This is a genomic window from Roseomonas gilardii, assembly GCF_001941945.1.
Lineage (GTDB): Bacteria > Pseudomonadota > Alphaproteobacteria > Acetobacterales > Acetobacteraceae > Roseomonas.
The window spans coordinates 1,186,719-1,240,294 of the sequence record NZ_CP015583.1; the positions used below are offsets into that span (position 1 = coordinate 1,186,719).

Consider the following 53,576-nt stretch of genomic DNA (forward strand, 5'->3'; position numbering starts at 1 on the left):
GAACCGGCGGTTCTGCGAAGAGGCGGAAGGCCCTGTCCGGGCCGGAAGGATCAGTCCGCGGCCATGGACATGCGGGCGCGGTTCAGCACCGACATCACATGGTCCTCGGTGGCGTCGCAGACCTTTTCCGTCTGGTCGGGCGTGAAGACATGGCCCGCGCCTTCCATGACGCGGTAGTCGATCTTCACGCCCTTCTGCGTGTTCAGCTTGTCCACCAGCTTCCGCACGCTGCTTTCCGGCACCAGCTCGTCCTGCGCGCCGTGCAGGATCAGGCCGGAGCAGGGGCAGGGGGCGAGGAAGCCGAAGTCATAGTGGCTGGCCGGGGCGGAGATGGAGACGAAGCCGCCCATCTCCGGCCGCCGCATCAGCAACTGCATGCCGACATAGGCGCCGAAGGAATACCCCGCCACCCAGAGCATGGGCGCGGAGGGATTCACCGCCTGCAGGAAGTCGAGCGCCGCCGCCGCGTCCGAGATCTCCCCGATGCCGCCGTCATAGCGGCCCTGGCTCTTGCCCACGCCCCGGAAGTTGAAGCGCAGGGTCGAGAAGCCCATCGCCTGGAAACGGCCATAAAGCCCGTGCACGACACGGTTGTTCATGGTCCCGCCATGCAGCGGGTGGGGATGAAGGATCAGGGCAACGGGGGAATTCGGGCGCTTGGAATGGTGGTAGCGACCCTCCAGCCGGCCATCGGGGCCGGCGAACATCACTTCAGGCATTGTCCCCTGGTGTCCACTTCCTTTGGGAATGCGCAGTCACGCATTCCGAGCCAACAGCCCTGAAGGGGGAATGGAGGAACGACGCACGGGTCACTCCATCCTCCCTGGTTCATGGAGCGATGCCGACAGGGGCGTGCCGCGGGCGCAGGTGGCATACCGCGAGACACCTTCCTTACCGGCAGGGTTCCGATCATCTGATGTCTGCCGGGGCGGGCTTACGATCCCCGGCGCGAGGCCAATATAGGGAGCGGTTCCTCTAAACCCTAACGAAATCATGGCATGGGGCCCATGTCTCAGGCTCCAGCCGGGAATTCCCCCTTTTTGTTTCCGATACTGCGGAAACACCGATGACACCGCGGAGGTGACCGAACGACATGCGCCTGTCGACGCGCGGCCGCTATGCGGTGATGGCGATGGTGGAGATGGCGGACCGCGCGCGCTGCGCGAGCTGCAGCCCGGAGCCCCCGGTCAGCCTGGGCGAGATCGCCGGGGCGCAGGGCCTCTCGCTCGCCTATCTGGAGCAGCTCTTCGGACGGCTGCGGCGCGCGGGGCTGGTGGAATCGGCGCGCGGGCCGGGCGGCGGCTACCGGCTGGCCCGTCCGGACGTGGCGATCTCGGTGGCCGAGATCATCGAGGCGGTGGACGAGCCGCTCAGCGCCACACGCTGCGCGGGCGAGGGCGCCGGCTGCGTGGCCGGCCGCAAATGCGCGACGCATGACCTCTGGGACGAGCTGGGCGAGCAGATCCGGCTCTTCCTGATGGGGGTGTCGCTGGCGGATGTGGTCCGGGGGCAGGTGCGCGGGCGCGCCTTGCCGCCGCTTCTGGCAGGCATGGTCCAGGGGGCGGAGCCGGATGGCGGGGAGGCGGAGGCATGACCTCGCCCGCCCTCTACCTCGACGCCAATGCCACCGAGCCGCTGCGCCCCGAGGCCCGCCTCGCGGCGCTGGAGGCGATGGACCTGACCGGCAACCCCTCCTCCGTCCATGCCGAGGGCCGCGCCGCCCGGCGGCTGCTGGAGAAGGCCCGCGCCCAGGTGGCGGTCCGCTTCGGAGCCCGGGCGCGGGACGTGGTCTTCACCTCCGGCGGGACCGAGGCGGATATCCTGGCGATTCGCGGCCTGGGCCGGGGGCGCCGCATCCTGGCCGGCGCCACCGAGCACCCGGCGGTGCTGGCCGCCGCGCCGGAGGCGGAACGCCTCCCGGTGGACGGGGACGGGGTGCTGGACCTCGCGGCGTTGGAGCGGGTCCTGTCCTCCGGCCCTTCCGCCCTGGTCTGCCTGATGCTGGCCAACAACGAGACCGGCGTGATCCATCCCGTCGCGGAGGCGCTGGCCCTCTGCCGCCACCACGACGCGCTGCTGCATGTCGATGCGGTGCAGGCGGCGGGGCGGATGCCGGTCTCGCTGGAGGAACTGGGCGCCGACAGCCTTGCCCTGTCCGGCCACAAGCTCGGCGGCCCGAAGGGGGCTGGGGCGCTGCTGCTGCGTCCGGGGCTGGACCTGCCGGCGCATCTGCCGGGGGGAGGGCAGGAGCGTGGCCGCCGGGGCGGCACCGAGCCCCTGCCAGCCATCGCCGGCCTGGGTGCGGCCGCGGAGGCCGCCGATCCGCACGCGGCGGAGCGCCTGCTTTCCATCCGGCGGGCCATCGAGGCGGGCAGTGGCGCCCGCATCCCCGGGGCCGGGGCGCCGCGCCTGCCCAACACGGCGAGCCTGCTGCTGCCCGGCCTGCCGGCGGAGACCCAGGTCATCGCCCTGGACCTGGCCGGGGTCCGGGTCTCGGCGGGCTCGGCCTGTTCCTCCGGCAAGGTGGCGCGCAGCCATGTGCTGGAGGCGATGGGGCTGGGCGAGGCGGCGGGCTGCGCCATCCGCATCTCGCTCCCCTGGAACGCGCCGGAGGATGCGGCGGGGCGTTTTCTCGCCGCCTATGCTGCCATGCGGGATCGCCTCTCGCAGCGCGCGGCGTAGCGCCCCATCTTCGGGGGCATGATTGCCCCGGCCGCCAACCGTCCGATCTATCTCGACAACCACGCCACCACCCCGGTCGATCCGAGGGTGCTGGCCGCCATGCGCCCTTGGTGGGAGGAGAACTTCGCCAATCCGGCCAGCGTGGAACATGTCATGGGCCGGGCCGCCGAGGCGGCGGTGGAGGAGGCGCGGGCGGAGGTCGGGGCGCTGATCGGCGCCGAGGCGCGGGAGATCGTGCTGACCTCCGGCGCCACGGAGAGCAACAACCTCGCCATCAAGGGTGCGGCGCGCTTCGCCGCCTCTCAGGGCAGCGGGCGGCGGCGCATCGTCACCACAGCCATCGAGCACAAATGCGTGCTGGAGAGCGTGCGCGACCTCGCGGCGGAAGGCTTCGAGCCGGTGATCCTGCCTGTCGGGCCGGACGGGCTGCTGGACCCGGAGGCGCTGCGCGCGGTTGTGGATGACGGCACCCTGCTGGTCAGCGTCATGGCGGTGAACAACGAGATCGGCGTGGTGCAGGACCTGCCCGCGCTGGCCGCCATCGCCAGGGGGGCGGGCGCGCTGTTCCACACCGACGCGGCCCAGGCCGCCGGGCGCGTGCCGCTGGACGTGGCGGCGATCGGCGCGGACCTGCTCTCGCTTTCCGGCCACAAGATCTACGGGCCCAGGGGCATCGGCGCGCTCTATGTCCGCCGCCGTCCCCGCGTCCGGCTGGTGCCGCTCCTGTCCGGCGGCGGGCAGGAGCGCGGCTTCCGCTCCGGCACCCTGGCCGCGCCGCTGGTGGTCGGGCTGGGCGAGGCGGCGCGGCTGGCACGGCTGGAGGGCGGGGAGGACGCGGCGCGGGCCGCCGGGCTGCGCGACCGTTTCCTGGCGGCGCTGGCCGCGCATGTGCCGGGGGTGGTGGTGAACGGTAGCCGGGAGCACCGGGTGGCGGGCAACCTGAACCTCGCCTTTCCCGGTGGCGTGGACGCGCAGCGGCTCATGGCGGCGATGCCGGAGGTTTGCGTCTCCACCGGCTCGGCCTGTTCCTCGGCCTCGGTGGAGCCTTCCTATGTGCTGCGGGCCATCGGCCTGGATGAGAAGGCCGCAAGAGCGAGCTTGCGCGTGGGGATCGGGCGCTTTACCTCGCCCGCCGAGGTGGATCTGGCGGCCGCGGCCCTCGCGCGTGCCTGGACATCCGTCATGTCCCCCGAGACGGTGGAGTAGGAGCGGCCCGTATGCCGAAGATGACGTTTATCGAGCGTGACGGCACGCGGCGCGAGGTGGATGCGCCGCTGGGCCTCAGCGTGCTGGAGATCGCCCATCGCCATGGCGTGGACATCGAGGGCGCCTGCGAGGGCAGCCTCGCCTGCGCCACCTGCCATGTGATCGTGGACGGCGACTGGTTCCCGAAGCTGGCCGAGCCGACCGAGGACGAGGAGGACATGCTCGACCTCGCCTTCGACCTGCAGGAGACCTCCCGCCTCGGCTGCCAGATCGTGATGTCCGAGGCGCTGGATGGGCTGGTGGTGAAGCTGCCGGCGGCGGGCAAGTAGGCGCGCCATCACGGGCGGAGGATGTCGCGGGATGCCGCAGCAGCAGATCGAGTCCTATGGCGTGCCGGGCGGCCTGTTCCGGCGCCTGCGCGAAGGCGCGGCGCCGGAATGGGAGGCCTATTGCTGGCATCCCTTCGTGCGGGGGCTGGCCGAGGGCACGCTGCCGCTCCCGGCCTTCCGGCACTATCTGGTGCAGGACTACCTCTTCCTCGTGCAGTTCGCCCGTGCCCAGGCCCTGGCCGTGGTGAAGGCGGAGAGCCTCGCCGCGATGCGCGAGAAGAGCGCGGCGGTGGATGCCATCCTCGGCGAGACGCGGCTGCACCTGGAATACTGTGCCGGCTGGGGCCTGTCCGAGGACGGCATCCTGGCGCAGCCCGAGGCCGCCGAGACGGTCGCCTATACCCGCTGGGTGCTGGATCGCGGCTTCGCCGGCGATATCCTGGACCTGGAGGTGGCGCTTGCCCCATGCACCGTGGGCTATGGCGAGATCGCCCTGCGCATCGGGGCGCATCCCGGCCGCCGCCGTGACGGCAACCCCTATGAGAGCTGGATCGCCATGTATGCGGGCGAGGAGTACCAGGCCCTGGCGCGTTCCGCCGCGGCGCGGCTCGACGCGCTGGGCGAGAGCCATGGCGGCGAGGCCCGTCTGCCGCTGCTGACCCGCACCTTCGCCGAGGCGTCCCGGCTGGAGGCGGATTTCTGGGCCATGGGGCTGCGCGCTGTGCCCGTCATCGGAGGCATCGCCGCCGAGGGCGCGCTATCGGAGATCGGCTGATGCGTATCCTGGTCGCCATGTCCGGCGGGGTGGACAGCAGCGTCGTGGCCGGACTGCTGCATGAGGACGGCCACGAGGTCGTCGGGGCCACGCTGCAGCTCTACGACCACGGCGCCGCCGTGTCTCGCAAGGGTGCCTGCTGCGCCGGGCAGGACATCCACGACGCCCGGGATGTCGCCGACCGGCTCGGCATCCCGCATTACGTGCTGGACCGCGAGACCCGCTTCCGCGATGCGGTGATCGAGGATTTCGCCGACAGCTATGCGCGGGGCGAGACCCCCATTCCCTGCGTCCGCTGCAACCAGACGGTGAAGTTCCAGGACCTCTTCGGCCTCGCCCGGGACCTGGGCTGCGAAGCCCTGGCGACCGGGCATTACGCGCAGCGCGTCGAGGGACCGGCGGGGGCGGAGCTGCACCGTGCCGCCGATCCGGCGCGGGACCAGTCCTATTTCCTGTTCGCCACCACGCGCGAGCAGCTCGCCTTCACGCGCTTCCCGCTGGGCGCCATGCCCGACAAGGCCGCCGTGCGCGCCGAGGCGGCGCGGCTGGGCCTCGCCGTGGCGGAGAAGCCCGACAGCCAGGACATCTGCTTCGTGCCTGCCGGACGCTACCACGAGACGGTGGCGAAGCTGCGCCCCGAGGCGGCGCAGCCCGGCGAGATCGTGCATCTCGACGGTCGCGTGCTGGGCCGCCACGAGGGCCTGGGGCGCTTCACCGTGGGGCAGGGGCGGGGCCTCGGCCCGGCCGCACGCGATGGCGAGGAGCCGATGTATGTGGCGGCGCTGGATGCCACCCGGCGGCGCGTCGTGGTCGGCCCCAGGGCGGCGATTCCGCGGGCCGTGGTGGAGGCCGGCGAGGTGAACTGGCTGATCCCGCCACCGGAGGGCGAATTCGCCGCGCAGGCGAAGTTCCGTGCCCGCGAGGTGCCGCAGCCGGTGCGGGCGCGCTGGGATGCGGCGCGCGGGCTGCTGTGCGTCACGCCGGAACTGCCGGTGATCGCGGCGCCAGGGCAGGCGCTGGTCCTCTATGAGGGGGAGCGTGTGCTCGGCGGCGGATTCATCCGCCGGGCGGGCGTTGACAGGAACGGCGCGGCGGCCTAATTCGCGGCCCACCGGTTGGCGGCGTAGCTCAGCGGTAGAGCAGGGGAATCATAATCCCTTGGTCGGCGGTTCAAATCCGTCCGCCGCTACCAACCTTTCAAACACTTAGGCAGTGCTGGTAGCGAAGCTAGTCGCCTTGCTGGTCGCTTGCCTGTTTCCGGTTCGTCCTCGTGGCGCAGCCGCAACTTCGCGATCGCCGAGGTCGTCAGTCGCTGCCAATCCGTGCCCCTGGTGTAGTGCCGGAAGCTGCGCGGCGGTGCGGCCGGTAATCGCCTCCTGGCCGGCCGGCACCGGCGCCGTGTACAGCCCAAGCCAGGACACCTCTTTCAGGCGCGCATTCCGGGCGCGGTGGCTGTCCTCTCCCGTCTTCAGTTTCCTGGGCCGGGCGGCTGGATTGCCTTCCCGCCCGCCGAGTTTGATCGCGTGCTCCATGATGACGGAGAACGCGGTCACGACTCGATTGGCGGTGCGGGGGAGTCTGTCAGGGCGACAACTCGCGCGTCGCCCGGATCGTGAAGAGTGGGGATGACAGGCCGATAGACCGGCTGTCGCGGTTCAGGGCACCGGTCAGCTATATCGGATGGCGCTGACGGCGATGCCGAGCTCCCGGTTGTCCCCCGAGGCGGACGAAAGGTCGGACGGCTTGTGAACCGGTGCCGCGATGCGGAGCGCGGGGCCGCTCTCGGCAAGCGGGAATGTATGCGTCCGGGTTTCGTGCGGAACCATGGTGAACTCCTCAGTCCCTCCATCGCTGCTGATCACGACCCGCTTTTCGATCGGAAGTGGGTTCAGCAGATCCAGCGAAGCCGACCTCCAACGTCCGGTCCGGTCGAGAGGAATTCCGGCCACGGCCGCTTTTGCCCAGCGCCAGGCGCCTTCTCCGGGGTGCCAGCAATCGGGCATGCCGACCGCCTCGATCAGAACAGGTGCTCCAAGATCGACGGTTTGCCCGCTAACCCGCGCGATATATGCCGAGCCCCGATCGGTGGAAGGCTCCTGGCGGAACGAGACGGCGAAGCCGGATCTCATCAGGAGCTCGACGAAATACTCCCGATGAAAGCCCAGTTCACACCAGCCATGCGCCTGCATGGCGGTCAACGACAGCCCGTCGAGTCTTGGTCCCCATGGATATTGCACCGTTGGACGGTAATAGCCGTCAACGGGGATGATAGGCTCGCCAGCGAATACAACCATGCCATCCTCTGCCAGATGGTCACGGAGTGCATGCAGCACGGACTGATGATCGAGGGCATGGTGGAATGCTTCGAAGAAGAAAATCCGGTCATATTTCTTGCCGGGTGGGGCGTCACCGAACTGACCTCGCATGGCTTGGATACGAAGTCCCAGCGCTTCAGCCTGCGCGTGGATGAGATCCAGGTACCTTTGCTCGATGTCCACGACTGTGACATCGCATCCCATCCGGGCGAGGTTCAGGCTGATTTGCCCATCGCCTGGCCCGTATTCCAGAATACTATCGCCCGCTTTTACATCCAGCGCCTTCAATACTGCCCCGAAGGATTGCAGCATATCACCGACAAAGCGGCTGCTGGATGTGCGATAAAAATTTGGAACATAGTGGGATGCCAGCCGATCCCGATCGTCGTTGAGATAATTGGCAAGTTCATCTCGCTCCGGATCGTATCCGTCCCGGCCCGTGATCTCCGCCAGAAGAATTTGGACCTGCTCGCCATAGGAAGCAGAAAAGGGATCCAGTTCGAATTTCGCCCGTCGATCTTCCGGAAGCGCCCAGACAAAATCCGTCATTGCTTCGATGCGGGCGGCCTCGGTCCGATGGCCCGAATTGATCTCGGCTAGACGCCCGATATCGTCCAATTGCCTCACGGCTTCTCTCCCACAAATGCTCGCATCGAGTAGCGCGAGGCGTATATGGGGGCCACCCATGGGGAGCATTTTCGTTGTGGCTCCGCAGGGATTTTCGATCTGAGATAGCGCCGGTGCTGCCGGCCGACGGCGATCCGGCCGCTCTTCGACCACCTGCCCTGTTGTTCGCTGTCATAAGGATGGCCGGGTATGTGAGGAAAATTCGCGCCAGGTCGGCGCCTTTATGATCTGCCGGTCTCATGGGCCAACTGGCACCGCAGGATGACGGTTCAGGGCTCGGCAATGCAGTCTTGGCACCAAAGGCGAGGATGCGCCTTACTCACGGTTCGGCGAGTCGAACACTGAGTTGCTTGATAAGCAGAAAACCACAATCCCCTGGTGGGCAGCCAAATCCGCTCACCGCCATCGGCCGAAGCTCCGGAATATCCACGGCTATTCTTTATTCGACGGAGAAGTCGCGCCTGGCCCGTGACTTCGCAGCACGGGCCTCTGGCTCCGATGTCGTGCCTGCCGGGGCGCTCAGCCGGCCATCAGTGCTGGCTGGCTTTCCTCGGACAGGATTGCAGGATGCAGCGATGCCACCGTCACTGCGGGCGATGCCGTATCCAGTGCGCGCAGCAGGCTGGCCATCCGACTCAGGATCACGGTGGCGGCAGAGTGATCAGCCTCGAAGGCTTCGGCGGCCAGTTGATCGACTCGCTCCGCGAGATCGATCAGGGTGAGGTGGCGCGGATTTTCCATGCCGGGAACGCTAGGCTCCTCTCCGCCATGTCCCGAAGGGGAATGGGTGCGGTGCAAAAAGGTTAACATCTGCTGAAGCGACAATGAAGGAAAAACCACTACCCAGAGTTCATGAAGCTATGAGTTAAAAACAATCCAAGATTGCAAAAAACGCCGATCTTGTGCTGTGTCATGCCCTCGCGGGGCGCCTCCAGAGACTCGGCCGGTTGATCCCTCTACATCCCGGCAACTGCCAGCGCGGCGCGCCAGACCCGCAGGAAGTTCCCGGACCAGAGCAGCTCCAGTGCCTGCCGGTCATAGCCACGGCGCGCCAGCTCGGCGGTCAGGCCCGGTGTCTCCCCGGCATGGCGCCAGCCCTGCACCCCGCCGCCGCCGTCGAAGTCGCTGGACAGGCCGACATGCTCGATGCCGATGCGCCGCACCGCGTGCTCCACATGATCCGCCATGTCGGCCACCGAGGCGCGGAACCGGCCATCCGCGTCCGGTGCCCGCAGGAAGGCCGGGACGGCGGTGATCTGCGCGATGCCGCCGACCTGCTTCAGCATGTCGAGCTGTTCGTCATCCAGGTTGCGCGGATGCGCGCGCAGGGCGGCGCAGCAGGTGTGGGTGGCCAGCACCGGCGCCCGCGAGATCTCGGCCGCCTGGAAGAAGCTGCTGCGGGCGATGTGGGACATGTCCACCATCAGCCCGACCCGGTTCATTTCCCGCACTGCCTGTCGCCCCAGTTCGCTCAGCCCGCCATGCAGGGTGGGGCCATCGCCCAGCTCGGGCTTGGGGCGGGCGGCGTCGGACAGGTCATTGTGCCCGTCATGCGTGACGGTGACGTAGCAGGCGCCGAGATCGCGCCAGAGCTTCAGCCGTGACAGGTCGTGCCCCATGGCATTGCCGTTCTCCACGCCCAGCAGCACGGAGAAAGCCCCGTCAGCCTGCGCGGCGGCGAGTTCGTCCGGCGTGGTGACGAGCCGGTGTTCCGTATCGGCGGTGGCGCGGATGGCGCGCAGCATGGCCTCGGCGCGCTCTCCGGCGGCGGCCTGGCCCTCCGGCGTGCGCGGCCCCTGGGGCGTATAGGCGATGAAGACCACGCCCTTCAGCCCGCCGGCCCGCATCTTGGGGAAGTCCACCTGACGCGGCGTTTCGCCATGCGGATCGGGCATGTCGGGCCAGGGGATGTCCACATGCGTGTCGAGCGTCGGCAGCGACGCGTGCAGGGCGGCGATCTCCGCTTCGGCGGAATGGGCGATGGGGGCGTCCATGGCGGTCCCGTTCAGATGGTGCGGGCGCGGCTGATGCGCGCGATGGTCTCGGGCAGGGCGGCGGGGTCGAGCCAGCGGAACACCGCGACGATCCGCGTCGCCGGCTCGATCCAGATGACGTTGCCGCCCGCACCCTGGGCGAAGAGGCTTTCGCGATCGGCTTCCGGGAAGCGGCCGGAGCGGTTCAGCCACCACAGCAGCCCGTAATCCTCGTGCAGCGGGCAGGGCGTGCCGCTGGCCGCCACCCAGCCGGGCGGCAGGATGCGCTGTCCGTCCCAGATCCCGCCCGCGAGCATCAGCAGGCCGAGCCGCGCCTGGTCCTCCGCATGGGTGCGGATGCCCCCGCCCCAATGCGTGCCGCCCGGCACCGAGAGCGCCGTGCGCCCGCCGGGCAGGGTGACGGAGGCGGTGCGGTAGCCGTCCCAGGACCAGTCCTCGCTGCCGCCGATCGGGCGCATGATCCGTTCCGCCCAGACCTCCGGCAGCGGCCGGGCGAAGCGCAGCATCAGCGCCAGGGACAGGGCGTTCACCCGGACATCATTGTATTCCCAGTAGGAGCCCGGCGGCTGCAAAGGCCGCTCCCAGCCCTTGGGCGCCTTGCCTTCGCGCTGCAGGTCGCGGCCCCGGTCCAGCACGTCGGATTTGCCGTGCAGCGTGCCCTCCCACTCGCTGGTCTGGGACAGCAGCATGCGCCAGGTGATGGCGCCGTTGCGCGGGCCGGCGAAGGCGGGGTCGGAGACACCGGCCGAGACCGGCTCGTCCAGGTCGCGGATCAGCCCGTCCAGCACGGCGATGCCCGCCAGCAGGGACAGGCAGGACTTGGCGACGCTGAAGGTGCGGTCCACCTGCCGCGTATCGCCCCAGCGGGCGGCGACGCGGCCATGGCGCAGGATCAGCCCGTTCGGCGCGCCGCGCGGCTCGACCGGGCCCAGGATCTCGTTGCCCGGCGGCGGCTCGAAATGGCCGGAGGCGAGATAGGCCGGCAGGTCGCGGGGGAAGGGGCTTTCCTGCGTCTGCGCCCAGCCTGTGGCCTCGGCGAGTCGGGCGGGGTCGAAGCCGAGGGTCTCGGCCGCGCCCTCGGGCAGGGCGGCGGGGTGTGGCGATGGGAAGATCATTGCCGCCAGCCTCCGCCCGATCGCCGCTTTGGGGAAGGCCCCCGGGCGGTGGGGAAGCCGGAAAGGGGGCTGCCGCCGGCGGGTTTTTTCGCGACCGCGCGCCCGGGGCTCAGGGTTTTTCAACCGTTTGGCGCTTTGCTGTCCGGGATGGACCCTTGCCGCAAACAGAACGCCGCGCAGACGATTCAGGATATCCGAGGCATGCGACGCTTTTCCACGGGCGCGGGCGGCACGGCACGGCCGGCCACGCCGTCCCGACCGGCGCTTCCGGCAGAGGCCCCGCGGGCGGGAGACCGGCCATGACGTTTCCCGGCGGCCGCCGCGGGGCCGACACGGCGCCGGAGACGGAGCATGACCAGGCCGATCGACACGAACGCTACGTGACCTTCGCCCTGGCCGCGGCGGAGCTGCTGGTGGAGATCCGCCCCGACGGCATCATCACCTATGCCGCCGGCAGTTTCGAGCAGCGTTTCGGGCAGGCGCCGGAGGCCTTCCTCGCCACCCCCGTCCGCCGGCTCCTGGCGCCGGAGGAGCGCGAACGCCTGGAGGACACGCTCATGCTGCTGGGCGCGCAGCAACGCATCCCGCCCATGCTGTTCCGCCTGCGGACCCGCGAGCGGCGGTCGATGCTGCTGTCCGGCCTGCCCTTCGCGCATCGCCAGGGGCTGCGCTTCTGCCTCTGCCTCTCGGCGGTGCCGGAAGGGATGCTGGACCTGTCCGGGGAGACCGATCTGGGACCGGAGGCGCTGGCCCGGGTCGCGGAACAGCGCCTGCGGGAGGGGGAGGCGGCCTCCTCCATGGGCTTCCTCGAACTCGAGGAGAATGGGAGCGACATCCTGAAACAGATCCGCGAGGCGATGCTGGCCGGTGACGACGGCGACGGGGTGGCGGGACGGATCGCTCCGGGGCGCTATGGGATCGTGTCCGGCGGCGCGGCGAATCCCCCGCCGAGGGAGGCCGGGCCGGAACGCGACGAGGCAGGCCGGGGCCGGGCCGGAGGCGATGAGGGACTGGCCGGGGAGCAGGCGGAGCATGGCCTGAGGGGCGGCATGACGGATCTCGCGAAGCTGGCGGCCCGGGTGGAGGCCGCCCTGGCCCGGGGAGGGCAGGAGACGCGGCTCCGCGCGCTCGACATGCCGCTGACGGCGCCCGGGCTCGACGTGGTCCAGGCCACGCGCGCCCTGCGCCATGCCCTGTCCGCCTTCGCGCAGGAAGGGCAGGAGGGGCTGAACGACTGGGGCTTCGACCAGGGGCTGCAGGGCTTCCTCGCCTCCGCCACCCTGCGCAGCGAGGCGATGCGGCGCGCCCTGGCGGAACGGCGCTTCCACATGGCCTACCAGCCCATCGTCGGCCTGCAGGATGGACGCGTGCACCACTACGAGGCTCTGCTGCGCCCCCGGCCCATCCAGGACCTGCCGCTGAAGGGGCCGCAGGAATTCGTGACCTTCGCCGAGGCCATCGGCTTGGCCGAGGAGCTGGACTGGGCGGTGCTGCACAGCGTCGCCCAGGTGGCGCAGCGGCCTGCGATGCCGCGCATCGCCGTCAACCTGTCCGGCCTGTCGCTGCAAAGCCCGGTCTTCCGGCGGAAGATGGAGAGCCTGCTGGACGCCCGGCCGAATCTGGCGGAGCGGCTGCTGGTGGAGATCACCGAGACGGCGCAGATCGGCGACGAGGACGAGGCCATCCGCAGCGTGCAGTTCCTGCGCGACCGCTGGGTGGCCGTCTGCCTCGACGATTTCGGCGCGGGCGCCTCGGCCTTCCGCTACCTGCGCGCGCTCCAGGTCGATTTCGTGAAGCTGGACGGCGTCTATGTGCAGGGCGCCCTGCGCAGTGCGCGCGACCGCAGCTTCGTGACGGCGATCGTGGAACTGTCGCAGTCCCTGGGCGCCGCGGTGGTGGCGGAGCGGATCGAGACCGAGGCCGAGGCGGGGCTGATGCGGGAACTGGGCGTGGGCTTCGGCCAGGGCTTCCATTTCGGCCGGCCGGGACAGCTTCCCGGCCACCCGGGGGGCGGCTGTTCCGACTGAATCCGGCACCGTCCTGGGCGACCGGCGCGTGGCATTGGCAGAGGCCCGGGACCACCCCACATGGGCGGCATGACCGATCCCGTCTCCCGAAACTCCGAGACGGCCATCCTGGGCGGTGGCTGTTTCTGGTGCCTCGACGCCGTCTATCGCAACCTGGAGGGCGTTGCCTCCGTCGTTTCCGGCTATGCCGGCGGCACGGTCCCGAACCCGACCTATGAGCAGGTCTGCGGCAAGCGGACCGGCCATGCGGAGGTGGTGAAGGTCGATTTCGACCCCGCCGTGATCTCCTATGCCGACATCCTGCGTGTCTTCTTCACCATCCACGATCCCACCACCAAGGATCGCCAGGGCGCCGATGTCGGGCCGCAGTACCGCAGCGTCATCTTCGCCACTTCGCCCGAACAGGAGCGCGTGGCGCGGGAGGTGATGGCGGAGGTAGCCGAGGCCGGCCTCTACCCGGCGCCGCTGGTGACCGAGCTTGCCCCCGCGCCGGAATTCTGGCCCGGCGAGGCGGAGCACCAGGACTACTTCGCCCGCACGCCCTGGTCGGGCTATTGCCGGGCGGTGATCGCGCCGAAGGTGACGAAGTTCCGCAAGAGCTTCGCGCATCGGCTGAAGGAGCGTGCGGCATGAGCGGGAAGGATCAGGTGATGGACGAGGCGGCGCGCCGGTCGGAGGAGGAGTGGCGCCACTGCCTCCTGCCCCAGGCCTATCGCGTGTTGCGCGAGCACGGCACGGAACGCCCCGGCTCCTCGCCCCTGAACGGCGAGAAGCGGGCGGGCACCTACCATTGCGCCGGCTGCGGCGAGGCGCTCTTCGATTCCGTGACGAAGTTCGAGAGCGGCACGGGCTGGCCATCCTTCTTCCGGCCTATCGAGGGCGCGGTGGCCACCACCACCGACCGCGCCCATGGCATGGTGCGGACCGAGGTGCATTGCGCCCATTGCCATGGCCATCTCGGCCATGTCTTCCCGGACGGGCCGCCGCCGACCGGGATGCGCTTCTGCATGAACGGCGTGGCGCTGCGCTTCGAGCCGGCGACGGACCAGCCGGCGGGCTGACGGCCCGGCGACGGCGCGCCCCATGCCGGGCGCGCCGGCATCTCCTGCGCCCGGCCATCCTGTGCTAGTCATCGGCGCAACGGACGGGGGGTCTCCCTCCGCGGCAAAGGCATCCACCCCGGAGGACGAGGTCCCATGCGCTTCAAGAGCCTGGCCGGAGGGCTGACCGGGCTTGCCCTCCTCGCCGCCCTGCCGCTGCAGGGGGTGCTGGCCGCGTCGCCGGATCTGGTCTTCGTGCTCAATTCGGGCGAGGCGAACATCCAGATCCTGGATGGGCGCAGCCGCGAGGAGATCCGGCGCATCCCGGTGCTGCGGGAGGTCCATCACCTCACCCTGACGCCGGACCGCAGCCAGATCCTGGTCGGGGATTCCGGCGGCAACGAGATGCTCTTCCTCGACCCCGCCACCGGATCGGTGCTGCGGCGGGAGCGGATCAGCAACCCCTATCACCTCGCCTTCACGCCGGACGGGAAGCGTCTGGTGGTGACCAGCCTGCGCCGCGACCAGGTGGACATCTATGGCTGGGATGGGCAGGCGCTGAACCTGCAGGGGCGCCTGCGGGTGGGCGATATGCCGAGCCATCTGGCCTACAGCCCCGACAGCCGCTTCGCCTATGTCACCCTGCAGGGCGAGCGCAGCATCGCCGCCGTGGACCTGGAGCGCCGCGAGGTCGCCTGGACGCAGGAGGTCGGCCGCGATCCCGCCGGCATCCACTGGCACGAGGGCAAGCTCCTCGTGGGCGCGATGGGGCAGGACTTCATCTCGGTGGTGGACCCCGTGACTCATGTGGTGGAACGCCGCATCACGGTCGGGCGCGGCGCGCACCAGATCTTCCCGTCCCCCGACAACAGCGTGATCTATGTCACCAGCCGCGTGGACAGCCGCGTCACCGCGCTGGACCCGAAGGACCTTTCGGTGAAGCGTGTCTATGACACGCCGGGAGGGCCGGACGACATCACCTTCGATCCGCAGGGCCGGCTCTGGGCCACGCTGCGCTGGGTGGCCAAGGTCGGCGTGCTGGACCCCGCCACGGGGGAGATGCAGACGGTGCGCGCCGGCCGTTCGCCGCACGGCATCCTCTATCGCGCCGCCGATCCGGCCCTGGCGCAGGATGACCGCGCCGCCCCGGCGCAGCCACGCTGAGGTCCGGCGCGATGCGATGGATGGTGCGGCCGCTCCTGGCCGGCTGCCTGGCTTTCCTGGCGGCCTTCCCGGCCCCGGCCCAGCCGGCAACTCCGCCCAACTGCCGCGGTACGGTCTATCTGACCATCGACACGGGTTGGTCGCGGGAGGCCGAGCAGATCGCGGCGGTGCTGCGGCGCCGTGGGGTGCGGGCCACGCTTTTCGTGGCGGACGAGCCGACCTTCCGTGGCGACCGGACCCTCGGCCCGGAATGGGCCGCGTTCTGGCGCGCGCGGGCGGCGGAGGGGCATGTCTTCGCCAGCCACACCTGGCGGCACTGGTACTTCACCGGCGATCCCGGCCTGGGGAAGGTGCGCTATGCCTCCCGCCAGCGGGACGGTGGCGCCACGGTGCTGGATGGCCCGGCGCTCTGCGAGGAGCTGCGCCGCCCGGTCGAGCGGCTGCGCGAGATGGTGCCGGAGGCGGTGGTGCTGCCGCTCTGGCGCGCGCCCGGTGGGCGCACCACGCCCAACGCCCTGGCCCTCGCGCGGCAATGCGGCCTGCGCCACCAGGGATGGAGCGCCAACGGCTTCCTGGGCGACGAGCTGGACAGCGACCGCACCCCGAACGCCGCGCTGCTGGACCGGGCCCTGGGCTCCGTGCGCGATGGCGAGGTGATGCTGATGCACTGGGGCGTGCGCTCGCGGCGCGATCCCTTCGCCGGGGTTCTGGAGCCGCTGATCGCTGGCTTGCAGGAGAAGGGGTTCTGCTTCGCGACTCTGCCTGTCACGGGGAAGGACTGAAGGAGGCCCGTTCCCCGACCGGCCAATCGGGCCATCGCGCATGGCCTTCCCGATACGGTGGCGTTACGCTCATGCCATGCTCGACACGCTGACCGCTGCGCTGGACGGCGCCACCGGCTGGTTCTTCGCCACGATCCTGCAGCCCGGCCTCTATGCGGCGGGGCTGATGGGGTGGGAGGAGGAGGCCTATCGCTGGGCGGGCTTCCTGCTGCTGGGGCTGCTGCAGGTGGTGGTCGTCTATCTCGTCTGCCGGCCGCTGGAGGCCTGGCAGCCGGTGGAACCGCGCCGCGACCGCCGCGCCATCCGCACCGACGTCCTCTACACGCTGCTGGCGCGGCTCGGCATCCTGCCGCTCATCGCCTTCGCGCTCTTCACGGGCGTCGAATCGCGGCTCAGCGGCTGGCTGGCGGAGACGGGCTATGTCTCCCCCTCGCTGGAGGTGCTGTTCCCGCCGCTGCGCGACTGGCCGGTGCTGACTTTCCTGCTCTATGTCGTGGTGCTGGATTTCGGCGAGTACTGGCGCCACCGGCTGCAGCACGCCCTGCCCTGGTGGTGGGCACTACACTCGATCCATCACGCGCAGACGCAGATGACCTTCTGGACGGATGACCGCAACCACGTCATCGACGACCTGATCGGGGCGGCCTGGGTCGGCGCCATCGCGCTCGCGATCGGCATCCCGCCGGAACAGTTCCCGCTGGCCGTGCTGATCCTGCGCCTCGCCGAGGCCATGTCGCACGCCAACATCCGGCTGTCCTTCGGGCACCTCGGGGAGAGGCTGGTGGTGTCGCCGCGTTTCCACCGGCTGCATCACGGCGTGCTCGCGGAAGGCGAGGCGGGGCGCAACTTCGCCGTGCTTTTCCCGGTCTGGGACTGGATCTTCGGCACCGCGGACTGGCGGCGCGATCATTTCCCCGTCACCGGCGATCCGGATGCGCCGCCCGGCTTCGTGCAGGGCGGCTGGTGGCGGCACCAGGTGGACGGCACGCGCCGCTTCTGGCGCGCCCTGCGTAGCTGAGGCGGGGTGGCTGAGGCGGGAGCCGGGCGATCCCGGGGATTCCCGGCGCCTCGCGTGGCCGGGCGGTGCCGTAACGAGACGGCGCTGCAACCATTCCGCCACGGTGACGCTTGCTGCGTCATCGCACCGGCCCATGGCAGCGCGATTCCCTCAAAGGCGCGGCCGCCTGCAGCTTTCGCCATCCCGGCGGAGGGCGGGGCGATCCTGGCCCGGGGATTGCCTGTCCTGTTACGGAACCACCGAGATGCGGCCGCCACGCCGCGGGAGACGACACGTCCATGCTGATCCGTGCCGGCTACAACCTTGCCTTCGAATGCCCTTCCGCGACCCCGATGCTGTTGCTGATCAATGTGGTGCCGGACCGCGAGCCGGATCTGCGTTCCCCGGTCGCCGTGCAGTTCCATTCCACCAGCGGCCAGTCCGTGCCCTGGCGCATGTACCGGGACGGGTTCAACAACGTCGTCACCCGCATCGTCGCACCCCCGGGGCGGTTGACCATCTCGGCGGATTTCCTGGTGCAGGACAGCGGCCTGCTCGATCCGGTCGTGCCGGATGCCGTGCAGCACCCCGTGGACGAACTGCCGGACGATGTCCTCGTCTTCCTGCTCGGCAGCCGGTACTGCGAGACGGACAAGCTCTCCAACCTCGCCTGGTCGCTCTTCGGCCAGACGAAGCCGGGCTGGGAGAGGGTGCAGGCGATCGTGGACTACGCGCACCGGCGCATCCAGTTCGGCTACCAGTATGCGCGCGCCACCAAGACGGCCTGGGAGGCGCATGAGGAAAGGCAGGGCGTCTGCCGGGACTTCACGCATCTCGCGGTGGCCCTGTGCCGCTGCATGAACATCCCCGCGCGCTACGTGACCGGGTATCTGGGCGATATCGGCGTGCCGCCGGTGCCGGACCCGATGGATTTCTCGGCCTGGTTCGAGGTCTATCTCAGCGGCCGCTGGCACACCTTCGACGCCCGCCACAACAAGCCGCGCATCGGGCGCATCCTGATGGCGCGGGGCCGGGATGCGACGGATGTGGCGATCTCCACCTCCTTCGGCACCGCCTGGCTGGCGCAGTTCGAGGTGATCACGGAGGAGGTGCCCGGAGGATAATCCCGGGAGGGGGCCGCCGGGGGGGAGAACCCCGGGGCCCGGCCTTTCCACAGCCCGGTCCGGAGCCAGGAAACCGGGGCATCCCCGGCGGGCGGCCGGGCCGGTTCAGCGCGGCCCGCCCGGCTTGTCGGATGGGCCGCAGCCGCAATCCCGGGAATCCGGCGGCGGTGGTGGCGAGGCAGTTTGCGCGCTGGCGAGGCAGGGCAGCAGCAGGATCAGGGCAAGCACGAAGGCAGGCATGGGAGGTCCCGGTTGCCGTGGCTGGTGCAGGCTAGGGCGGATCGCCGCAGGAAGGCATCCCGAATCCACGCCGTGAGCGAAAGTCCAGCGTGTTTCGGGAGGGGAGAGGATATCACGGAAATTATGGGTGACGACGCTGGGTCCGAGAACCGTCCGGCCGGGAACACGGCAAAGCCGTATTGTCCACCCCCGGTCCGCGCTCGTCAGGACCCAGCGCCGTCCCCTGTGTTTCCTATCCCTAAACTCGGCCCGTCTTCGGTTACCGATGGCGATGATCATACAGGCTCTAATGTCTTATACAAGATGCCGTGATGATTTTTTCTGTATCGTTACGAAACTTTTTAAAGCCCCTTGCGAGGGATTGGACGCGCCCGCGGCCCAAGGGCCGGTCGGGAGATGCGGCGCATTGCGGCACGAAGCGTGCTACACACATAGGCTCCGAGCAACCGATGCGACGATTCGAGTTGGAGACGCAGTGAGCGACTTTCCGCCCTCTTCCGATGGCCGCCCCGATGCGCGGCCCCTTTATGCGCAGGTGGAGTCGATCCTGAACGCCCGCATCGCCGCCGGTGAGTGGCAACCGGGCCATGCGCTCCCTTCCGAACCCGAACTGGCGCAGGAACTGGGCGTCTCGCACGGGACGGTCCGCAAGGCGCTGGATGCGCTGGAGCGCCGGCACCTGATCGAGCGGCGCCAGGGCAAGGGCACCTTCGTGGCCCGCCAGACCAGCGAGCGGGCGCGGTTCCATTTCTTTCCGATCCGCGATCTGCAGGGCCGGCAGGTGGAGCCGACCTCGACCGCCCTGTCCCTGGTCACAACGCCTGCGACGGAGGAGGAGCGTGCCGCCATGCACCTGCCCGCCGATGCGCTGCTGCACCGGGTCCGGCGTCTGCGCGCCAAGGACGGCGTTCCCTTCATGCTGGACGAGACCAGCCTGCCCGCCGCCGTCTTCCCGGACTTCACCGTGCCGGCGGGGCGTGAGCCGATGGACGAGCTCTATGTCGTCTATCAGAAGCGCTATGGCGTGACGGTGGTGCGGTCGGAGGAGCTGCTGAGCGCCGACGGGGCCTCGCCCGAGGTCGCAGCCGTGCTGGAGATGCCGGTTGGCGCACCCGTGCTGATCATGGAGCGCCGGACCTGGGATGCGGGCGGCCGTATGGTGGAGCGCCGGACCTCCTGGCTGAACACCGCCCGGCACCGCTATGTCTCGGTGATGGAATAGGGCGGCTTCGCCCCGGGGGCGCAGCCTTCACGGCCCGGGCGGGATTTCCTGCGGAGCCTCCGCCCGCCCCTGGAAATCCACCGTGCCGGAGGGCGCCCCCGGCATCAGCATAGGCGGCAGGGCCGGCTCTTCGCAGCGTGGCAGCAGGATCCGCACCGTGGTGCCCTCGCCCGGCCGGCTGTCGATCGTGAGCCGGCCGCCGCAGCCTTCCGCGAAGCGCCGCGCCATCGCCAGCCCGAGCCCGGTGCCGCGGCCGGCGGGCTTGGTGGTGAAGAAGGGTTCCGTGGCATGGGCCAGCACCTCCGGCGCCATGCCCTGGCCGTTATCCGCGACCTCGATGGCCACCATGTCCCCCGCCATCGCCTGATCCATCCCCGAGGCGTTCGGGGCGGGCCGGTTCATCAGCCGGATGCGTACCAGCCCCCTCGGCAGCGTTCGTCCCGGCTGCCGTTCCGCGATGGCGTCGCGCGCGTTGATCACCAGGTTCAGCAGGGCGCTCTCCAGTTCCGCCGGCTCCGCCTTCACCGGCCAAAGGCCGGGCGGCAGACAGGTCTCCAGCCGCATCCCAGGAGCCAGGGAACGGTGCAGCAGATCCTCCATGCCGTGCAGCAGCCCCGGCAGGCAGACCTTCTCATGCACGGTTGCCTCCCGCCGGGAGAAGGCGAGCAGACGCCGCGCCAGGGCGGCGGCACGGTCGGCGCCTTCCCCGGCGCGGCACAGGGCGCGCTCGGCCCGGGCGGGATCGCGCCGGGCGATGTCGAGATTGCCCTTCACCACCATCAGGAAGTTGTTGAAGTCGTGCGCGACCCCGGCGGCGATCTGGCCCAGCGCCTCCATGCGCTGGGACTGCCGAAGGGCTTCCTCCGCCTGGCGCCGGGCGGTGATGTCGGTCAGCCCGGCCAGGATGCGGACGGTGCTGCCGCTGGCATCCCGCTCGACCCGCGCCGAAAGCAGGACATGAACCACACCGCCGTCGCGGTGGAGGAAGTCATAGGCCACGCCGCGCAGCTCCCGCTGCCGCAGGACCCCCTCCCATCCGCCATCCGCGAAGCGCCGGGCGCAGTCCGGGCCCATGAAGCGGGCGAGGGGTTGGCCCAGCACCTCCCGGCGCATCCGGCCGAGCAGCTCCAGCCAGGCATCGCTCACCTGCTCGATGGCGCCGTTGCCATCGAGCACGCAGAGCGGCAGCGGGCTGCGCCGGTACAGGATCCGCAGCCGCTTCTCACTCAGGCGCAGGGCCCCGGCCTCGCGCTGCGCCGCCTCGCTGATCCGCCGTGCCAGGAAGCAGAAGGTCAGCACCACGCCGAGCAGCAGCAGGGTCCCCGCCACCAGCATGGCGGCCAGCAGGCCCGGCATCGCCTCGCCCAGCTCCCGCAGCATGACGAAGTCCAGCCAGTGCGACAGGTGCGCCTCCATGACGGGATGCACCAGCGCCAGGCAACAGGCGGGCGGCATCGCCAGCAGGAAGCGCAGTGGCGGTTCCCGCGGCGGCCGCCGGGCCAGGTGGAACAGCAGGGCCAGGCCGGCCGTGGCGATCAGCCACGCCGGGAACAGGGTGCGGGGCGCGTCATCCGGCGGCAGGGTGGACAGGGCGAGCGAGCTCAGCCGGCAGCCGGCGAGGAGGCCGGCGCCAAGCAGCAGCGCACCGCCCAGGGGGCGCCAGGCTTCCCGCCAGCCGGGCCCTTCCGCCCCGGGCGCGGCGGGATGGCCCAGGGCCAGGGCGACGCCGGGGAGCGCCGCGAGAAGCGGCAGGGCCAGCGACAGGGTGGCGGGGAGAGGGCGGATGTCCGGCAGGCCATCCGGTAGGCTCAGCAGGGTCGGCACCACCATCATCGACCACAGGCCGAGGCCGAGCGTGCCGGAGATGGTGGCGTACCAGACCCGCCGCGCCCAGGGATCGCCGGCCGGGCCGCTGCCGACCTCGCCGGATGGATCGGCGGACGGGCCGACGGGATGGCCCTGGGGTTGGCCCTGGGGTTGGCCCTGGGGCTGAAAAGGGGCATCCGGCGAGGCGCGGAGCCGCTCCGCGAGTTCCAGGGCGGTGTAGCAGAGGCCGAAGGCGATCAGGATGGCGAGCAGCAGCGGCATGTCAGCGGCCCCGGGCGACCCCTCCGGCCACCGCATGACACGGCCGGCCATCCTGTCTCACCGGAATGACAGGCAGCCGCGCCCTGGTATGAAGGCGCATTGCCGCCCCCGCCTGGGGCAGTTTCAACCGCAACGTGACATTCCTCCATTTCCCCTATTCTTGCACGCGAGTGTCGTAGGTCCAGAAGAAATTCCGGATGTGGAAAGGAATTTCGCGGTCCCTCCCCCGGCGGGCGGAGGGCGGGGTGGGATGCAGGCATTCGCAGGTGACGCCATCGCCACATTTCCGCCATCCGGCGATGTGGCCTAGGATGGCACCGGATGGACGGTCGCGGCGCGGCCGGTGACCGGGCGGCGCCCGCCTTCCGGCAACCGGCTCAGGCCGCCGGCAGCCGGATCTGGCACCGGCGCGGCCGCGTTCCATTTGTAAGTGTTCCAATGGCCACGAGTACCCCCGCCATGCGATCCAACTGCGTTGTGCTGCGGCCCGAATCCCCGTCCCGTATCGCCCCCGGGCCGGATGCTCCGGCCCTGGACCTCTGGTCGCGCCTCTGCCGGGACGCGAGCGGCGCGGCGGCGAGCGACCCGATCCTGGCGCAGCCGATGGCCGTCGCGGTGCTGCGCCATTCCTCCTTCCCGCAGGCATTGGGCCACCGGATCGCGCGCAAGCTCGCCGATGCCGAGCTGGATGCGACCGCCCTGGCGGGCCTGGCCTGCGAGGCCTTCTTCGCCGATCCCGACATCGTCGCGGCGGCCTCCATCGACCTGCTGGCGGTGCGCGACCGCGATCCGGCCTGCCCGGACCTCCTGACGCCCTTCCTGCATTTCAAGGGCTATCTCGCCCTCCAGGCGCAGCGCGTGGCGCATTCGCTCTGGCTGGCCGGGCGGCAGCACCTCGCGCTCTATATGCAGAGCCGCAGCGCCGAGGTCTTCGCCGTGGACATCCACCCGGCGGCCTGCATGGGCAAGGGCATCCTCCTCGACCACGGGACGGGCGTGGTGATCGGGGAAACGGCGGTGGTGGAGGACGACGTGTCACTGCTCCAGGGCGTGACGCTGGGCGGCACCGGCAAGCATCATGGCGACCGCCACCCCAAGGTGCGGCGCGGCGTGCTGATCGGCGCCGGCGCCAAGATCCTGGGCAATATCGAGATCGGGGAGGGCGCCAAGGTCGGCGCCGGCTCCGTCGTGCTGCACGCGGTGGCGCCCTATACCACCGTGGCCGGGGCGCCGGCCAAGCCGGTGGGGCGGAACACCACCTTCCCGGGCCTGACCATGGACCAGACGCTGCAGCCCGACTACTCCATCTGATCCGTCCGGCGGGCCTTCCTGGCCGCCCCGGAGGGCGGAGCGGCCAGGGAAAAGCCGCCGTCAGTCGTGGTAGTCGATGGCCGGCAGGCTGGAGAGTTCCGCCCTGGTCATGTTCAGCGTCACGCGCCGTTCCCCGGCGGTGAGGCTCAGCTTGTCCAGCGGCACGGCGACGTATTTCGTGTTCAGCCCGAGGTCGCGCTCCACCTCGATCACCACGGTGACGATGCGGCCCGTGGACGGGTCGATCACCAGATCCTCCACCTCGCCGACCTCGACCCGGTCGGTGGTATAGACGTCGCGGTCGATCAGCCGGTTCGCGAGCAGGTGCGACGGGTCGATGCGCTGCATGGCGGGGCTGCCCTGCGCCAGGGCGGGCGAGGGGACGGGGATGGCCAGGAAGGCCGCGGCGGCCGAGGCCAGCAGGAAGGCGCGCATCTTGTTCTGTCTCCCGGTGACGTGAAGCCAGGGAACGCGTGCCGCCGGCGCCGGTTGCCCCCCGTTGCCCCCCAGGGGCGCCTCAGTGCCGCAGGACCAGGAAGACCAGCGCGCCCGCCGCCAGCAGCCAGAGCGGGCTCACCCGCGTCAGCACCAGCACCAGTGCCGACAGCCCCGCCACCGCCCAGGCCAGCACGCCCCCCTCGGCGGCGGAAAGCAGGGTGTAGGAGGCGGCCAGGACCATGCCGGCGGCCACCGGCGCCAAGCCGCGCTCCACCGCGATCTGCCAGCGCGCGCCCCGGTTCCGGGCCCAGACCATCGCCAGTCCATAGACCAGCAGCGAAGAGGGCACGAAGATCGCGAAGGAGGCGACCAGCGCCCCGGCCCAGCCCGCGACCTCCCATCCCACCAGCGTGACCAGCAGGGAGCCGGGGCCGGGCGTCAGGCGGGACAGGGCGTAGAGGTCCAGGAAGCGGGCATCGCTCATCCAGCCATAGACATCGACGGACTGGCGGTGGATGTCCGCCACCACGCTCTGGCCGCCGCCGACCGACAGGAAGGAGAGCGGCACGAAGACCAGCAGCAGGCGGAGGAGCGGGCTTTCCGGCATTGCGGTCAGCGTCCGTGCCGCAGGCTGTGGGCGGCCCAGGCGATGCTGATGGGGGCCAGGACCACCACCACGTAGAGCAGCGGCAGGCGCAGCAGCGCGATCCCGGCGAAGCTCGCGCCCAGGATCAGGGCCGGGACCGGGGAGCGGGCGGCGTTCCGCCCGGCGCGCAGCCCGGTCTGGAGCGAGAGGCCGATCGCCGCCGCGGCCACGCCGGGCATCATCGCGTGGATGGCCGGGTTCTGCGACAGGTGCCGGAACAGCGCCGCGGCCGCGATGGCCACCAGCATCGCCGGCACCACCATGCCGCCCGCCCCGGCCAGGGCACCCCAGCCGCCCCGGAGGCGGTAGCCGATCCAGATCGAGAGGTTGACCGTGTTGATGCCCGGGAAGGCCTGCGACAGCGCCAGCCCGCTGAGGAATTCGCTCTCGCTCAGCCAGCGGCGGTTCTGCACGAATTCCCGCATCATCCAGCCGCTGAGGCCGCCGCCGAAGCTGGTGAGGCCGATCTTGGTGAAGGCCAGGAAGATGTCGCGGAGGCCGGGCGGCACGGGATGGGATGGCGCGTTTCCCGGGGGCTGGGGAAGCTGCCCGCCCCCGGCCGGCGTGACCTCCGCGAAACCCACCATACGATCCGTTTCCCCGCTCGTCGTGGCGGCAAGCCTGCGTCCGGCGCCGGCGGGCGGCAAGATACCGGCGGATGAAGGAGAGGAAGGAAACAGGCCCTGCCTTGCGGGGACCTTGCCTTGCGGTGGCCCTGCCCTGTGGCGGGGCGGCTCCCTTTCCGGGGGAACCGCCCCTGTGCCGGCGAAGCTAGTGCAGCACCATCCCCGTGAAGGGCGGCACATAGGCCTGGAGCGTCACCAGCAGGCCGACCAGCACCGCCAGGGCGATGGAGTGGAAGAAGACGTAGCGCAGGATGTCGCCCTCATGCCCGAACCAGTTCGTGGCGGTGGAGGCGACCACGATGCTCTGCGCGTCGATCATCTTGCCCATCACGCCGCCCGAGGAGTTGGCGGAGGCCATCAGCACCGGCGAAAGTCCGAGCTGTTCCGCGGTGATCCGCTGCAATCCGCCGAACAGCACGTTGGAGGCGGTGTCGGAGCCCGTCAGCGCCACGCCCAGCCAGCCCAGCAGCGTGCCGAAGAGGGGGTAGAGCATCCCCGTACTGGCGAAGGCCAGGCCCATCGTGGCGTCCAACCCGGAGTAGCGGGTGAGGTAGCCCAGCCCCAGCATGGCGGCGATCGTGATCAGGGAGTAGCGGACGCGCCAGATGGTGGCGCCGTATTCGCGCACCAGGGCGAGGGGCGAGAAGCCCATCAGAAACCCGCCCAGCACCGCCGCCGCCAGGATGCCCGTGCCGGTCATCGACAGGATGCCGAAGGCGAAGATGGCACCCTCCGGCACCGGCGCGGCCACCACCGGCGGCACCTTGACCACCATGCGGTGCAGGCCCTCGATCGGCAGGCTGGCCGACCAGATGCCGTTGAGCATTCCCCGCGTGCTCTCCAACCCCCAGAGGAAGACGAAGACCGTCAGGATCAGCCAGGGCATCCAGGCCCGCAGCAGCGCGCCCTGATCCGCCACGGCCGCCGCGCCGCCCGACATGCGGGCGACCGGCGGGGCGTCCATCATCTCCGCGCCATGGCCACCAGTGCGGGGACCGGTACGGGCCGCCGTGGCGCCTGCCGCCGCGCCGCGCAGGCCGTCCCCGGCGGCCACCGAATCGTCGCGGCCGCGCAGCGAGGGGTCCTTCCAGATCCGGCGCGGCTGCCAGACCCGCATGAAGCCGACCAGGCAGGCCATGGAGACCAGCGCCGCGATCACGTCCACCAGATAGGGGCCGTGGTAGTTGGAGACCAGGAACTGCGGCACGGCGAAGGAGACGCCGGTCACCAGGATGGCGGGCCAGACCTCCAGCATCCCGCGCCAGCCGGCGAAGGCCCAGATCAGCCAGAAGGGCACCAGCAGGGAGAAGAAGGGAAGCTGCCGCCCGATCATCGCCGACAGCGTATAGACATCGAGCCCGGTGACCCCGGCGAGCGCGATCACCGGCGTGCCCAGGGCGCCGAAGGCCACGGGCGCGGTGTTGGCGATCAGCGAGAGGCCGGAGGCGGCGAGCGGCGAGAAGCCCAGCCCGATCAGCAGCGCCGCGGTCACGGCGACCGGCGTGCCGAAGCCGGCCGCCCCTTCGAAGAAGGCGCCGAAGGCGAAGGCGATCAGCAGCAACTGCAGCCGCCGGTCCTCGGTGATGCCGCCGATGGAGCGCTGCAGGATCTCGAAGGAGCCGTTCGCCACCGTCAGCCGGTAGAGGAAGATGATGTTCAGCACGATCCAGCCGATCGGGAAGAGGCCGGACATGATCCCCAGCAGGGTGGCGCGCCCGGCGATGCCCGCCGGCATGCCGAAGACGAGGACCGCGACGAGGAAGGCCACCACCAGGGCCGAGATCGCCGCCCAGTGGGCCGGAATCTTCAGGAAGGCCAGCGCGATCAGCATGGTGGCGACGGGGATGGCCGCCACCAGGGCGGACAGGAGGATCGACCCGAATGGGTCGTAGAACTGGTTCCACGGCATTCTTGTTGGTTTCCCTGGATGGTGCTTTCTGGGTTCTCGTTGGGGCCCCGACGAATCGGTGCCCGGCCCCGCATGATGCACCAGTTGCGCGGCGGGACCGCCAGATACGTTTCGAGACTTGAACCTTGAGGGGCGCGGGGCGACATCCAGGGCATGAACGAGGAACCGCGCCGTCCGCTCCTGCTCGACATGACGCCCGAGGGTGAGTTCCGCACCCCGAAGCCGCCCGGCATGCTTGAACGCGTGCTGCTGCGGGTGGGCGGGGCCGCCGCCCTGGTGGCGGTGGTGGCGATCGGCCTGACCATGGCCGCCCTGGCCTTCGTGGTGCTGGGTCTGCTGATCCCCGTGGTCGTGGTGGCGGGGCTGGTGGCCTTCGTCACGCTGTGGTGGAAGATGCGGCAGGCCCGCCGCTATGGGCGCCCGGCCTTCGTGGTGATGCGGCGCTGACGGCGCCGTCCTCCTTCCGTCCCGATCCCGCGCGGCTCTACGAGGTCCGCTCCGACGGCATGCCCTTCACCCGGGGCATGGCGGAGGAGGCGGAACAGGCCGCGCGCCTCCGTCTCGCCCGCTGGTGCTGGGCGGGTTCCGTTCTGCTGAACGTCCTGGTGGCCGGGGTGGTGGCGCTGGCCTACCTGTTGCTGCCGCGCCGGTTCGGGACCTGGTTCGGCCTGCTGCCGATCCTCTCCGTCCCGACCCTGGCCTTCGCCTTCCTGGTATTGCGCCCGCGGCGGCCGCGCCGTCTGCACCGGGTGCGCCCGGACGCCTTTCGCTAGCCTCTGCCCCACGGAGGCAGGCAGTGACCGGCTATCAGCCTTCCGCCAGCCCCGCCGCGCGGGCGAGAAGCTCATAGGAGCGGCGGCGCGCCATGGGGTCGTGGCAGGCGGTGACGACCGCGACCTCGGCGCAGCGGAACTCCGCCGCCATCCGGCACAGCTTCTCCCAGACCTGCTCCCCCGTGCCCACAGCGGAATGCTCCCGCAGCCGCTCAATGCGCCGCAGCTCGGCCTCGTCATAGGCAAAGGCCTCGGCCTCCTCCGGCGGGGGAAGGGGCACGAAGCCGACGCGTTCCCGCAGGGTGCGCTGCAACTCACGGGAGCGGAACAGGCGCCCTGCCTCCTCCTCCGTTTCCGCCGCCACGGCGAAGACGCAGATCGCCGCATGCGGTGCGGGCAGCACGCCGGGGCGGAAGCCGCTGTGATAGGTCTCCAGCGCCTCCGCCGCCCCGCGCCCGTCCGAGAAGAAATAGGCGAAGCAGTAGGGCAGGCCGAGATAGGCCGCGACCTGGGCGCCGTAGTTGCTGCTGCCGAGCATCCAGACCTCGGGCGGCGGCGCCCCCTGCGGCTGCGCCTGGATGCTGGCGAAGGGATGGTTCGCCGCCAGCCCGTCGCCCAGCCAGCCCAGCAGGTCGGTGAGCTGCTGCGGGAAATGGTCCTCCGTCTGCCGGGCATTCATCGGGTTCAGCGCATAGGCGGTGCGCCCGTCCGAGCCCGGGGCGCGGCCCAGCCCCAGGTCGATCCGCCCCGGCGCGATGGCGGACAGGACGCGGAACTGCTCGGCCACCTTCAACGCGCTGTAATGCGGCAGCATGATCCCGGCCGGGCCGACGCGGATGCGGCGCGTCGTCGCGGCGATGGCGGAGACCAGGATCTCCGGCGCCGAGCCCGCCAGGGCCTCGCTGTTGTGGTGCTCCGACATCCAGTAGCGGGCATAGCCCAGCCGGTCCGCCAGCCTGGCGAGCTCCAGCGTGTCGGGAATGGCGTCGGCGGGCGGGCGCCCGGCGAGCACGGGGGACTGGTCGAGGATGGAAAGCGCGGGCTTCATGCGGGAGAAATGGGGCGGAAGCGCCCGATGCGAAAGGATGCGAGCTTGTCCGACACCCAGACCCCCGCGACCGTGACGCCCGAACAGGCCATGCGCCGGGCCATCGCCCTGTCGCGCGAGAATATCGAGACGGGCGGCGGCCCCTTCGGCGCCGTCATCGTGAAGGATGGGCGGATCGTGGGGGAGGGGGCGAACCGGGTGGTGCCGGATGGCGACCCGACCGCCCATGCCGAGGTCACGGCCATCCGCGACGCCTGCCGCCGCCTGGGCACGCACGACCTGAACGGAGCGGTTCTTTATACGAGCTGCGAGCCCTGCCCGATGTGCCTGTCCGCCACATGGTGGGCGCGGATCGGCGAGATCGCCTATGGCAATGGCCGGGCCGATGCCGCCGCCATCGGCTTCGACGATGCCGCCATCTATGACGAGGTGGCGCGCCCGATCGGGGAACGCCGGCTGCCGCTGCGGCGCTTCCTGGCGGAGGAGGCGATCGCCCCCTTCCAGGCCTGGGCCGCGAAGGCGGACAAGGTTCCCTACTGATCCGGGCCTCCCCGTGCCGCCGGGGAGTGGGGCCGCGCCCGGCGAATGGCTGCGTGGAATCGACTCTTCCAGATGAATATTTCCCGCCGCCTCTGGTGTTGTCCTGCCGATTGACACCAGCGGGAGCGACACCATGGCGAGTGCGAGCGTGGCCGATCTTTTCGCCGAGACCCTGCAGGGCATCGGCGTCCGGCGGATCTACGGGGTGGTGGGCGACAGCCTGAACGGGATCACCGAGGCGCTGCGCCAACGCGGCGAGATCGACTGGGTGCATGTGCGGCACGAGGAGGCCGCCGCCTTCGCCGCCGGGGCCGAGGCGCAGCTCACCGGCACGCTGGCGGTTTGCGCCGGTTCCTGCGGTCCGGGCAACCTGCATCTGATCAACGGCCTCTTCGACTGCAACCGCACCCGTGTGCCGGTTCTGGCCATCGCCGCGCATATCCCGAGCGCCGAGATCGGCTCCGGCTATTTCCAGGAGACGCATCCGGAGAACCTGTTCCGCGAATGCAGCGTCTATTGCGAGATGGCCTCCAGCCCCGAGCAGATGCCGCGCGTGCTGGACAACGCGATCCGCGCCGCGGTGGGGCAACGCGGCGTGGCGGTGGTGGTGATCCCGGGCGACGTGGCGATGAAGCCCGCCATCGCGCCCGCCACGACCACGGCGCTGCTGCCGATGGCACCCGTGGTCCGCCCGGCGGAAGGGCCGCTGGAGGCGCTGGCCGAGATGCTGAACGGTGCCTCGAAGGTCACGCTGCTCTGCGGGCGCGGCTGCCGCGACGCGCATGGCGCCCTGCTGCAACTGGCGGAGGTGCTGAAGTCGCCGATCGTCCACGCGCTCGGTGGCAAGGAATTCGTCGAGTACGACAATCCCTATGATGTCGGCATGACCGGGCTGATCGGCTTCTCCTCGGGCTATCACGCCATGGAGAATTGCGAGGCCCTGCTGATGCTGGGCACCGACTTCCCGTACCGGCAGTTCTATCCGCAGAAGGCGAAGATCGCCCAGGTCGATATCCGCCCCGAGAATCTGGGCCGCCGCACACGGCTGGACCTGGGGCTGGTCGGCGATGTCGGCACCACCATCGCGGCGCTGCTGCCGCGGCTGGTGGAGAAGCGGGACCGCCGCTACCTCGACTCCTGCCTCGCGCACTACCGCAAGGCGCGGGAGGGGCTGGACGAGCTGGCCCAGGGGAAGCCGGGGGAGGGGGTGATCCACCCTCAGCACCTCGCCCGCGTGCTGAGCGAGCAGGCGGCGGAGAACGCCATCTTCACCGCCGATGTCGGCACGCCCACGATCTGGGCGGCGCGCTACCTGAAGATGAACGGGCGGCGGCGCCTGATCGGCTCCTGGGTGCACGGCTCCATGGCCAACGCGCTGCCCCAGGCGATCGGCGCGCAATGCGCCTTCCCGCAGCGGCAGGTCATCTCCTTCTCCGGCGATGGCGGTTTCACCATGCTGATGGGCGACCTGCTGACCCTGCGGCAGCAGAAGCTGCCGGCCAAGGTCGTGGTGTTGAACAACGGCACGCTGGGCTTCGTGGAGCTGGAGATGAAGGCCGCCGGGCTGCTGGAAACCGGCGTGTCGCTGGAGAACCCGGATTTCGCCGCCGTGGCGCGGGCCTGCGGCATCCCCGCCCGCCGGGTCACCGATCCCGGCGAGCTGGAGGCGGCGGTGCGGGATGTGCTGGCGGAGGAAGGCCCCGCGCTGCTGGACGTGGTGAGCAACCGGCAGGAACTGGCTATCCCGCCGAAGATCACGGCGGAGCAGATGAAGGGCTTCGGCCTCTTCGCGCTGAAGGCGGTGATGAGCGGCCGCGGCAGCGAGATCCTGGACCTCGCGCGCAGCAATCTCCGTCTCTGACGGAAGGGCGGCGGCGCCCCGGCTACCCCGCCAGGTGGCGCCGCCGCAGCAACCGGGCCAACAGACCGTCCACCGGCCCCGCGATCACCGAGACGGCCCAGAGGCAGCCCGCCACCAGCACGATGGCCGGGCCGGTCGGGACATCGAGGTGATAGGAGAGCAGCAGCCCCGCCGTGGAGGCCATGGCCGCCAGCAGCACCGAGGCGCGAGCCAGCCCGCCGATCTGCCGCGACCAGTGGCGCGAGGCGACGGCGGGCAGCATCATCAGCCCCACCGCCATCAGCGTGCCCAGCGCCTGGAAGGCTGCCAGCACGTTCAGCACCACCAGCGCCAGGAAGAGCATGTGCCAGGCCCCGCCATGCGCCCTCTGCGCGGCGGCGAACTGGGGGTCGAAGCATTCCAGCACCAGCGGCCGCCAGGCGGGGGCCAGGGCGAGCAGGGTCAGGGTGGCGACCCCCGCCATCATCAGCAGGGCGTCGTCATCCACCCCCAGCACGCTGCCGAAAAGCAGGTGGGTAAGGTCCACCGCCCCGCCGCGCACGGAAACCATGGCGACGCCCAGCGCCAGAGCGAGGAGATAGAGCGCGGCCAGGGTCGCATCCTCCCGCCCCCCCGTGGCGCGGGACAGCGCGCCCGCGCCGAGCGCCACGCCCAGCCCCGCCACCAGCCCGCCCAGGGACATGGCCGTGACCGAGAGGCCGGCGACCCAGAAGCCCGCCGCCACGCCGGGCAGGATGCCATGCGCCAGCACGTCGGCGGAAAGGCTCATCCGGCGCAGCATCAGGAAGACGCCGAGCGGCGGCGCGGCGAGGCTGAGTGCCAGGCAGCCGATCAGCGCCCGGCGCAGGAAGCCGAATTCGACGAAGGGCGAGAAGAGCAGGTCATAGGCGCTCATGCCGGGGGCAGGGTCCCGGCCGGCGGCGTGGCGGAAAGGCGCATGGCGTCAGGCGGGCCTCAGGCGGCGACGGGACGGTCGCAGGCCTCGGCATCCTGGTCCCAGCCCTCCGCCATCATCCGGGCGCGCAGGCGGTTCTGCGCGGTCAGCACCGCCTCGGTCGGCCCCCAGGCCACGGCCTCCCGCGCCAGCAGAAGGCAGTCCGGGAATTCCCGGCGCACGAGGTCCATGTCGTGCAGCACGGCGAGGATGGTGCGCCCCTGGCCGTGCCAGTCCCGGACCAGGCGCAGCAGGTCCGCGGCTGTGCGGGCGTCCACGGCGTTGAAGGGCTCGTCGAGCAGGATCACCGGCGCGTCCTCGACCAGCAGGCGCGCGAAGAGCAGGCGCTGGAACTGGCCGGCGGAAAGGTTGCCCACCGGGCGCCGGCCGAAGCCGTCCAGCCCGACCGCCGCCAGGGCTTCCGCGGCACGATCCCGGTCGGCGGCGGAGGCGCCGCGCAGGGCGCCCAGGCGCGGCCAGTGCCCGAGCATGGCGACGTCGAGGCAGGTGATCGGAAAGGAACGGTCCAGCGAGGTCATCTGCGGCAGCAGGGCGATGCGGCCGCAATCGCGCTCCACCCGGCCCTCGCTGGGGGTGTGCAGCCCGGCGATGGCGCGCAGCAGGGTCGTCTTGCCGGCGCCATTCGGCCCGACCACGGCGGTCAGGCTGCCTTCCGGAAAGAGGCCGTTCACGTGGTGCACCGCCGGCCGGCGTTCATGCGCCACCGTCAGGTCACGGAGGCGGATGCCGCCCACGGCACTCACGACAGGCCTCCCGCCACGGGGGCAGCTTCGCCCGGCATGGGCCCGTCGGACATGGCCCAGGCGACCCCCAGCCACAGCAGCCCGGACAGGCCGATGGCCAGAATCAGGCGAGGGGCGACACCGGTGGACAGGGCAAGCGGATCGGGCAGGCGGACCATACGTTATTACATAACATCCTGAGGGCACTGGACAAGCGCTTCCGTCACCGCCAATTCCGCGCCCTATGCAGGACAGCCCCGCTCCCCCCACCGCGCCTTTCCCGGTTGGAGAGGACGCCGTCCCGCCGCCGGAAACCTCGGCCGCCGCGTCTGCTCCCCCGTCTGCTCCCCCGTCTGCTCCCCCACTGGCGGCGGGCGAGGACGAGCTGCGCCGCCGGCTGCGGCGCCACAAGGCCCTGGCGGGCGGGCTGCTGCTGGTCATGGCGGCGCTGACGGTGGGGGCCTATGCCCTGCCGCCCGGCTGGTGGACCGACCTGTTGCAGGCCAGCGCCAAGGCCGGGCTGGTGGGCGGCATCGCCGACTGGTTCGCGGTCACGGCGCTGTTCCGTCACCCGCTGGGCCTGCCGATCCCGCACACCGCCATCATCCCGCGCCAGAAGGAGCGCCTCGGCGCCGCGCTGGGCCGCTTCGTGGCGGAGCATGTCTTCACCGAGCGGGAGGTCGCGAAGGTCATCGCCCGGCTCGATCTCGCCGGTGTGATCCGCAATGTCCTGGCCGACGAGGCGACGACGCGGCCGGCCGCGCGGGCCATCGCCGCCTCCGTGCCGCGCCTTCTCGCCAATGTGCAGGAGGGAAGGGCGCAGAAGCTGATGCTGCGCATCCTGCCACGCCTTGCCGACGGCCCCGCCGCCACGAAGCTCCTGGCCCATGCGCTGCGCACGCTGGTCGAGGGTGGCAAGCACCGTGACGTCTTCGCCTTGGCGTTGGGCGAGATCCGCGAGGTGCTGCGGAACAAGGAGCATTCCCTGCGCGAGGAGGTGGAGAAGCGCGTCCGCGAGCAGGGCGGCTCCGTGGTCGGCTGGGTGGCGGGGGCCTATCTCGCCAAGCGCGTGGTCACGGCGGTGAACGGCGCGCTGGACGAGGCGCTGAATTCCGAGAACGCGGAAAGCGGGCTGCGCGCCGCCTTCGACGAATGGGTGATGCGGGAGCTGGACCGGCTGGAGCACGACCCGCAGCGCGCCGCCCAGATCGGGGCGGCGCTGCGCTCGGCCCTGCGCCATGGCGTGGTGGCGGGCTGGCTGGACGATGCCTGGCACCGGGTGCGCTGGGCGGCGGAGCTGGATGCCGCCAATCCCGACGGAAGGCTGGCGGCCCTGGCGCGGGCCGCGCTGGACAATGCGGGCCAGGTGCTGGCCGAGGACTCCGGCGCCCGCGCCCGGGTGAACGCGGCCGTGGAGCGGATGCTGCTGGCGCTGTTGCCTTCCGCCCGGCAGCGCCTGTCCGGCTTCGTGGCCGAGGTCGTCAGCGGCTGGGACGCGCGGACCGTGACGGACCGGATCGAGCTGCGGGTCGGACGCGACCTGCAGTTCGTGCGGATCAACGGCACGGTGGTGGGCTTCCTGGTCGGCGGCGCGCTTTTCGCGCTGCTGAGCGCCATCGCGGGGCACGTGGCCTTCTGAGGCGGGCATCACGGCAGCGTCATTCCGGGACGAACGGGCGGCCTAAACCCGCGCCGCGGGGCGGGCGTTAAGACACCAGCCCCGAGGGAGACCACGATGTCCGGCAGAATTCCGGAAACAGTGGCTGTGCCCGTCGCTGAAGAAAAACTCACGGTCACCAAGCAGGACGTGGAAACGGCGCGCGTTCGCGTGTCGCTGAAGACGGAAACCTTGCAGGACGTGGTCCGGGAAACCTTGCGCGGCCGTCGCGTGGAGGTGGAACGGGTCCCGATCGGGCGGGAAGTGGACCATGTGCTCGAAAGCAGGGTGGAGGACGGAGTCGTCATCATTCCTGTCGTCGAGGAGATCCTCGTGGTCGAGAGGCGGCTGGTCCTCAAGGAGGAGGTCCGGCTCCGCTACGTGAATACGACCGAAGCCGTGGAGTATCCGCTGACGCGCCGCAGCCAGTCGGCGGTGATCGAACGGGTGGAGGCCGGCGAGGCCGACCCTGCCCGGAGCGTTCTGCAAGACCCAGCATCGACAAAGGAAGGAGAGCCCAGAATGACCCGCACCCTTACCGGCCTGTTCGACACCCGACAGGAAGCCGACGCGGTCGTCGAGCACCTGTTGCGACACGATGGAATCGACCGCAGCCATGTCAGGGTCTACGCGGTCGACGCAGATACGGCGTCGGGATACCGACCGGCGGACGACAAGGGCTTCTGGGCCTCCCTGCGGGACCTCTTCGTGCCCGATGACGAGCGGGCGACCTATTCCGAGGGCCTGCGGCGGGGTGGCGTCATTGTCTCGGCCGAGGTGCCGGAACAGATCATGGATCATGCCTCCGATGTCTTCGAAAGCCATGGCGCCGTCGATCTGGATGCCCGGGAGGCCGAGTGGCGCAGCCAGGGCTGGAGCGGCACCAGCGAGGGCATGGTGATGGGCGACGCCACGACGTCGCTGCCACAGGCCCCCGCCGCCACGGCAGGCATGGGCACGATGCCGGCGGCTGCCGCCATGTCCACCTCGGACATGACCGGCACGGCGCGCATCGCCGGGGATGGCAGCGAGGATGTCATCCCGATCGTCGAGGAGCAGATCCGCATCGGCAAGCGAGACATGGAGCATGGGCGCGTCCGCGTCCGCTCCTATGTCGTCGAGACGCCGGTCAGCGAGGACGTGACCCTGCGCGAGGAACATGTCGAGGTGCAGCGCCGCGCGGTGGACCGGCCCGTGTCCGACGCCGACCGCATGTTCGAGGAGCGGACGATCGAGGCGACCGAGCATGGCGAGGAAGCGGTCGTTGCCAAGGAGGCGCGGGTGAAGGAAGAGGTGGTCATCCGCAAGAGTGCGACGGAGCATACGGAAACGGTGAAGGACACGGTCCGCCGCACGGAAGTGGATGTGACCGACGACAGGACGCCCACTTCCTCCGTTCCTCATCGCGACCCCGGCTAGCGCCTGAGCCCTCCAGGCCCGCTTGGCACCAGCCAGTGTCCGCGGGTCCGGGGCGACGTCCCAGCCTGTCACGGCGGAAAGGCCCCGGAGACGATCCGGGGCCTTTCCGTCATCACGCGTTCTTGATTTCCAGGTTTCGCGGCTGATAGGCTGCCTGCATGAGCACCTATCGCGCCTGCGCCATTGCCGGCAGGGTTGTCATGATCCACGACATGGACGACCGGACGGCCATCTCGGAACTCGAAGCCGATCAGGCCGGATTGTTGTTGCAGCAACTGGAGATCGCCCTGCGCGCCGTGTTGCGGCAGGACACCGGCTATCCGGAGGCCGGCATGCCATCGGTCCTCGGCCATTTGCCCGGCGGCGGGTCTTCCGGGGAGGGCTGACACCGGTTGGCCATCCATCCCGGCGCCGGTTCCGTCATCGGTCCTCCTTGCGGCCGGCACGGTGCAGCAGGTCGATGACCTCCGCATCCTCCGTCTGCGTGAAGTCCTCGTAGAAACGCCCGACTGCCCCTAATGCATGCGGCTGCAACAGGACCACGGCCTCGTCACAGAGCGGCACCAGCGCGGCGACAGCCTCGGGCGGCGCGACGGGAACTGCCATGACTCGACGCCCGGCCCCTGAGCCCTGCAGGGACTGCAAAGCCACCCGCATCGTGGCCCCGGTGGCGATGCCGTCATCCACCAGGATGACGCTGCGGCCCGGGATGACGGGCAGGGGCCGGTTCGGTGCATAGGCGGCACGCCGGCGGGCGATCTCGGCGAGTTGCATGGCGAGGATGCGGCTGACCTCCTGGTCGGACACGCCAAGTTCGCGCCGGATATCCTCGTTGATCACCTGCCCCGGCGGGTCGCCGTCCACGACGGCGCCCAGGGCGAGTTCGGGAAACCCCGGTGCCGGAAGCTTCCGGACCATGACGAGGTCCAGCGGCGCATCCAGCACTCGCGCAATTTCGTAGCCCACGGGCACTCCGCCCCGCGGCAAGGCGAGTACGAGTGGCCGCGGCAGGTCCAGCGCTCGCAGCCGTTCCGCCAGTTGCCGTCCGGCGTCCCGCCGGTCGCGGAAAACCATGGAAGAGCCTCCGGCGGCGCCCTGCGCCGCGCTTCCCGCCGAGGGCTACATGGTGACGGGCGGCACCTGGGGCGATGGCCCCGGCGGCGGGGTGATGTCCGGGCCGGGGCCGGGATTCGGTCCGTCGGGTTCCGGTGGCATGGGCGGCGCGGGTTCCTCGGGCGGCAGGGGCGGAACGGGCGCGCCGGGCGGCAGGCCCGGTTCGGGGATGGGATTGCCGCCGGGCTGCGGACCGGGGCTCGATGCGATCGGGGACATGGCGGTCCTCCCTCTTCGACGATGCGGTGGCCGGTGCGCTGGCGCCGGCCGCCTTCCCCGAAGCAACGTCCCGGGGGCCGTCCCGGTTCGCCCGGGACCCGGGAAAGGGGAGCAGGAAAGAGAGAGGCGCGGCCCCGGTCAGCCGCGACGGGTGGCGGGCGGCAGGAAGGCCAGGAGTTCCCGCAGCGTATCCTCCGGGCATTCCTCCTGCGGCGTATGGCCGCAGTCCAGCGGCCGGCCCCGCACGTCGAGCGCCTTCTCGCGCCAGGTCTCCAGCACGTCATACAGCGCGCCGACCGTGCCGCGCCCGCCCCAGAGCGCCAGCAGAGGCGCCCGGACGCGGCTCCCGGCATCGGCGGCGTCGTGCTCCAGGTCGATGCCGGCGGCGGCGCGGTAGTCCTCGCAGATGGCGTGGATGGTGGCCGGGTCGCGATAGGGGCGGAGGTATTCCTGGATCACGGCCTCCGGCGTGGCGCCGGGGATCTTCACCTGCCCCTCGATATGCTTGCGCAGGAAGAATTCCGGATCGGCGCCGATCATGCGCTCCGGCAGCGGGTGCGGCTGGATCAGGAAGAACCACCAGAAATAGCGGGTGGCGAATTCCTTGTCCGTGCGGGCGTACATCGTGGCGGTGGGCGCGATGTCGAGGACGGCGATGCGCTCCACCGCCTCGGCATGGTCCAGCGCCATGCGGTGCGCGACCCGCCCGCCCCGGTCATGCCCGACCACGGCGAAGCGGCGGTGCCCCAGGGCGCGCATCACCGCCACCTGGTCCGCCGCCATGGCGCGCTTGCTGTAGTTCACGTGCCGCGCGCCGCCTTCCGGCTTGCCGGAATCGCCGTAGCCGCGCAGGTCGGTGGCGACCACGGCATAGCCCGCCTCGGCAAGGGCGGGGCCGACATGGCGCCAGGTCACCAGCGTCTGCGGATGGCCGTGCAGCAGCAGGACGGGATAGCCCGCGCCGCGCGTGGCGGCGCGGATGCGCAGCCCGGGCGGCACATGCGCCGTGCCGGCCGGAATCTCCACATCCTCGATGCGGAAGCGGGGCATCCACTGGGTATCGGTCATGGCGCGGCACCTCCTTGCGGCACGATCCTCGGCCCTGAGCGGCGGGGTGTCACCCCATGCGCTTCGGCGGAGCGGAGGGGCTCAGCGGGCCGGGGTCACATAGGCCTTGCGCCCGGACAGGCCGCTGCCTTGGCCGATGCGGATGCCGCCATCGGCCTGCGGCACGGCGAGCGGGGCCACCTCCACGCGGATGACGCTGGTGCCGCGCATGCCGAGCTGCCGCGCCACCATGGGGCTGACGTTCAGGATGCGGTCGCCCCGGCGGGGGAAACGGTCGCGCACCGCGACGATCGTGCTGCGGCGGTTGCGCAGGTTGGTGACGCGGGCGGTGGCGCCGAGCGGCAGGTCGCTGCTGGCCACGCTGTTGGACTGCGGATCGAAGGGTGCACCATTGGCCATGCGGCGCCCGGCGAGGTTCGGCGCGAAGACCGAGGCCTCGCCCCGGCGGATCTCGCCCGAGCGGTCGGGGGCGGGGAGCATGCCCTCCGGCACGGCGGTCTGCGCCATGGCGGGGAAGGCGGCCAGCAGCAGGGAAAGGGCCGCCATCGCGGGCACCAGGGATCGCCGCCGCCCGGAAAGGGACGGACGCCAGCTCCACATCGTCAAGACTCCGGAATGGTACGAAACCCGGAATGCTATGGCGCGCGGGAAAGGTCGAGAGGCCGGGCGGAACTCTCCGCCCGCCTCACCCGATCGCGAAGCCGGCGTGGCATCGCGGGCAGGGTAGGCGGAAGAGCGGTGGCCCTTCCGCCTGCCGCCTTTTCAGCCGCGGCGCAGCAGGCGCTCGGCGATCTGCACGGCGTTCAGGGCGGCACCCTTCAGCAACTGGTCGCCGGCCACGAAGAGGGCCAGGGTGCGGCCGGACGGGTCGCCCAGGTCGCGGCGGATGCGGCCGACCAGCACGTCGTCCTGCCCCGAGGCCTCGGAGGGCATCGGGAAGTGGTTGCGGGCGCGGTCGTCCACCAGCTTCAGCCCCGGCGCGTCGGCGAGCAGGGCGCGGGCTTCCTCCGGCGTCACCACCTCGTCGAACTCCACATGCAGCGCCATGGCATGGGCGCGCAGGACGGGCACGCGGATGCAGGTGATGCCGACCGGCAGGTCGGGCGTGCCGAGGATGCGGCGGGTTTCCGCCACGACCTTCTGCTCCTCGCCGTTGTAGCCGCTTTCCTCGTCCATCTCCGCGTTGTGGCTGAAGAGGTTGAAGGCATAGGGATGCGGCAGGACCTTGGGCTCGAAGGCCTCGCCGCGCAGATAGGCGGCGGTGGACTGGCGCAGTTCCTCCATCGCCGCGGCGCCGGCGCCGGAGGCGGCCTGGTAGGTCGCGGCGGTCAGGCGGCGGATCGGATGCGCGCGGTGCAGCGGGGCCAGCGCCACGGTGGCGATGGCGGCGACGCAGTTCGGGTTGGCGATGATGCCGGCATGATCCGCCATGCTCTCCGCATTCACCTCGGGCACCACCAGCGGCACGTCGGCGCGCATGCGGAAGGCGGAGGAATTGTCCACCACCACGGCGCCGGCCTGGACCGCGACGGGGGCGTACTGCTTGGAGACGCCGCTGCCGGCGGAGAAGAGGGCGATGTCCACGCCCTGGAAGCTGTCGGGGCCGAGCGCCTCGATCACCAACTCCTGGCCCCGGAAGCGCATCTTCTGTCCGGCGGAACGGGGGGAGGCCAGCAGCTTCAGCGAGGCGACGGGGAAGTTCCGCGCCTCCAGGCAGTTCAGCAGTTCGACGCCGACGGCGCCGGTGGCCCCGACGATCGCGACCACGGGCGCCACCATGGGCGCACGGAGATCCGCAGGTCGGTTCGGGGCGTCGCTCGGCGCTTCGAGGGAAAGGTCCAGGCTCATGGGGGTTCTGGTCTCTGTGTGGAGGCCAGCGGGCGGGAGCCTGTTTCGGGGCCCCGCCGCTGCCGGCGGGGTCCTCGGGGTTCTGCTATGCCGTCGTGATCGCCGCACGCACGCCCGAGGACGCCCCGCCAGGGGACGTCTTTTTGGTCGTAATGCGCTTGAGCGAGGTCATGGGCACGGCGGGGACGCTACGGAGCCGTCACGGTGCTGTCCACGGGAAAAGCCATGTGCCCATCGCGGGGCAGGGCAGCCCGGCCGCCGCCCCGACCGCCGTGCCGGTCCGGAACGGCGGGAGCGGGCGCCCGGCGAATTCGTGCCATGGGGGGCTGGCGCGCCGTCGCGTCCCGCGCATGCTGGGGGTGCCATTCATGCCCGGGAGCACGCCACCATGACCATCCGACGCTTGGCCGGGGAAGCCCGCCTGTCCGGTGCCACCATCGGTGGCGGGCTGATCTTCCTGGCGGGGCAGGTGGCGGACGACGCCACGCTCGACGCCGAGGGGCAGACCGCCGACATCCTGGCGCAGATCGACGCGCTGCTGGCCGAGGCCGGGACCGACAAGCGGGCGCTGCTGTCCATCACCGTGGTGCTGACGGACATTGCCGATGCCCCGGCCATGAACCGGGCCTGGGACCGCTGGCTCGACCCGGGGGCCAAGCCGGCGCGCATGACCATCCAGGCGCCGCTGGTCGATCCGGCCTGGAAGGTGGAGATCACCGGCGTCGCCCTGGCGCCGGCCGCATGACGGGCCTTCCGGTCCGGAAGCGGCCCTTTTCGCCTCCGGACCGCCGCAATCGCGCCAGCACCTTGCCCCGGGGCAGGACGAGGATCGCCGAGACATGACGCTTCGCCACCGCCAACCCGCCGGGGTCCGCCCGGCCATCGCGCCGTGCCGAAGGACGAGGCCATGAGCACGGCCTCCTCCTGGCGCGGCCGCCGCGCCGTCGTCACCGGCGGGGCCGGCTTCCTCGGCGCCAATCTCTGCCATGCCCTTTCCGCCGCCGGGGCGGAGGTGCTGGCCATCGACGCGATGCTGCCCGGGATGGGCGCGCATCCGGGCAATCTGGAGGGAAGCGGCGCCCGGCTGCTGCAAGGCGACCTGCGCGATCCGGCGCTGGACCTGGAGGGCGCCCTGCGCGGGGCGGACGCGCTGTTCAACTGCGCCGCCCAGACCTCCCATGCCGGCAGCATGCGCGAGCCCCTGCCGGACCTGGAGATCAACGCCACCGCGCAGCTCCGCCTGATCGAGGCGCTGCGCCAGGCCGCGCCGCGGGCGGTGGTGGTGCATGCCTCGACCCGCCAGTTCTATGGCCGCCCGCAATACCTGCCAGTGGATGAGCGGCACCCGATCGTCCCGCCCGATGCCAACGGCGTCTCCAAATTCGCCGGCGAGCAGTACTGGCTGCTGGAAGGCCGCGTGCAGGGGCGGCCCGTCACCTCGCTGCGCCTCACCAACTGCTACGGCCCCCGGCTGCGCATCCGCGACGCGCGGCAGACCTTCCTCGGCATCTGGATCCGCCGGGTGCTGGAGGGCGAGCCCTTCGAGGTCTGGGGTGGCGAGCAGCTCCGCGACCTCGCCTATGCCGATGACGTGGTGGCGGCTTTCCTGGCGGCGGCGGAGACCCTGCTGGGCGCGGCGCCGGAGCGTTGCGCCGGGCAGGCCTTCAACCTCGGCGGCGACGCCCCGGTCTCGCTGCTGCGGCTGGCGGAGCTTCTGGTGGACGCCGCCGGGCAGGGGAGCTACGAGATCCGCTCCTTTCCGCCCGACCGGGCGGCCATCGATATCGGGTCCTACCATGCCGACGACAGCGCGTTCCGGGAAGCGACGGGCTGGGTCCCGCGCGTGCCCCTGGCCGAAGGGCTGCGCCGCAGCGTCGAATGGTTCCGGCCCCGCCTCGCCGACTACACCCCATCCTGATCGCATCTGAGGAAGACCCCGGATGAACGTGCCCGACCTCCTGGTGCCGCAAGCCGATCCCGGCGCCGGCTACCGCGCGCAGAAGGCGGAGATCGACGCGGCGGTGATGCGCGCGCTCGAATCCGGCTGGTACATCCTGGGCCAGGAGGGCAAGGGCTTCGAAAGCGAGTTCGCCGCCTGGCTCGGGCGTGGCCAGGGCGCCGCGCAGCACGCGATCGGCTGCGCCAACGGCACGGACGCGCTGGCGCTGGTCCTGCGCGGCCTGGGTATCGGCGAGGGCTGCACGGTCGCCACCGTGTCCCACACCGCCGTCGCCACCGTGGCGGCGATCGAGATGGCCGGTGCGACGCCGCTGCTGCTCGACATCGACCCGGATACCTACACCATGGATGCGGACGAGCTGGTGGCCGTGCTGGAGGAGCCGCCGCCCGGCCTGCCGCCGATCCGCGCCGCCATCGCCGTGCATCTCTATGGCCAGGCCTGCGACCTCGCCCCGATGCTGGAGGCCTGCCGCGGCGCGGGCGTGGCGCTGATCGAGGACTGTGCCCAGGCCCATGGCGCGACGCTGGGCGGGCGCAGGCTGGGCACGATCGGGGATGCCGCGGCCTTCAGCCTCTATCCGACCAAGAATCTCGGTGCGCTGGGCGATGGCGGCGTGATCGCCACCGCTGATCCGCAGCTCGCCGAGAAGATCGGGGCGATCCGGCAGTATGGCTGGCGTTCCCGCTATGTCTCCGACCTCACGGGGGTGAACTCGCGGCTGGACGAGGTGCAGGCTGCCATCCTGCGCGCCCGCCTGCCCAGGCTGGACGCCAACAATGCCCGCCGGCGGGAGATCGCGGGGGCCTATGATGCGGCGCTGGAGGGCGGCGCGCTGGCGCCGCCGCTGCGGCGCGAGGGCGCCACGCATGTCTTCCACCAGTATGTGCTGCGAAGCGCGGAGCGCGACCTGCTGCAGGGCCGGCTGCGCGCGCAGGGGATCGGCACGGGCATCCACTATCCCGTGCCGGTGCATCTCCAGCCGGCCTATCGCGGCCGCATCGCCCTGGGCCCGGCGCGCTGCGCCGAGACCGAAGCCACGGCGCGCGAGGTGCTGAGCCTGCCGATGTTCCCCGAGCTCAGCGACGCGCAGGTCGAGCGCGTCTGCGGCGCGCTGCGGGAACTCTGATCGTCCCGCTGGAGTTTCCGGCGGAGGGAGAGCCGCCGCCGAGCATGACTGTCTTGTAATGTATCAAAAACTGTAACTTCGCTCCATATCTGGATACTATCGCCGCGGCGGAAACGCCGCACCGGATAGGGACGGGGGAAGGGATGCCGCAGGGAGGAAAGGGACGGCGCTTCGTCGTCCTCGACAGCTGGCGCGGCATCTGCGCGCTGATGGTCGCGCTCTTCCACTTCACGGTGCGCGGGCATTACGTGGCCTCGTCCTTCGGCGCCCATGCCTTCCTCTTCGTCGATTTCTTCTTCGTGCTGAGCGGCTTCGTCATGGCCCAGGCCTATGGCGACCGGCTGGACGGCCCCGCCTCGGCACGGGATTTCCTGATCCGCCGCATCGGCCGCGTCTGGCCCCTGCACGTCTTCATGCTGCTGGCCCTGATCGGGCTGGAACTGGTGAAGCTCCGGCTGTCCCACGGCGCGGAGGGGGTGGAGAACGCCGCCTTCACCGGCCGGACGGCGGCCTCCCTGATCCTGCCCAATGCGCTGTTGCTGCATTCCCTGGGCTTCCTGCGGATCGATGCCTGGAATATCCCGAGCTGGTCGATCAGCGTGGAGATGGCGGCCTATCTGGCCTTCGCCGCGGGAATGCTGGGCTTCCGCCGCGTCTTCGCCGGCTTCGCCGTCGCGATGGTGGCGGGCTCGACGGCTGTGCTGCTGGCCTTCACACCACACGACCTGAACGTCTCCTATGATTTCGGCTTGTTCCGCTGCCTCGGCGGGTTCTTCCTGGGCTGCCTGGCCCATGCGGCCTGGAGCCGGTGGAAGGCGCCATCCCTGCCGCCGCGCCTCCATGACGCCCTGGAGATCGGGGCGGTGGCGCTGATGGCGGTCTTCCTGGGCTTCGCCCAGGGCATCCTGGCCTTCCTGGCGGCGCCGCTTTTCGCCCTGCTGGTCTGCCTCTTCGCCGGGGAGCGCGGCGTGGTGTCGCGGCTGCTGCGCAGCGCGCCGCTGGTGCTGCTGGGGATGCTGTCCTACTCGATCTACCTCGTGCATTTCCCGGTCTTCGATGCCACGGCCAAGGCGCTTTCGGTGCTCCAGAACCGGACGGGCCTTTCCCTGCTCGGCACCTGGCAGACCGCGGATGGGCGCGTGCTGGTCGGGCTCGACTTCGGTACGCCCTGGCTGATGGATCTCGTTTCCGCCGGACTGCTGGCCGTGACGGTGCTGCTGGCCCTGCTGACCTACCGCTTCGTCGAGGTCCCAGGGCGGCGCCTCTTCGCCCGGCTGGCGGCGGGGCGAGGCGGGCGGGCGGCGGTCCCGGCGATCGTGCCGGAAGAGCAGCCCGCGCCGGGGCAGGTGGCCTGAAGCAGCCTCCCGCGCGGACGGAGTCTTCGGCCGCCGCGCAGGAGGCGGCTGGCCGGGACGCCGGCCTGCCTTATGCCACCCGGCGCTCCGCGGCGGTCACGGCCACGGGCATCTCCGCCCCCTCGGCCACCTCCACGAACCGCTCCTTTTCTCCGTCCAGGGCCAGCAGGCCGCCGGTCTCCAGGTCGAAGAACCATCCGTGCAGCGTCATCTCCCCCCGCGCCAGCCGGGCGGCGACGGAGGCATGGGTGCGCAGGTGGTTGAGCTGCAGGGCCACGTTCTCCATGGCCAGGGCGCGGGCGGCGGCCTTGCTTTCCAGATCCGGATAGGATTCGCAGACGACGCAGCGCGCCGCATCGGCATGGCGCAGCCAGGCCTGCACGTTGGGCATGCTCTTCAGGGAATCCGGCTGCAGCAGAGCCTTCATGGCGCCGCAGTCGGAATGGCCGCAGATGACGATGTCGCGCACGCCCAGCACCACCACCGCATATTCGATCGAGGCGGAAACACCGCCGGTGAACTGCGCCGTGGGCGGCACGATGTTCCCGGCATTGCGGCAGACGAAGATCTCGCCCGGGCCGGACTGCATGATCTCCTCCGGGATCACACGGCTGTCGGCGCAGGAGATGACCAGGGCCTTCGGCTGCTGTCCGTTTTGCGCCAGGTGGCGGTAAAGATCGCCGTGGCGGGGGAAGACCTCGGTGCGAAAGCGCGAGGCGCTGGTGATCACGGAACTCGGCATTGGAAGTCTCCTGTTGGGCGGAGGAACATGAACGCAGACATGAGCGTTTTGTCATGTTTGATTCGGGCCAACGGACCGGGATTTACCGTGCTGCAACATAGACTTCGCGTGAGGCTCTCCGAGCCGTCGTAAAATCCTTTCTCTTCAATCACTTGTTCCGGTGTGGAACGAAGCGGCGGAAGCAGGGCCGGCAAGATGAACGGCGCCTTCCCGGGCGGGGCGTCGCCGAGCGCGCCGGATGGCGGTCTGTGGCAGGCGATCCGCTAGGCAGCCGGCCCGGGGCGACGCCTGACGGGCACGGGGGGGTCAGTCCCCGTCCGGCAGGATCTCGGCGGCTTTGTAGCCCTGGGCATAAAGCACGGCGCGCAGGTCGCCATGATCCACCCGGGCCCGCGCTGCCGCCGCGACCACCGGCTTGGCGTGGTAGGCCACGCCGAGCCCCGCCGCGCCGATCATCGCGAGGTCGTTGGCGCCGTCGCCCACCGCCAGGGTCTCCGCCATGGAAAGCCCGTTCTCCGTGGCGAGGCGGGTGAGGATGGTGAGCTTCGCATCCCGGTCGAAGACCGGCTCCTCGACCCGGCCCAGCAGGCGCTGTCCGTCATCGAGCAGGATGTTCGCGTGATGCGTGGTGAAGCCGCAGAGCTTCGCGATGCGGACGGTGAACCAGGTGAAGCCTCCGGAGGCCAGCGCGCAATGCGCCCCGTTCGCCACCATGGTCCGGACCAGGGCGCGCGCGCCCGGCATGAGATGCGTCTTGGCCCAGGTGGCCTCCAGCGCCTCGACCGACAGCCCTTCCAGCAGTGCCACGCGTTCGCGCAGGGAGGTGGCGAAGTCGATCTCGCCATTCATGCTGCGCTTCGTGATGGCGGCGACCTTCTCGCCCATGCCTGCATAGGCCGCCAGCTCGTCCAGCGTCTCGCTGGTGACGATGGTGCTGTCCATGTCGGCGACCAGCAGGCGCTTGCGCCGTCCGTCCGCCGGCTGGGCGATGGCGTCGATCGGGCGCTCCGCCAGTGCCGCGCGGGCGGCGGCCGAGGCTTGGTCCGGCGCGATGCCGGAGAAGGGAAGGTCCACCGCCTCCCGCTCCGCCAGCCATTCGGGGCGCCCGGTTTCCGCGCCGAGCGCGCGCAGCGCATCGGCCATGACGGGCAGGAGCGAGGGGGACAGCACCGCTTCCGCCACGGAAGCGGGGGCTGCGATCAGGGTCAGGACATGCGACATGCTGGCGGGACCATATTTCACCCCCCCGTGTTTCACCACCTGGGTCCAGGCCATCCCCCGATGCGGCAACCGCCCCTCCTGCTGATCGCCGGCCCGACCGCCAGCGGCAAGTCGGCTCTCGCCCTCGCCATCGCCCGGCAGGTTGGCGGCGCCGTGCTGAATGCGGACAGCATGCAGGTCTATCGCGACCTGCGCATCCTCACCGCCCGCCCGGCGCCGGAGGAGGAGGCCCAGGCGCCGCACCGCCTTTATGGCATACGCGACGCGGCGGAGGCGGCCAGCGCCGCCTGGTGGCGGGGCGAGGCGGAGCGCGCCATCGCGGAGGTCGCGGCGGCGGGGCTCGTGCCGATCCTGTGCGGCGGGACCGGGCTGTACTTCCAGGCGCTGCTGCGGGGGCTGGCGCCGGTGCCGCAGGTGCCGGAGGCTGCCCGCGAGGAGGCGCGCGCCCTCCTGGCGGCGCTGGGGCCCGAGGCGCTGCATGGAAGGCTGGCCGAGGCCGATCCGGACACCGCCGCCCGCCTCCGTCCGGGCGACAGCCAGCGCATCGCCCGGGCCTGGGAGGTCTGGCGCGGCACCGGGCGCGGGCTGGCGGCTTGGCAGGAGATGCCCATTCCCGACCCGCCGCCGGAACGGCCGGTCCTGTCCGTCCTGCTCGACCCGCCGCGCGAGGAACTGCGGGAGGCCATCCGGCGCCGCTGGTCCGCCATGCTGGATCAGGGGGCCATGGAGGAGGTGCGGGCGCTGCTGGCCCGCGGGCTCGACCCGGCCCTGCCAGCCATGCGGGCGCATGGCGTACCGGAGCTCGGGGGCGTGGTGCGCGGCGAGATGACCCTGGAGGAAGCAGGGCGCCGCGCCTGCCTGGCCATCGGCCAGTACACGAAGCGGCAGGCGACCTGGTTCCGCCATCATGATCTCGCGCTGCCCGCTGCGCGGGGGGCAGACCCGAGCGGTTCGCATACGATCCGTGCTCGCTTTACGAGTTCCACGCAATTTTCGGAAAGTCTTCGGGCGAAAATAATATCGTTTGTTGATTCTGCCCGTTGACGCATCACAGCATGCCCCCTAGATGGGCCGCTCCGCGCTGTTACCTTGCGCGGAGCCAGTTCAAGGAAACGGAACCTCGCCGATGTCCGCCACCCTTCCCGCCGCCTCCGACGCCGATGTGATGAACGGCGCCGAGATCGTCCTGCGCGCGCTGAAGGAGCAGGGCGTAGAGGTCATCTTCGGCTATCCGGGGGGCGCCGTCCTTCCGATCTACGACGCGATCTTCCAGCAGAACGCGATCCGCCACGTGCTGGTGCGGCACGAGCAGGCCGCCGTGCATGCCGCCGAGGGCTATGCCCGCTCCACCGGCAAGGTGGGCTGCGTGCTGGTGACCTCCGGGCCCGGCGCCACCAATGCCGTGACAGGGCTGGTGGATGCGCTGCTGGATTCCATCCCGATCGTCTGCCTGACCGGGCAGGTGCCGACGCACCTGATCGGCAACGACGCCTTCCAGGAGGCCGACACCACCGGCATCACCCGTCCGGCGACCAAGCACAACTATCTGGTCAAGCGAATGGAGGATCTGGCGGCGACGGTGCACGACGCCTTCCACATCGCGCGCTCCGGCCGCCCCGGCCCGGTGGTGATCGACCTGCCGAAGGACATCCTGATCGGCAAGGGCCGCTACACCCCGGCCCCGACCGCGCCGCACCGTTCCTACCGCCCGCAGACCGAGCCCTCGGTGGACAGCATCCGCGAGGCCGTGGCGCTGCTGAAGGGCGCCAAACGGCCGATGGTCTATACGGGCGGCGGCATCATCAATGCCGGTCCCGAGGCCAGCGAGCTGCTGACGCGCTTCGTGCGCGAGACCGGCTTCCCGATCACCAACACGCTGATGGGGCTGGGCAGCTATCCGGCCAGCGACCCGCAGTTCCTGGGCATGCTGGGCATGCATGGGACCTTCGAGGCGAACCTCGCCATGCATGGCTGCGACGTGCTGCTGAACATCGGCGCGCGCTTCGACGACCGCGTGACCGGGCGGCTGAACGCCTTCTGCCCGGATGCGAAGAAGATCCACGCCGATATCGACCCGTCCAACATCAACAAGAACGTGGCGGTGGACGTGCCGATCGTGGGCGATGCCGGCGCCGTGCTGCGGGCGCTGACCGAAGCCTGGAAGGCCGATGAGCGCCCGCAGGACCGCGAGGCACTGGCCGCCTGGTGGCGCCAGATCGATGCCTGGCGCGAGACGAAGTGCCTGCGCTATGAGCAGGCGGGCTCGATCATCAAGCCGCAGCACGCGGTGCGCCGGCTCTACGAGCTGACGCTGGAGACCGGGCGCGACACCTTCATCACCACCGAGGTCGGCCAGCACCAGATGTGGGCCGCCCAGTATTTCGGCTTCGAGAAGCCGAACCGCTGGATGACCTCGGGCGGGCTCGGCACCATGGGCTACGGGCTGCCGGCGGCCTCGGGCGTGCAGATCGCGCATCCGGACGCGCTGGTGATCGACATCGCCGGCGAGGCCTCGATCCTGATGAACATCCAGGAGATGGGCACGCTGGCGCAGTACCGCCTGCCGGTGAAGGTCTTCATCCTGAACAACGAGTACATGGGCATGGTGCGGCAGTGGCAGGAGCTGCTGCATGGCGGCCGCTACTCGGAGAGCTATTCCGACGCGCTGCCGGACTTCGTGAAGCTCGCCGAGAGCTTCCACGCCAAGGGGCTGCGCGCCACGAAGGCCGAGGAGCTGGACGACGTGATCCGCGAGATGATCGCCTATCCCGGCCCGGTGATTGCCGACATCGCCGTGGACCCGAAGGAGAACGTCTTCCCGATGATCCCCTCCGGCGCCGCGCATAACGAGATGATCCTGGGCCCGGGCCAGCAGGGGGGCGTCGCCGGCGTCACCGACGAAGGCAAGGTCCTGGTCTGAGAGGCGCGCCGACATGTCCGACCTGAACAGGGCGCCCTTGCAGCGCACGGCCACCATCGCGGTGCTGGTGGAGAACGAGGCGGGCGTGCTCGCCCGCGTCATCGGCCTCTTCTCCGGCCGCGGCTACAACATCGAGAGCCTGACCGTGGCGCCGGTCGATGACGGCAAGCGCCTGTCGCGCATCACCGTCGTCACCTCCGGCACCGACATGGTGATCGAGCAGATCAAGGCGCAGCTCGACCGGCTGGTGCCCGTCCATCGCGTCGCCGACCTGACGCTGGAGGGGCCGCACCTGACGCGGGAGCTGGCGCTGATCAAGGTCGTCGGCCATGGCGAACACCGGATGGAGGCACTGCGCCTCGCCGATGCCTTCCGTGCCCGCGTGGTGGATGCGACGATCGAGAGCTTCGTCTTCGAGATGACCGGCGCCGCCGAGAAGATCGATGCCTTCATCGAGCTGATGCGCCCGCTCGGTCTCGCCGAGGTTTCGCGTACCGGCGCGGTCGGCATCGCGCGCGGCACGCGGAGCCTCGCCACCTGAACCGGCGGCCGGGGCAACGCCCCCGGCCCGCCCCGGATTTTCGTCCAACCCTTGAGGGGAGTGCGCGGATATGCGCGTGTATTACGACCGCGATGCGGATGTGGGCCTGATCAAGAACCGCAAGGTCGCGGTGATCGGATTCGGCAGCCAGGGCCATGCCCATGCCATGAACATGCGCGACAGCGGCGTGAAGGAGGTCGTGATCGGCCTGCGCCCGGGCGGCTCCGCCCAGAAGGCCGAGGCCGCCGGCTTCAAGGTCATGAGCCCCGCCGAGGCCGCCAAGTGGGCCGATCTGGTGATGGTGCTGACCCCCGACGAGGGCCAGGGCGACCTGTACCGCGACCACCTGCACGAGAACATGCGCGAGGGCGCGGCACTGGCCTTCGCGCACGGGCTGAACATCCACTTCAACCTGATCGAGCCGCGCTCCGACATCGACGTGTTCATGATCGCGCCGAAGGGCCCCGGCCATACCGTGCGCGGCGAGTACCAGAAGGGCGGCGGCGTGCCATGCCTCGTGGCCGTGCACCAGAACCCCTCGGGCAACGCGCTGGAGATCGCGCTCTCCTATGCCTGCGCCGTCGGCGGCGGCCGTTCGGGCATCATCGAGACGACCTTCAAGGAAGAGTGCGAGACCGACCTGTTCGGCGAGCAGGTGGTGCTCTGCGGCGGGCTGGTCGAGCTGATCCGCGCCGGTTTCGAGACGCTGGTCGAGGCGGGCTATGCCCCCGAGATGGCCTATTTCGAGTGCCTGCACGAGGTGAAGCTGATCGTCGACCTCATCTACGAGGGCGGCATCGCCAACATGAACTACTCCATCTCCAACACCGCGGAGTATGGCGAGTACGTGACCGGCCCCCGCATCATCACGCCGGAGACCAAGGCGGAGATGAAGCGCGTCCTGACCGACATCCAGAGCGGCAAGTTCACCCGCGACTGGATGCTGGAGAACAAGGTCAACCAGGCTTCCTTCAAGGCCACGCGCCGCCGTCACAGCGAGCACCAGATCGAGGCCGTGGGCGAGAAGCTGCGCGGCATGATGCCCTGGATCACCAAGGGCAAGCTGGTGGACAAGGCCAAGAACTGAGCCTGACGTGAAAAGGGCCCCGGGAGCGATCCCGGGGCCCTTTCGCATTCCGCGCCGGTCAGCCCCGGCGCAGGCCCCAGAAGACCGGCGCGCCCTTCACCATGCCGGTGAGGTTGCTGCGATAGGCCGTGTTCTGGGTGAAGAGGCCGAGCGGGATGAAGGGCACATCCGCGAAACCGGCCTCCTGCATCTGCCGGCCGATCTCCGCCTGCTCGCCCTCCGGCGCGTCGAACCAGCGGTCGCGCAGGGACTCCAACCGCTCGCTCGCCGGCCAGCCGACGATGGAGCGGCGCCCGCTGCCGCGCAGGTAGTTGTGTGCGGCGGGGTTCATCCAGCTCGCGCCCGAGGTGCTGATGCAGGTGACGTTCCAGCCGCCCCGGTCCGGGGGTTCCTGGTTGGCGATGCGGCGGATGAAGGTGCCGAAATCCATCGCCTGCACGTCGAGCTTCAGGCCGCAGCGTTTCAGCAGGTCCGCCGCCACGGCGTTCAGCGCGGTCACGGAGGGATAGTCGGTGGGGTGGATCAGCACCACCGGCTCGCCGCGATAGCCGGCGGCCTCCAGCGCCCGGCGCGTGGCTGCGATGTCGCGCGGGCCGGCGAGTGCCGCCATGCCCGCATCGCTCGCCATGGCGGAACCGGGCAGGAAGAAGCCCAGATCGTCCCGCCAGAGGCTGCGGTCGTCGCCGGCCACCGCCTGCATGAAATCCGCCTGCCGCACCGCGCCGAGCAGGGCGTGCCGGACGGCTGGATCGCTGAAAGGCGGGTAGAGCTGGTTGAAGCGCATGAAGCAGGGCGAGCCCGCCGTATCCAGCACCTCCAGCCGGATGTCGCGGTGCCGGGCGAGCATGGGCGTCAGGTCGGCGGGCGGCTGTTCCCACCAGTCGATCTCGCCCCGTTGCAGCGCCGCCGCGGCGGTGCCCGGATCGGGCATGGAGATCCACTCCACGCGCTCCAGATGCACCTGCTTCGGCCCGGCGAGCAGGCTGGGCGCGCCGCCCTCGCGCGGCACATAGCCGTCGAAGCGCTCATAGACCGTGCGGGCGCCGACCACCCGTTCCGCCGCCACGAAGCGGAAGGGACCGCTGCCCACCATCTCCGTCACCTGCATGCCGGGATCGGTGAGGGCCAGGCGCTCCGGCATGATGAAGCAGTTCATCGTCCCGGGCTTGCCCAGCGCCTCGGCCAGCATGGGGAAGGCGCGCTTCAGCCGGAAGACGATGCGCGCGTCGTCGGGGGCGGACAGCTCCTCCGTGGTGGCCAGCAGCGCCATGCCGAAGGTGTCGCGCGCCCCCCAGCGGCGGATGCTGGCCACCGCGTCGCGCGCCCGCACCGGCTCCCCATCGTGGAAGCGCAGGCCGGGGCGCAACGTGATGGTCCAGCGACGCCCGTCCTGATCGATCTCATGCCCGGCGGCCATCTGCGGCTGCACCCGCAGGTCGGCATCCATGCCGTAGAGCGTGTCGAAGACCATCAGCGCGTGGTTGCGCGTGACCACGCCCGGCGTCCAGTGCGGGTCCAGGATGGTGAGATCGGCCTGGGCGACGAAGCGCAGCGGCGCCGCCTGGGCATGAGCGAGGCGCGGCGCGGCCAGGGACGGCAGGGCGAGGGCAGCGCCCAGGCCGGCGAGGACGCGGCGGCGCCCCGGCTTCGGGTCAGGGGATGGATCGGGGGTCTTCATGCCGGAAAGGCTGCGGTCGCCTTCCCGTAGCCGTCAATCGGCCGTGGTCAGCGGCACTCCAGGATGCGGAGGTCGTAGACCGGGTGTTCCAGCATGTTCACGGCCGGGGCATTCGCCAGCATCCAGCCCCGGAAGGCCGGGGGCGCATCCCTGGGGGCCAGCGTGTCCCGCACCTCGATGAAAGCGGCCGCGTCCGGCACCTCGTCGGGCGGGTGGTAGTCGCAGGCACGGACGGTGATGCTGAGCGTGCCGAACTTCGTCGGCCTGTCCACCGCCGCATCCAGCACGGTGACCTGGGCGGTCACCTTGTCGAGCGCCTGGAGCTTCGCGGTCTTGCCGGGGATCCAGTTGGCGGATTCCTGGGCCCTGGCATCCCCGGTGCCGGACGGCAGGGGGCCGGCGGGCAGCAGGATGGCGGCGAGCAGCAGCGTGGGAAGGAGGGCGACCCGCATCGGCGCGCTCAGACCCTCGGTTGGCGGGGGGAGGGCAGGGCGTCCACCACCCCGTGCAGCAGCCGGCGCATCGCCGTCTCGTCCACCCCCATCAGCACCGCATCCTCGAAGGCATCTCGGAGCACCTGGACGAGCTCCTCATGGTTCTCGCCCAGCACCTTCAGCTTGTCGCGGCAGGACAGGGGTTGGCCGTCCTGGCCGGGCCAGAGCTCCGGCGGCTGCAGCCCTCCGCTCACGGGCGCCGGGCTCCGGCAGGACCATTCCCAACGGGGGCGGGCTGGCCGTTCGCGGGGGCTTCCTCCTCGGGCTTGGCGGAGTTCATCTGGGTCACCGAGAAGATGAACTTGCCCAGCAGGGCCTCCAGGCTGACGGAGGACTGGGTGATGCTGATCTCCGAACCGTCCCGCAGGTCCTTGTCGCTGCCGCCGGGGACCAGGGCGATGTACTTGCCGCCCAGCAGGCTTTCCGAGGTGATCTCGGCCGAGGTGTCGTCGGGCAGCTTCAGCCCGGAATCCACCTGCATCGTCACCACCGCGAGGAAGGTCTGCGGATCGATGCGCTCCTGCGTCACGCTGCCCACCCGCACGCCGGCGATGCGGACGTCGGAGCCGGGG

56 protein-coding genes and 1 tRNA gene (1 of these 57 only partly in view) are annotated in these 53,576 nt (G+C 70.6%); 31 read left to right on the forward strand and 26 right to left on the reverse strand.

Annotation, left to right across the window (positions count from 1 at the left end; all coding sequences use genetic code 11):
* Positions 1–50: 50 nt before the first annotated feature.
* Positions 51–719 (reverse strand): alpha/beta hydrolase, encoded by a 669-nt coding sequence (locus RGI145_RS05220; RefSeq protein ID WP_026032966.1) that lies wholly within the window; start codon positions 717–719, stop codon positions 51–53.
* 374 nt (positions 720–1,093) lie between these two features.
* On the opposite strand from RGI145_RS05220, the gene RGI145_RS05225 reads away from it, so the two are divergent.
* The 7 genes from RGI145_RS05225 (at position 1,094) to RGI145_RS05255 (ending at position 6,184) form a co-directional block, all read left to right on the forward strand.
* Positions 1,094–1,594 (forward strand): Rrf2 family transcriptional regulator, encoded by a 501-nt coding sequence (locus RGI145_RS05225; RefSeq protein WP_075797528.1) that lies wholly within the window; start codon positions 1,094–1,096, stop codon positions 1,592–1,594.
* Positions 1,591–2,682, forward strand: coding sequence for a cysteine desulfurase family protein (locus RGI145_RS05230; protein ID WP_075797529.1), 1,092 nt, complete (start codon positions 1,591–1,593; stop codon positions 2,680–2,682). Before RGI145_RS05225 ends, RGI145_RS05230 begins: the two co-directional genes overlap by 4 nt.
* Before the next feature lie 18 nt (positions 2,683–2,700).
* Positions 2,701–3,888, forward strand: coding sequence for a cysteine desulfurase family protein (locus RGI145_RS05235; RefSeq protein WP_075797530.1), 1,188 nt, complete (start codon positions 2,701–2,703; stop codon positions 3,886–3,888).
* Positions 3,889–3,899: 11 nt separating this feature from the next.
* Positions 3,900–4,217, forward strand: a complete 318-nt coding sequence (locus RGI145_RS05240) for a ferredoxin family 2Fe-2S iron-sulfur cluster binding protein (RefSeq protein WP_027280002.1) — start codon at positions 3,900–3,902, stop codon at positions 4,215–4,217.
* Between the two features lie 31 nt (positions 4,218–4,248).
* Positions 4,249–4,992, forward strand: coding sequence for a thiaminase II (gene tenA, locus RGI145_RS05245; protein WP_075797531.1), 744 nt, complete (start codon positions 4,249–4,251; stop codon positions 4,990–4,992).
* Positions 4,992–6,092, forward strand: a complete 1,101-nt coding sequence (gene mnmA / locus RGI145_RS05250; RefSeq protein ID WP_075797532.1) for a tRNA 2-thiouridine(34) synthase MnmA — start codon at positions 4,992–4,994, stop codon at positions 6,090–6,092. The genes tenA and mnmA overlap by 1 nt, the downstream gene beginning before the upstream one ends.
* A 17-nt stretch (positions 6,093–6,109) precedes the next feature.
* Positions 6,110–6,184 (forward strand) — tRNA-Met (locus RGI145_RS05255).
* Between the two features lie 475 nt (positions 6,185–6,659).
* Here RGI145_RS05255 and RGI145_RS05260 read toward each other — a convergent pair.
* The 4 genes from RGI145_RS05260 to RGI145_RS05275 all read right to left on the reverse strand — a co-directional run bounded on the left by RGI145_RS05260 (position 6,660) and on the right by RGI145_RS05275 (position 11,043).
* Entirely contained in the window at positions 6,660–7,934 is a 1,275-nt protein-coding gene (locus tag RGI145_RS05260) for a class I SAM-dependent methyltransferase (RefSeq protein WP_167668234.1), read from the reverse strand.
* Positions 7,935–8,453: 519 nt separating this feature from the next.
* Positions 8,454–8,675 (reverse strand): hypothetical protein, encoded by a 222-nt coding sequence (locus tag RGI145_RS05265; protein WP_075797534.1) that lies wholly within the window; start codon positions 8,673–8,675, stop codon positions 8,454–8,456.
* Between the two features lie 215 nt (positions 8,676–8,890).
* The gene (locus RGI145_RS05270) at positions 8,891–9,928 is read right to left on the reverse strand and encodes a dipeptidase (RefSeq protein WP_075797535.1); all 1,038 of its coding nucleotides are present in this window, start codon (positions 9,926–9,928) and stop codon (positions 8,891–8,893) included.
* 11 nt (positions 9,929–9,939) lie between these two features.
* The gene (locus RGI145_RS05275) at positions 9,940–11,043 is read right to left on the reverse strand and encodes a serine hydrolase domain-containing protein (RefSeq protein WP_075797536.1); all 1,104 of its coding nucleotides are present in this window, start codon (positions 11,041–11,043) and stop codon (positions 9,940–9,942) included.
* Positions 11,044–11,342: 299 nt separating this feature from the next.
* Here RGI145_RS05275 and RGI145_RS05280 point away from each other — a divergent pair, with 299 nt between their 5' ends.
* The 7 genes from RGI145_RS05280 to RGI145_RS05310 all read left to right on the forward strand — a co-directional run bounded on the left by RGI145_RS05280 (position 11,343) and on the right by RGI145_RS05310 (position 18,177).
* Entirely contained in the window at positions 11,343–13,070 is a 1,728-nt protein-coding gene (locus RGI145_RS05280) for an EAL domain-containing protein (protein WP_075797537.1), read from the forward strand.
* Positions 13,071–13,130: 60 nt separating this feature from the next.
* Positions 13,131–13,703, forward strand: a complete 573-nt coding sequence (gene msrA / locus RGI145_RS05285; RefSeq protein ID WP_083670439.1) for a peptide-methionine (S)-S-oxide reductase MsrA — start codon at positions 13,131–13,133, stop codon at positions 13,701–13,703.
* Positions 13,704–13,720: 17 nt separating this feature from the next.
* Positions 13,721–14,131: a peptide-methionine (R)-S-oxide reductase MsrB gene (gene msrB / locus RGI145_RS05290; RefSeq protein ID WP_208863972.1), complete on the forward strand. Its 411-nt coding sequence runs from the start codon at positions 13,721–13,723 to the stop codon at positions 14,129–14,131.
* 135 nt (positions 14,132–14,266) lie between these two features.
* A complete protein-coding gene (locus RGI145_RS05295; RefSeq protein ID WP_075797539.1) occupies positions 14,267–15,274 on the forward strand; it encodes a YncE family protein in 1,008 nt (335 codons plus the stop codon).
* A gap of 20 nt (positions 15,275–15,294) precedes the next feature.
* On the forward strand, positions 15,295–16,056 hold the full coding sequence (locus RGI145_RS05300; protein ID WP_237183212.1) for a polysaccharide deacetylase family protein: 762 nt from the start codon (positions 15,295–15,297) through the stop codon (positions 16,054–16,056).
* 76 nt (positions 16,057–16,132) lie between these two features.
* Positions 16,133–17,074, forward strand: a complete 942-nt coding sequence (locus tag RGI145_RS05305; RefSeq protein WP_075797540.1) for a sterol desaturase family protein — start codon at positions 16,133–16,135, stop codon at positions 17,072–17,074.
* A gap of 278 nt (positions 17,075–17,352) precedes the next feature.
* A complete protein-coding gene (locus RGI145_RS05310) occupies positions 17,353–18,177 on the forward strand; it encodes a transglutaminase-like domain-containing protein (protein WP_075797541.1) in 825 nt (274 codons plus the stop codon).
* A 105-nt stretch (positions 18,178–18,282) separates the two neighbouring features.
* Here the strand turns inward: RGI145_RS05310 and RGI145_RS26005 are convergent, their stop codons facing one another.
* Positions 18,283–18,417 (reverse strand): hypothetical protein, encoded by a 135-nt coding sequence (locus RGI145_RS26005; protein WP_257787113.1) that lies wholly within the window; start codon positions 18,415–18,417, stop codon positions 18,283–18,285.
* 475 nt (positions 18,418–18,892) lie between these two features.
* Here RGI145_RS26005 and RGI145_RS05315 point away from each other — a divergent pair, with 475 nt between their 5' ends.
* Positions 18,893–19,639, forward strand: a complete 747-nt coding sequence (locus RGI145_RS05315; RefSeq protein WP_027279987.1) for a GntR family transcriptional regulator — start codon at positions 18,893–18,895, stop codon at positions 19,637–19,639.
* A gap of 27 nt (positions 19,640–19,666) precedes the next feature.
* On the opposite strand, the gene RGI145_RS05320 is transcribed toward RGI145_RS05315, so the two are convergent.
* Positions 19,667–21,763 (reverse strand): two-component system sensor histidine kinase NtrB, encoded by a 2,097-nt coding sequence (locus RGI145_RS05320; RefSeq protein WP_156878442.1) that lies wholly within the window; start codon positions 21,761–21,763, stop codon positions 19,667–19,669.
* A 423-nt stretch (positions 21,764–22,186) separates the two neighbouring features.
* On the opposite strand from RGI145_RS05320, the gene cysE reads away from it, so the two are divergent.
* Complete coding sequence (gene cysE, locus RGI145_RS05325) at positions 22,187–23,038, forward strand: serine O-acetyltransferase (RefSeq protein ID WP_075797543.1); 852 nt, start codon at positions 22,187–22,189, stop codon at positions 23,036–23,038.
* A gap of 60 nt (positions 23,039–23,098) precedes the next feature.
* On the opposite strand, the gene RGI145_RS05330 is transcribed toward cysE, so the two are convergent.
* The 4 genes from RGI145_RS05330 to RGI145_RS05345 all read right to left on the reverse strand — a co-directional run bounded on the left by RGI145_RS05330 (position 23,099) and on the right by RGI145_RS05345 (position 26,657).
* Complete coding sequence (locus RGI145_RS05330) at positions 23,099–23,473, reverse strand: PRC-barrel domain-containing protein (protein WP_075797544.1); 375 nt, start codon at positions 23,471–23,473, stop codon at positions 23,099–23,101.
* Positions 23,474–23,555: 82 nt separating this feature from the next.
* Positions 23,556–24,083 carry a chromate transporter gene (locus tag RGI145_RS05335; protein ID WP_075797545.1) on the reverse strand — a complete coding sequence of 176 codons (528 nt, stop codon included), beginning with the start codon at positions 24,081–24,083 and terminating at the stop codon, positions 23,556–23,558.
* 5 nt (positions 24,084–24,088) lie between these two features.
* Positions 24,089–24,709, reverse strand: coding sequence for a chromate transporter (locus RGI145_RS05340; protein WP_075797546.1), 621 nt, complete (start codon positions 24,707–24,709; stop codon positions 24,089–24,091).
* A gap of 184 nt (positions 24,710–24,893) precedes the next feature.
* The gene (locus tag RGI145_RS05345) at positions 24,894–26,657 is read right to left on the reverse strand and encodes an L-lactate permease (protein WP_075797547.1); all 1,764 of its coding nucleotides are present in this window, start codon (positions 26,655–26,657) and stop codon (positions 24,894–24,896) included.
* A 153-nt stretch (positions 26,658–26,810) separates the two neighbouring features.
* Between RGI145_RS05345 and RGI145_RS05350 the strand changes: the two genes are divergently transcribed.
* Both RGI145_RS05350 and RGI145_RS05355 read left to right on the forward strand, forming a co-directional pair.
* On the forward strand, positions 26,811–27,104 hold the full coding sequence (locus RGI145_RS05350) for a hypothetical protein (protein ID WP_027279980.1): 294 nt from the start codon (positions 26,811–26,813) through the stop codon (positions 27,102–27,104).
* 59 nt (positions 27,105–27,163) lie between these two features.
* Entirely contained in the window at positions 27,164–27,430 is a 267-nt protein-coding gene (locus RGI145_RS05355; RefSeq protein ID WP_075797548.1) for a hypothetical protein, read from the forward strand.
* Positions 27,431–27,464: 34 nt separating this feature from the next.
* On the opposite strand, the gene RGI145_RS05360 is transcribed toward RGI145_RS05355, so the two are convergent.
* Positions 27,465–28,478 (reverse strand): LLM class flavin-dependent oxidoreductase, encoded by a 1,014-nt coding sequence (locus RGI145_RS05360; RefSeq protein ID WP_075797549.1) that lies wholly within the window; start codon positions 28,476–28,478, stop codon positions 27,465–27,467.
* 45 nt (positions 28,479–28,523) lie between these two features.
* On the opposite strand from RGI145_RS05360, the gene RGI145_RS05365 reads away from it, so the two are divergent.
* Both RGI145_RS05365 and poxB read left to right on the forward strand, forming a co-directional pair.
* Positions 28,524–29,018 carry a nucleoside deaminase gene (locus RGI145_RS05365; RefSeq protein WP_314281818.1) on the forward strand — a complete coding sequence of 165 codons (495 nt, stop codon included), beginning with the start codon at positions 28,524–28,526 and terminating at the stop codon, positions 29,016–29,018.
* Between the two features lie 133 nt (positions 29,019–29,151).
* The gene (gene poxB, locus RGI145_RS05370; protein WP_075797550.1) at positions 29,152–30,879 is read left to right on the forward strand and encodes a ubiquinone-dependent pyruvate dehydrogenase; all 1,728 of its coding nucleotides are present in this window, start codon (positions 29,152–29,154) and stop codon (positions 30,877–30,879) included.
* A gap of 22 nt (positions 30,880–30,901) precedes the next feature.
* Here poxB and RGI145_RS05375 read toward each other — a convergent pair whose 3' ends face one another.
* Genes RGI145_RS05375 through RGI145_RS24940 form a run of 3 tightly spaced genes read right to left on the reverse strand, consistent with a single transcriptional unit; the run spans position 30,902 to position 32,735 of the window.
* Positions 30,902–31,774: a metal ABC transporter permease gene (locus RGI145_RS05375; protein WP_075797551.1), complete on the reverse strand. Its 873-nt coding sequence runs from the start codon at positions 31,772–31,774 to the stop codon at positions 30,902–30,904.
* A 59-nt stretch (positions 31,775–31,833) separates the two neighbouring features.
* Complete coding sequence (locus RGI145_RS05380) at positions 31,834–32,577, reverse strand: metal ABC transporter ATP-binding protein (RefSeq protein WP_418314494.1); 744 nt, start codon at positions 32,575–32,577, stop codon at positions 31,834–31,836.
* Positions 32,574–32,735, reverse strand: coding sequence for a hypothetical protein (locus RGI145_RS24940; RefSeq protein ID WP_156878443.1), 162 nt, complete (start codon positions 32,733–32,735; stop codon positions 32,574–32,576). The genes RGI145_RS05380 and RGI145_RS24940 overlap by 4 nt, the downstream gene beginning before the upstream one ends.
* A 65-nt stretch (positions 32,736–32,800) precedes the next feature.
* Here RGI145_RS24940 and RGI145_RS05385 point away from each other — a divergent pair, with 65 nt between their 5' ends.
* The 3 genes from RGI145_RS05385 (at position 32,801) to RGI145_RS05400 (ending at position 36,018) form a co-directional block, all read left to right on the forward strand.
* Entirely contained in the window at positions 32,801–34,195 is a 1,395-nt protein-coding gene (locus RGI145_RS05385) for a DUF445 domain-containing protein (protein ID WP_237183213.1), read from the forward strand.
* A 96-nt stretch (positions 34,196–34,291) separates the two neighbouring features.
* The gene (locus RGI145_RS05395) at positions 34,292–35,632 is read left to right on the forward strand and encodes a YsnF/AvaK domain-containing protein (RefSeq protein ID WP_208863932.1); all 1,341 of its coding nucleotides are present in this window, start codon (positions 34,292–34,294) and stop codon (positions 35,630–35,632) included.
* 158 nt (positions 35,633–35,790) lie between these two features.
* Positions 35,791–36,018, forward strand: a complete 228-nt coding sequence (locus RGI145_RS05400) for a hypothetical protein (protein WP_075797552.1) — start codon at positions 35,791–35,793, stop codon at positions 36,016–36,018.
* A gap of 34 nt (positions 36,019–36,052) precedes the next feature.
* Here RGI145_RS05400 and RGI145_RS05405 read toward each other — a convergent pair whose 3' ends face one another.
* The 5 genes from RGI145_RS05405 to RGI145_RS05425 all read right to left on the reverse strand — a co-directional run bounded on the left by RGI145_RS05405 (position 36,053) and on the right by RGI145_RS05425 (position 39,880).
* The gene (locus RGI145_RS05405) at positions 36,053–36,706 is read right to left on the reverse strand and encodes a phosphoribosyltransferase (RefSeq protein WP_075797553.1); all 654 of its coding nucleotides are present in this window, start codon (positions 36,704–36,706) and stop codon (positions 36,053–36,055) included.
* Between the two features lie 45 nt (positions 36,707–36,751).
* Complete coding sequence (locus RGI145_RS05410) at positions 36,752–36,964, reverse strand: hypothetical protein (protein ID WP_075797554.1); 213 nt, start codon at positions 36,962–36,964, stop codon at positions 36,752–36,754.
* Between the two features lie 138 nt (positions 36,965–37,102).
* Positions 37,103–38,032 carry an alpha/beta fold hydrolase gene (locus RGI145_RS05415; RefSeq protein ID WP_083670445.1) on the reverse strand — a complete coding sequence of 310 codons (930 nt, stop codon included), beginning with the start codon at positions 38,030–38,032 and terminating at the stop codon, positions 37,103–37,105.
* Positions 38,033–38,113: 81 nt separating this feature from the next.
* Positions 38,114–38,632: a septal ring lytic transglycosylase RlpA family protein gene (locus RGI145_RS05420; protein WP_075797555.1), complete on the reverse strand. Its 519-nt coding sequence runs from the start codon at positions 38,630–38,632 to the stop codon at positions 38,114–38,116.
* A gap of 162 nt (positions 38,633–38,794) precedes the next feature.
* Positions 38,795–39,880: an aspartate-semialdehyde dehydrogenase gene (locus tag RGI145_RS05425; RefSeq protein ID WP_083670447.1), complete on the reverse strand. Its 1,086-nt coding sequence runs from the start codon at positions 39,878–39,880 to the stop codon at positions 38,795–38,797.
* A gap of 388 nt (positions 39,881–40,268) precedes the next feature.
* Here RGI145_RS05425 and RGI145_RS05430 point away from each other — a divergent pair, with 388 nt between their 5' ends.
* The 4 genes from RGI145_RS05430 (at position 40,269) to RGI145_RS05445 (ending at position 44,321) form a co-directional block, all read left to right on the forward strand.
* Positions 40,269–40,625 (forward strand): RidA family protein, encoded by a 357-nt coding sequence (locus RGI145_RS05430; protein WP_075797556.1) that lies wholly within the window; start codon positions 40,269–40,271, stop codon positions 40,623–40,625.
* Between the two features lie 162 nt (positions 40,626–40,787).
* Positions 40,788–41,798, forward strand: coding sequence for an NAD-dependent epimerase/dehydratase family protein (locus RGI145_RS05435; RefSeq protein ID WP_075797557.1), 1,011 nt, complete (start codon positions 40,788–40,790; stop codon positions 41,796–41,798).
* A gap of 22 nt (positions 41,799–41,820) precedes the next feature.
* Positions 41,821–42,966 (forward strand): DegT/DnrJ/EryC1/StrS family aminotransferase, encoded by a 1,146-nt coding sequence (locus tag RGI145_RS05440; RefSeq protein WP_075797558.1) that lies wholly within the window; start codon positions 41,821–41,823, stop codon positions 42,964–42,966.
* Between the two features lie 143 nt (positions 42,967–43,109).
* Positions 43,110–44,321 carry an acyltransferase family protein gene (locus tag RGI145_RS05445; protein ID WP_075797559.1) on the forward strand — a complete coding sequence of 404 codons (1,212 nt, stop codon included), beginning with the start codon at positions 43,110–43,112 and terminating at the stop codon, positions 44,319–44,321.
* Positions 44,322–44,391: 70 nt separating this feature from the next.
* Here the strand turns inward: RGI145_RS05445 and RGI145_RS05450 are convergent, their stop codons facing one another.
* Both RGI145_RS05450 and serB read right to left on the reverse strand, forming a co-directional pair.
* Positions 44,392–45,063 carry a carbonic anhydrase gene (locus RGI145_RS05450; protein WP_075797560.1) on the reverse strand — a complete coding sequence of 224 codons (672 nt, stop codon included), beginning with the start codon at positions 45,061–45,063 and terminating at the stop codon, positions 44,392–44,394.
* Between the two features lie 306 nt (positions 45,064–45,369).
* On the reverse strand, positions 45,370–46,284 hold the full coding sequence (gene serB / locus RGI145_RS05455; protein ID WP_075799862.1) for a phosphoserine phosphatase SerB: 915 nt from the start codon (positions 46,282–46,284) through the stop codon (positions 45,370–45,372).
* Positions 46,285–46,344: 60 nt separating this feature from the next.
* Between serB and miaA the strand changes: the two genes are divergently transcribed.
* The 4 genes from miaA to ilvC all read left to right on the forward strand — a co-directional run bounded on the left by miaA (position 46,345) and on the right by ilvC (position 50,832).
* Positions 46,345–47,328, forward strand: a complete 984-nt coding sequence (gene miaA, locus RGI145_RS05460; RefSeq protein ID WP_075797561.1) for a tRNA (adenosine(37)-N6)-dimethylallyltransferase MiaA — start codon at positions 46,345–46,347, stop codon at positions 47,326–47,328.
* A gap of 82 nt (positions 47,329–47,410) precedes the next feature.
* Positions 47,411–49,204 (forward strand): acetolactate synthase 3 large subunit, encoded by a 1,794-nt coding sequence (locus tag RGI145_RS05465; protein ID WP_075797562.1) that lies wholly within the window; start codon positions 47,411–47,413, stop codon positions 49,202–49,204.
* A gap of 13 nt (positions 49,205–49,217) precedes the next feature.
* Positions 49,218–49,745, forward strand: a complete 528-nt coding sequence (gene ilvN / locus RGI145_RS05470; RefSeq protein ID WP_075797563.1) for an acetolactate synthase small subunit — start codon at positions 49,218–49,220, stop codon at positions 49,743–49,745.
* A gap of 70 nt (positions 49,746–49,815) precedes the next feature.
* Positions 49,816–50,832, forward strand: coding sequence for a ketol-acid reductoisomerase (gene ilvC / locus RGI145_RS05475; protein WP_075797564.1), 1,017 nt, complete (start codon positions 49,816–49,818; stop codon positions 50,830–50,832).
* A 58-nt stretch (positions 50,833–50,890) separates the two neighbouring features.
* Here ilvC and RGI145_RS05480 read toward each other — a convergent pair whose 3' ends face one another.
* The 4 genes in view from RGI145_RS05480 to mlaD are tightly spaced (at most 47 nt apart) and all read right to left on the reverse strand, a layout consistent with a single transcriptional unit that may run on beyond the window.
* Complete coding sequence (locus RGI145_RS05480) at positions 50,891–52,510, reverse strand: ABC transporter substrate-binding protein (RefSeq protein ID WP_075797565.1); 1,620 nt, start codon at positions 52,508–52,510, stop codon at positions 50,891–50,893.
* Positions 52,511–52,557: 47 nt separating this feature from the next.
* Positions 52,558–52,962 (reverse strand): DUF2155 domain-containing protein, encoded by a 405-nt coding sequence (locus RGI145_RS05485; RefSeq protein WP_075797566.1) that lies wholly within the window; start codon positions 52,960–52,962, stop codon positions 52,558–52,560.
* 8 nt (positions 52,963–52,970) lie between these two features.
* Positions 52,971–53,198, reverse strand: coding sequence for a hypothetical protein (locus tag RGI145_RS05490; RefSeq protein WP_075797567.1), 228 nt, complete (start codon positions 53,196–53,198; stop codon positions 52,971–52,973).
* Positions 53,195–53,576, reverse strand: partial view of an outer membrane lipid asymmetry maintenance protein MlaD gene (mlaD, locus tag RGI145_RS05495; protein WP_075797568.1) — the 3' portion only. 155 nt of this gene lie beyond the right edge of the window; only the last 382 of its 537 coding nucleotides appear in the window; its start codon lies off the right edge, out of view; its stop codon occupies positions 53,195–53,197. Before mlaD ends, RGI145_RS05490 begins: the two co-directional genes overlap by 4 nt.

Excerpts from the sequence above, each read along its gene's own strand:
- RGI145_RS05220 (WP_026032966.1), bottom strand. The coding sequence starts at position 719 with ATGCCTGAAGTGATGTTCGCCGGCCCCGATGGCCGGCTGGAGGGTCGC.
- RGI145_RS05225 (WP_075797528.1), top strand. The coding sequence starts at position 1,094 with ATGCGCCTGTCGACGCGCGGCCGCTATGCGGTGATGGCGATGGTGGAG.
- RGI145_RS05230 (WP_075797529.1), top strand. The coding sequence starts at position 1,591 with ATGACCTCGCCCGCCCTCTACCTCGACGCCAATGCCACCGAGCCGCTG.
- RGI145_RS05235 (WP_075797530.1), top strand. The coding sequence starts at position 2,701 with ATGATTGCCCCGGCCGCCAACCGTCCGATCTATCTCGACAACCACGCC.
- RGI145_RS05240 (WP_027280002.1), top strand. The coding sequence starts at position 3,900 with ATGCCGAAGATGACGTTTATCGAGCGTGACGGCACGCGGCGCGAGGTG.
- tenA (WP_075797531.1), top strand. The coding sequence starts at position 4,249 with ATGCCGCAGCAGCAGATCGAGTCCTATGGCGTGCCGGGCGGCCTGTTC.
- mnmA (WP_075797532.1), top strand. The coding sequence starts at position 4,992 with ATGCGTATCCTGGTCGCCATGTCCGGCGGGGTGGACAGCAGCGTCGTG.
- RGI145_RS05265 (WP_075797534.1), bottom strand. The coding sequence starts at position 8,675 with ATGGAAAATCCGCGCCACCTCACCCTGATCGATCTCGCGGAGCGAGTC.
- RGI145_RS05270 (WP_075797535.1), bottom strand. The coding sequence starts at position 9,928 with ATGGACGCCCCCATCGCCCATTCCGCCGAAGCGGAGATCGCCGCCCTG.
- RGI145_RS05275 (WP_075797536.1), bottom strand. The coding sequence starts at position 11,043 with ATGATCTTCCCATCGCCACACCCCGCCGCCCTGCCCGAGGGCGCGGCC.
- RGI145_RS05280 (WP_075797537.1), top strand. The coding sequence starts at position 11,343 with ATGACGTTTCCCGGCGGCCGCCGCGGGGCCGACACGGCGCCGGAGACG.
- msrA (WP_083670439.1), top strand. The coding sequence starts at position 13,131 with ATGGGCGGCATGACCGATCCCGTCTCCCGAAACTCCGAGACGGCCATC.
- msrB (WP_208863972.1), top strand. The coding sequence starts at position 13,721 with ATGGACGAGGCGGCGCGCCGGTCGGAGGAGGAGTGGCGCCACTGCCTC.
- RGI145_RS05295 (WP_075797539.1), top strand. The coding sequence starts at position 14,267 with ATGCGCTTCAAGAGCCTGGCCGGAGGGCTGACCGGGCTTGCCCTCCTC.
- RGI145_RS05300 (WP_237183212.1), top strand. The coding sequence starts at position 15,295 with ATGGTGCGGCCGCTCCTGGCCGGCTGCCTGGCTTTCCTGGCGGCCTTC.
- RGI145_RS05305 (WP_075797540.1), top strand. The coding sequence starts at position 16,133 with ATGCTCGACACGCTGACCGCTGCGCTGGACGGCGCCACCGGCTGGTTC.
- RGI145_RS05310 (WP_075797541.1), top strand. The coding sequence starts at position 17,353 with ATGCTGATCCGTGCCGGCTACAACCTTGCCTTCGAATGCCCTTCCGCG.
- RGI145_RS26005 (WP_257787113.1), bottom strand. The coding sequence starts at position 18,417 with ATGCCTGCCTTCGTGCTTGCCCTGATCCTGCTGCTGCCCTGCCTCGCC.
- RGI145_RS05320 (WP_156878442.1), bottom strand. The coding sequence starts at position 21,763 with ATGCGGTGGCCGGAGGGGTCGCCCGGGGCCGCTGACATGCCGCTGCTG.
- cysE (WP_075797543.1), top strand. The coding sequence starts at position 22,187 with ATGCGATCCAACTGCGTTGTGCTGCGGCCCGAATCCCCGTCCCGTATC.
- RGI145_RS05330 (WP_075797544.1), bottom strand. The coding sequence starts at position 23,473 with ATGCGCGCCTTCCTGCTGGCCTCGGCCGCCGCGGCCTTCCTGGCCATC.
- RGI145_RS05335 (WP_075797545.1), bottom strand. The coding sequence starts at position 24,083 with ATGCCGGAAAGCCCGCTCCTCCGCCTGCTGCTGGTCTTCGTGCCGCTC.
- RGI145_RS05340 (WP_075797546.1), bottom strand. The coding sequence starts at position 24,709 with ATGGTGGGTTTCGCGGAGGTCACGCCGGCCGGGGGCGGGCAGCTTCCC.
- RGI145_RS05345 (WP_075797547.1), bottom strand. The coding sequence starts at position 26,657 with ATGCCGTGGAACCAGTTCTACGACCCATTCGGGTCGATCCTCCTGTCC.
- RGI145_RS05350 (WP_027279980.1), top strand. The coding sequence starts at position 26,811 with ATGAACGAGGAACCGCGCCGTCCGCTCCTGCTCGACATGACGCCCGAG.
- RGI145_RS05355 (WP_075797548.1), top strand. The coding sequence starts at position 27,164 with ATGCCCTTCACCCGGGGCATGGCGGAGGAGGCGGAACAGGCCGCGCGC.
- RGI145_RS05360 (WP_075797549.1), bottom strand. The coding sequence starts at position 28,478 with ATGAAGCCCGCGCTTTCCATCCTCGACCAGTCCCCCGTGCTCGCCGGG.
- poxB (WP_075797550.1), top strand. The coding sequence starts at position 29,152 with ATGGCGAGTGCGAGCGTGGCCGATCTTTTCGCCGAGACCCTGCAGGGC.
- RGI145_RS05375 (WP_075797551.1), bottom strand. The coding sequence starts at position 31,774 with ATGAGCGCCTATGACCTGCTCTTCTCGCCCTTCGTCGAATTCGGCTTC.
- RGI145_RS24940 (WP_156878443.1), bottom strand. The coding sequence starts at position 32,735 with ATGGTCCGCCTGCCCGATCCGCTTGCCCTGTCCACCGGTGTCGCCCCT.
- RGI145_RS05385 (WP_237183213.1), top strand. The coding sequence starts at position 32,801 with ATGCAGGACAGCCCCGCTCCCCCCACCGCGCCTTTCCCGGTTGGAGAG.
- RGI145_RS05395 (WP_208863932.1), top strand. The coding sequence starts at position 34,292 with ATGTCCGGCAGAATTCCGGAAACAGTGGCTGTGCCCGTCGCTGAAGAA.
- RGI145_RS05400 (WP_075797552.1), top strand. The coding sequence starts at position 35,791 with ATGAGCACCTATCGCGCCTGCGCCATTGCCGGCAGGGTTGTCATGATC.
- RGI145_RS05405 (WP_075797553.1), bottom strand. The coding sequence starts at position 36,706 with ATGGTTTTCCGCGACCGGCGGGACGCCGGACGGCAACTGGCGGAACGG.
- RGI145_RS05410 (WP_075797554.1), bottom strand. The coding sequence starts at position 36,964 with ATGTCCCCGATCGCATCGAGCCCCGGTCCGCAGCCCGGCGGCAATCCC.
- RGI145_RS05415 (WP_083670445.1), bottom strand. The coding sequence starts at position 38,032 with ATGACCGATACCCAGTGGATGCCCCGCTTCCGCATCGAGGATGTGGAG.
- RGI145_RS05420 (WP_075797555.1), bottom strand. The coding sequence starts at position 38,632 with ATGTGGAGCTGGCGTCCGTCCCTTTCCGGGCGGCGGCGATCCCTGGTG.
- RGI145_RS05425 (WP_083670447.1), bottom strand. The coding sequence starts at position 39,880 with ATGAGCCTGGACCTTTCCCTCGAAGCGCCGAGCGACGCCCCGAACCGA.
- RGI145_RS05430 (WP_075797556.1), top strand. The coding sequence starts at position 40,269 with ATGACCATCCGACGCTTGGCCGGGGAAGCCCGCCTGTCCGGTGCCACC.
- RGI145_RS05435 (WP_075797557.1), top strand. The coding sequence starts at position 40,788 with ATGAGCACGGCCTCCTCCTGGCGCGGCCGCCGCGCCGTCGTCACCGGC.
- RGI145_RS05440 (WP_075797558.1), top strand. The coding sequence starts at position 41,821 with ATGAACGTGCCCGACCTCCTGGTGCCGCAAGCCGATCCCGGCGCCGGC.
- RGI145_RS05445 (WP_075797559.1), top strand. The coding sequence starts at position 43,110 with ATGCCGCAGGGAGGAAAGGGACGGCGCTTCGTCGTCCTCGACAGCTGG.
- RGI145_RS05450 (WP_075797560.1), bottom strand. The coding sequence starts at position 45,063 with ATGCCGAGTTCCGTGATCACCAGCGCCTCGCGCTTTCGCACCGAGGTC.
- serB (WP_075799862.1), bottom strand. The coding sequence starts at position 46,284 with ATGTCGCATGTCCTGACCCTGATCGCAGCCCCCGCTTCCGTGGCGGAA.
- miaA (WP_075797561.1), top strand. The coding sequence starts at position 46,345 with ATGCGGCAACCGCCCCTCCTGCTGATCGCCGGCCCGACCGCCAGCGGC.
- RGI145_RS05465 (WP_075797562.1), top strand. The coding sequence starts at position 47,411 with ATGTCCGCCACCCTTCCCGCCGCCTCCGACGCCGATGTGATGAACGGC.
- ilvN (WP_075797563.1), top strand. The coding sequence starts at position 49,218 with ATGTCCGACCTGAACAGGGCGCCCTTGCAGCGCACGGCCACCATCGCG.
- ilvC (WP_075797564.1), top strand. The coding sequence starts at position 49,816 with ATGCGCGTGTATTACGACCGCGATGCGGATGTGGGCCTGATCAAGAAC.
- RGI145_RS05480 (WP_075797565.1), bottom strand. The coding sequence starts at position 52,510 with ATGAAGACCCCCGATCCATCCCCTGACCCGAAGCCGGGGCGCCGCCGC.
- RGI145_RS05485 (WP_075797566.1), bottom strand. The coding sequence starts at position 52,962 with ATGCGGGTCGCCCTCCTTCCCACGCTGCTGCTCGCCGCCATCCTGCTG.